Here is a 57671-nt window from a genome sequence, read left to right as displayed (position 1 = left end):
TTGCTGACAAGAAAGTAATCCTAAACATCCACAGTGAAGGGGATGCCGCAGGTGTTTTTCTGGAGGGACGGCAGGAGGAGATCAGCACAGCAATTGAACAGGCCGGCTACCGCCTGTTGTCAATGAGAACAGCTTCCTATTCAACAGGATCAAATGGACAGGAGGACCGGCAGGTCTCCCAGTCGGGAGCGGCTTCTTACGTTCCTCCTGTATACAGAGGAGTGGATTACCGGGTATGAACAACCAGGACAGCAAGGATGATTCTCCTTTTCGCAAAAAAGCCGTAGCGCTCAAGTATGATCCTGCCGTCAGCGATGCTCCGGTTGTTGCAGCCAAAGGCCGCGGTTATCTGGCGCAGCAAATCCTGGATAAAGCCGAGGAGCACGGCATACCGGTTCAAGAGGATGCGGCTTTGGTAGAGGTTCTGTCCAAGCTTGATCTGGATCAGCAGATCCCGCCGGAGCTCTATGCGCTTGTCGCAGAAATTTTGAGCTTTATTTACCGTTCAGACCGGGCGGCCAGAGAGGATCTGCGCTATGGACGTTAGCGGGAAGGGGCAGAAGCAGCCGGCTGCCGGACCCAAGCGAAACCGCAAGCAGACAGGAGCTCTCGGAGAACAAGCGGCAGCAGAGCTGCTGGCCCGGGAAGGCTATGAAATTCTGGCAAGAAACTGGCGGTGCCGAAGCGGTGAACTTGATATTATCGCCTTTAAAGATCATCAGTTTATCTTTGTCGAGGTAAGAACCCGCAGTGCAGGAGCATTGATGTTCGGTAATCCGGCCGAGTCCGTGGATGCCCGCAAAATCAAGCAGGTCAGGGACACTGCTGCTGTTTATCTTTATCAGCAAGGCAAAGGAGATGCGGCAGTCCGTTTCGATGTAGTGGCTGTTATTGTCAATAAAGCGGGGCAGGCGGTAACTGCCGATCATCTGATAGGCGCATTTTGACTTGAGGAAAATCTTCCTTATCAAGGTTGACAGACACGCAGTCTGGTTATACAATATTTTACAATCTTATAAATGTGCGGAGAATAAGGAAGCACCTTTTCTTGCAGCCATGTTGTGAACATGATGCGGAAAGGGTGTTTTTTTGTTATGTACAGCAAACTTCACAGTGCTTGTCTATATGGGATAGACGGTGTTTTGATCGAAATCGAGACCGATTTAAGCAACGGTCTTCCTATGGTCTCTATTATCGGTCTTCCGGATACGGCGGTTAGGGAGGCGGTAGAGCGGGTCCGCTCGGCTGTCAAGAACTGCGGATACACGTATCCGCTGCAGCGGATCACAATTAATCTGGCACCTGCTGATTTGCGCAAGGAGGGGTCGGCCTTTGATCTGGCGATCGCGCTTGGACTGCTGCAGGCCAGCGGGCAAATCCGGCTGCCTGAGCATGAACGGATGCTTATTATAGGAGAGCTTTCGCTGGATGGCGGGCTTCGTCCGGTTACCGGAGTTCTTCCTATTGTAGACCTGGCAAAACGCAGCGGTTTTGATTCGGTGCTGCTGCCCGCAGACAATGCAGGTGAAGCCATATTAATAGAAGGAATCAAAATTTACGGAATCCGTCATTTGAAGCAGCTGAGCTTTCTGAATCTTAAAGCAGAGCAGGACGGCCCGGGGCCATCCATAGAGTCCAGCCTGGAATATTTGCAGGAGTCGGCGCATTATAATGAGCTTGTTCAGAAGGAAAGCAGCACAATATCCGAGAATTACAGTGATGTTACCGGACAGCGCCATGTTAAGCGTGCATTGGTGATTGCGGCAGCAGGCATGCACAACCTGATTTTGATCGGCCCGCCAGGCACCGGAAAAACGATGCTGATCCGCAGGCTGCCCGGAATTTTGCCGGAGCTGTCCCAAGAGGAAGCGCTGGAGGTAACCAAAATTTACAGCGCTGCTGGAAAGTTTAAAGAAGCTTCCACCGGTCTGCTGCGAAGAAGGGCATTCAGGGCCCCTCATCATACGATTTCAGCAGGCGGGTTAATCGGCGGCGGAGGCATCCCCAAGCCCGGAGAGGTCAGCCTGGCTCATAAAGGGGTTTTGTTTCTCGACGAATTGCCCGAGTTCTCCAGAAATGTTCTTGAGGTTCTCCGGCAGCCGCTGGAGGAACGAATTGTAACCATCAGCCGCTCTAAAGCCGCATTTACCTTCCCGGCGCATTTCCTGCTGGCTGCCTCTATGAATCCCTGTCCGTGCGGGTATATGGGAAGCCGGCCGCCACTCCCGGTTTGCACCTGCACTCCCTGGCGCATTAATCAGTACCGTGCCAAGATTTCTGGTCCTTTGCTGGACCGGATTGATCTGCAGCTTGAGGTTCCACGGCCGACGGCCTGGCGGGCCGACGAAGCTCCGGTTACTTCGGAGATGATGAGGGACCAGGTGCTGTTCGCCCAGGAGCGGCAGAATCACAGGCTGAGAGGGACGGGAATGAGCTGGAACAGTGAATTATCGGGAGCGAAGCTCAGGCTGTCCGTTAATCTGCACAGAGACGCCGAGCTGCTCATGAAATCGTCTTTTGAACAGCTGGGCCTCAGCATGCGTGCCTATGACAGAATTATTAAGCTCGGCCGGACGATTGCAGATTTGGAGGACCGGAATCAGGTGCTTGCCGAGCATATTGCCGAGGCCATTCAGTACAGACAGCTTGATAAGCAAATGATCGGAACTGAAGCCGAATAAGGCGCGGAGCATAGCGGAAAATGACGAATCAGCCAGCATTAAATTCAGCTCTTCGTTAGGCGTATGTAATCGTTCTCAAAACGGGATGGATTTCATATCAAAAAGATGTGTATAAAACTTGAACTTTTTGAGGAAAGCGTTTTAATTTCATGCTAAAATAAATTGGGTTTATATTGATTACCCTCATAACCGTCCGTTGATAGGAGGATTCAAATCAGATGAATATCCATGAATATCAAGGAAAGCAAGTATTAAAACAGTACGGTGTAGCCGTTCCGGAAGGCCATGTGGCTTTTACGGTGGAAGAAGCGGTACAGGCAGCAGAGAAGCTGGGAACTCCGGTAGTCGTAGTTAAGGCTCAGATCCATGCAGGCGGCCGCGGGAAAGCGGGCGGAGTGAAAGTAGCCAAAGGCCTGGAGGAAGTCAGAGCTTATGCCCAGGAACTGCTGGGCAAGGTGCTGGTTACCCATCAGACGGGGCCGGAAGGCAAAGAGATCAAACGGCTGCTGATCGAGCAGGGCTGCGACATCAAGAAGGAGTATTACATCGGCGTTGTGGTTGACCGTTCCACAGGACGGGTAGTCATGATGGGTTCTGAAGAAGGCGGTACGGAGATTGAAGAGGTTGCAGCAGCAACGCCAGAGAAGATTTTTAAAGAGGTTATAGATCCCGCTGTCGGTCTGCAGAGCTATCAAGCCCGCCGTTTAGCCTATGCGATCCGCATTCCGAACGAGCTGGTGAACAAAGCGGTTAAGTTTATGCAGGCTTTGTATCAGGCATTTGTGGAGAAGGACTGTTCGATTGCTGAGATTAATCCGTTAGTCGTAACAGGTGACGGAGAAGTTTTGGCGCTTGATGCTAAATTGAACTTTGACTCGAACGCGCTGTTCCGCCATAAAGATATTTTGGCACTGCGCGACTTGGAGGAAGAGGACGAGAAGGAGATCGAGGCGTCCAAATTTGATCTGAGCTACATCGCTCTTGATGGCAACATTGGCTGCATGGTCAACGGTGCAGGCCTGGCGATGGCTACGATGGATATTATTAAATATTATGGCGGCGAGCCTGCCAACTTCCTTGATGTAGGCGGCGGTGCAACAGCCGAGAAGGTAACCGAGGCTTTCAAGATCATTTTGTCCGACCAGCAGGTGAAGGGCATTTTTGTTAATATATTCGGCGGTATCATGCGTTGTGACGTTATTGCCTCCGGCATTGTGGAAGCGGCACAGCAGGTCGGCCTGAGCCAGCCGCTGGTCGTGCGTTTGGAAGGAACGAATGTTGCGCTCGGCAAAAATATTTTGGCACAATCCGGACTGGACATCGTGTCCGCAGATTCGATGGCCGACGGAGCTCGGAAAATCGTTGAGCTGGTCTCGTAAGTTGAAATCCGCCAATACGTTTCTTAAACGTTTCCTGATTAACCAAGTAGAAAATGAGGGAGGCCTTTAACGTGAGCATTTTGATTGACAAACATACGAAAGTCATCACCCAGGGGATAACGGGAGCTACAGGGCTGTTTCATACAAGAGGCGCTTTGGAATACGGAACGCAGATGGTCGGCGGCGTAACTCCGGGCAAAGGCGGCACATCCATTGAGATCGAGCTTGAAGGCGGAAAGGTTGCCACTCTGCCGATCTTTAACTCGGTGATTGAGGCCAAAGAGACAACGGGGGCAACAGCAAGCGTTATTTATGTTCCGCCGGCTTTTGCAGCTGATTCGATTATTGAAGCCGTTGAAGCAGGGCTGGATCTTGTTATTTGCATCACAGAAGGCATCCCGGTTCTGGATATGGTTAAAGTTAAACGGTTTATGGAAGGGAAAAAGACGGTCTTAATCGGACCAAACTGTCCGGGTGTTATTACTCCAGGCGAGTGCAAGATCGGCATCATGCCTGGATATATCCATAAACCGGGGCATATCGGGGTTGTATCCAGAAGCGGAACCCTGACTTATGAGGCGGTCCATCAGTTGTCCACCCGCGGGCTAGGCCAATCCACAGCTGTAGGCATCGGCGGGGACCCGGTTAAGGGCTCTGAATTTATTGACATTTTGGCTCGTTTTAATGATGATCCTCAGACGCACGCCGTGATCATGATCGGTGAGATCGGGGGAACTGCTGAAGAAGAGGCTGCGGAGTGGATCCGCGACAATATGACGAAACCTGTCGTCGGGTTCATTGGCGGGGTAACGGCTCCTCCGGGAAAACGGATGGGCCATGCAGGCGCCATTATCTCCGGCGGTAAAGGAACAGCCAAAGAGAAGATTGAGAAATTGGAAGCCTGCGGCATCAGAGTGGCTCCGACACCTGCCGAAATGGGCTCTACACTGATGGAAGTGCTGGAGACTAAAGGGCTTCTTGAAGGCTGTACAACGCACTAATTATGTAATCATAATGAAGAGTATTACATTATGAACAGTAATAAAACAAAAATTTAGGATACAGGCAAAGGTAAGCAACCTTCCAACCCGCTTGAGGTGGAGGGTTGCTTATTTGTGTCTGCAGCCAGAGAGAGGATCTGACAGGAAATGGATAGAAGAGAACTGCTGATTACCCTGCATGGAACACACGGAATTGGCTGGAAGACGATAGATAATGTTATGAAGCACGGCGATTTGAATGACGCGATAGACTTTACTGAACAGGATTGGGAAAGCCGGGGCGTTGCCCCGGCGGCAGCCCGTAATTTGATTCGTTCCATACGGGAAGAGAATCGGATAGAGCAGCAGGGCCGGATGAAGAGCAAAAGGATCGTGCCGGTTACAATTTTTGACGAACAATACCCCATATTATTGAAGGAAATTTCCAGGCCGCCTTGGGTTTTGTATACAGCGGGCCGTTTAGAGCTCCTGTCCCAATTCTCAATTGCCATGGTCGGAACCCGCGTTCCTACGGCCTACGGACGTAAAGCAGGCGAAATGCTGGCAGGTTCACTTGCCGAACGGGGGGTTAATGTAGTTAGCGGTATGGCGCGCGGAATCGACGGCATTTGTCATCAGGCTGCCCTGAGATCGTTTGGTGCTACTACAGCTGTAATGGGAACCGCGATTGATCAGCCGTACCCGCCTGAGAACCGCTTCTTATTTGAGGAGATTGCTGAAAAAGGTCTAATTGTGTCCGAGTATCCAATAGGCACCCCTTCCCATCCAGGTATGTTCCCGCAGCGCAACCGGATTATCGCAGGACTAAGCCGGGGGACTGTGGTCGTTGAAGCAGATGAACGGAGCGGCTCATTGATTACCGCTGATGCTGCACTGGAAGCAAACCGGGACGTTTATGCGGTACCCGGCCCTATTACTTCCCCTAAGAGCAGAGGGGCTTTGAATTTGATTAAACAAGGGGCAAAGCTGATTACAGATGCCCGGGATATTTTGGAGGAGTATGGATTTGCCCCTAGCGAAAGCCGGACTGCGGACGGAAACAAGTTGACAGAAGAGGAACTGCGCATATACCATATGTTGGAGCAGGGGAACCAGACTTTTGATGAGCTGCTAACCCTGACCGGCTGGGAGTTTGGACTTTTGCATTCAGTTCTGTTATCTTTAATCATAAAAAAGCAGGCAGTTCAATTGCCAGGCTCTATTTATAAATTAATTTAAACGGTTAATTGCCAAACGAACGGATAATTAAGTATTTTGTTGTGAATGAGAGAGGAGGGTTCTCCCATGGCTGATTCGTTAGTCATCGTAGAATCGCCGGCGAAGGCGAAGACGATTGGCAAGTATTTAGGCAGTAAGTTTATCGTTAAAGCCTCGATGGGCCATGTCCGGGATTTGCCTAAAAGTCAAATCGGGGTTGAAGCTGAGAATGATTTTAACCCCAAATATATAACGATCCGCGGGAAAGGCTCCGTTCTGAAAGAGTTGAAGGATGCCAGCAAGAAAGTGAAGAAAGTCTATCTGGCGGCTGACCCGGACCGCGAAGGAGAAGCGATAGCCTGGCATCTGGCTCATGTCCTTGATCTGAATGAAGGGGACAGCTGCCGGGTGGTTTTTAATGAAATTACGAAGCAGGCGGTTAAAGATGCGTTCAAAACACCGCGCAAGATTAATATGGACCTGGTGAACGCCCAGCAGGCCCGCCGGATTCTTGATCGGCTTGTAGGGTATAAGATCAGCCCTCTTTTATGGAAGAAAGTCAAAAAAGGGCTGTCCGCCGGCCGTGTTCAGTCAGTAGCGGTAAAGATTATTCTGGACCGGGAAAATGAAATCTCCGAATTTGTGCCTGAGGAGTACTGGAGCATCACTACAGCCCTGGTAACAGGCGATACAACATTTGAGGCCAAGTTCCACAAGCTCAGCGGCCAGAAGAAGGAGCTTCACAGCGAAGCGGATGTGCAGGAAATCCTTCAAGCGATTGAAGGAGCTGAGTATGCGGTCAGCACGGTAAAAGAAAAGGAACGCCAAAGACATCCGGCGCCTCCTTTTACAACAAGCTCCCTTCAGCAGGAAGCGGCGCGCAAGTTAAACTTCCGTGCGGCTAAAACCATGTCGGTTGCCCAGCAGCTTTATGAAGGGATAGACCTTGGTAAAGAGGGAACCGTCGGTCTGATTACTTATATGCGTACAGACTCAACCCGTATTGCAGAGTCGGCCCAGGTTGAAGCCAAGGAGTTTATTGTCAATAAGTTCGGTGAGGCATATGCTCCGGACAGCCCGCGTCAATACACGAAGAAGAACACAAATGCCCAGGATGCGCATGAAGCGATCCGGCCAACGTCTATGGAACGGGAGCCGGACTCTCTGAAGGCGCTCTTGAGCAAAGACCAATATAAGCTTTACAAGCTGGTTTGGGAGCGGTTTATGGCCAGCCAAATGTCCTCAGCGATTTTGGATACGATGTCTGTGGATATTACGGCTGGTGAAGTCATATTCCGGGCGGTTGGTTCCAAAATCCGTTTTCACGGGTTCATGAAGGTCTATGTGGAAGGCAGTGACGATGGGTCCGCTTCGGACGACGATAAATTTTTGCCTCCTCTTCATGAAGGGGACAAACTGAAGCTCGAGAGTATTGAACCGAAGCAGCATTTCACCCAGCCTCCTCCAAGATATACAGAAGCTCGTCTGGTCAAGACGCTTGAAGAACTGGGAATCGGACGTCCGAGCACGTACGCGCCTACCCTCGAAACGATCCAGAAGCGTGGTTATGTAGCGATTGAAGAGAAGAAATTTGTTCCAACTGAGCTTGGTGAGTTGATTATTGAACAGATGGAGCAGTTCTTTCCTGAAATTCTGGATGTAGAGTTTACGGCCAATATGGAGGAAGACCTGGACCGTGTGGAAGAAGGCTCTGAGGACTGGGTTCGCGTCTTGGGCGAATTCTACGAATCTTTTGAGAAGCGCTTGAAGGTTGCGGAAGAAGAAATGAAGGAAATCGAAATCGAAGACGAGGTTTCCGACGAGATTTGTGAAAAATGCGGCCGTCATATGGTTTATAAACTTGGACGGTTCGGCAAATTCCTGGCTTGCTCCGGTTTCCCGGACTGCCGGAATACCAAACCGATTATCAAAGAAATCGGCGTGACCTGTCCAAAGTGTAAGGAAGGCCATGTCGTCGAACGCCGCAGCAAGAAAGGCCGTATCTTCTATGGCTGCAACCGTTATCCGGAATGTGATTATGTATCCTGGGATAAGCCTTCGGCCAAGCCTTGTCCGGAGTGCGGCTCACTCATGATTGAGAAACGCAGCAAACAAGGCGTTAAGCTGCAGTGTACTGCCTGCGATCATACGGAAATGGTGGAAGAAGAGAACGAAGAAGCAACTGAGCTTTAACATAATGGAGGTTGTAACATTGACAGAGCAAAATAGGGTTACCGTCATCGGCGCCGGTTTGGCGGGCAGCGAAGCTGCCTGGCAAATCGCCAGCCGGGGTATACCCGTGACTTTATATGAGATGCGTCCGGTTGTCCAAACTCCTGCGCATCATACCAATCAATTCGCCGAGCTGGTATGCAGCAACTCGCTGCGTGCGAACGGACTGACCAATGCGGTAGGCGTCTTGAAAGAAGAAATGAGAATGCTGAATTCGCTGGTGCTGGGCGCAGCAGACCGGAATGCGGTTCCAGCGGGCGGGGCGCTGGCTGTGGACCGGGATGGTTTTTCCGGGGAGATTACGAGAACGCTGCACGAGCATCCGCTTGTAACTGTAATTAATGAAGAGATTCAGGAGATTCCCCAGGATGGAGTGGTAGTCATAGCTACCGGTCCGCTGACGTCTCCGGCTTTGTCCGAGAAGATCAAAGCATTGATGGGTGAGGAATACTTTTACTTTTATGACGCGGCTGCCCCGATCATTGAGAAAGATTCCATCGACATGAATAAGGTCTATCTGGCCTCCCGCTATGATAAAGGGGAAGCGGCATACCTCAACTGTCCGATGAATGAAGAAGAGTTCAATGCCTTCTATGATGCGCTGATCTCTGCGGAAGTAGCGCAGCTTAAGGAGTTTGAGAAAGAGGTTTATTTCGAAGGCTGTATGCCGATCGAGGTCATGATGAAGCGCGGCAAACAAACCGCGTTGTTCGGGCCAATGAAGCCGGTAGGGCTGGTTAATCCGCATACAGGCACACTCCCTTATGCTGTAGTCCAGCTGCGTCAGGACAATGCTGCAGGAACGCTTTATAATATGGTCGGCTTCCAGACGCATCTGAAATGGGGCGAGCAGAAGCGGGTATTTTCAATGATTCCGGGACTGGAAAATGCTGAGTTTGTACGTTATGGCGTCATGCACCGCAATACATTTATTAATTCTCCCAAGCTGATGGAACCTACCTATCAGTTCAAAGGACGCCCAACGCTCTTCTTTGCCGGTCAAATGACCGGGGTAGAGGGATATGTCGAATCTGCCGCTTCCGGCCTGATTGCAGGCATTAACGCAGCGAGGGTAGCTTCCGGCCAGGACGGTATTGTATTCCCGGAGGAAACAACCTTGGGAAGTATGGCCCGGTATATTACGACGGCAGATTTTAAACATTTTCAACCGATGAACGCAAACTTCGGCCTGTTCCCTAAGCTGGATACACGGATCAAGCAGAAGCGGGAAAAATATGAAGCGCTGGCGCATCGAGCGCTAAACAGCTTACAGTCTTTCATTACAGCTTCCGATCTTAAATCTGAATAAGGAAGGTGCTAGCGGATGGATTTGTCTTTTCATGCGACGACGATCTGCGCGGTCAGACATAACGGCGTGTGCGCAATAGCCGGCGACGGGCAGGTAACTTTCGGAGAGAACGTCATTATGAAGCACACTGCCAAAAAGGTTCGACGGTTGTACCGTGGACAGGTGCTGGCTGGATTTGCGGGTTCCGTAGCTGATGCGATCACCTTGTTTGAGAAGTTTGAAGGCAAGCTTGAAGAGCACCATGGGAATCTTCAGAGGGCAGCTGTTGAACTGGCCAAGGAATGGCGGCAGGACCGGGTGCTGCGCAAGCTTGAGGCACTCCTCATCGTAATGGACAAGAGCGGAATGCTGCTGATCTCCGGGGGCGGAGAAATTATTGAACCGGATGATGATGTGATTGCGATCGGCTCCGGAGGCAATTATGCCTTGTCTGCCGCGCGCGCATTGAAACGTCATGCACAGAACATGAGTGCCAAAGAGATGGCTTATGAGTCTCTGAAGGTAGCGGCGGATATTTGCGTGTATACAAATCATAACATTATTGTTGAAGAACTCTAATAGAATGGAAGATAGGTGGACCTAACGGGTTATCCATTTTTCGGCCGGCTTTTTTCTGATGGATTTTTACTTCCGAATGAGAGAAGCCGGCCGCATTTGTCGGGAGGCACGAATTATGAAAAACCAAGCATTAACGCCAAGAGAAATCGTCAATGAGCTGGATAAATATATTGTCGGGCAGAAGCAGGCCAAGAAGTCTGTCGCCGTCGCCCTCCGCAACCGCTACCGCCGCAGCCTGCTTCACGACGACGTGCGGGATGAGATTGTTCCCAAGAACATTTTAATGATCGGACCAACCGGTGTAGGCAAAACGGAAATCGCCAGACGGCTGGCCAAACTGGTTGGCGCACCATTTGTTAAAGTGGAGGCAACAAAATTTACGGAAGTGGGTTACGTTGGACGCGACGTGGAATCCATGGTCCGGGATTTGATTGAAACCTCCATTCGGATGGTCAAGACCGAGCGGACGGAAAGTGTCAAGGACAAGGCGGAAGAGCTTGCGAATGAACGACTTATTAAGCTGCTGGCCCCGTCCCCATTGAAGAATAAACAGCAGCGTAATCCTTTTGAAATGCTGTTTGGAAATGGTGGAGGCAATCAGTCCCAGGAAGCGGATGCAAGCCGGGAGGATGAGGATAAGGATACCCAGCTCGTCGAGAAGCGCCGGCAGGTCAGATTTAAGCTTCTGTCAGGAAGTATGGAAGAGGACATTGTTGAAATCGATGTTGAGGACACAACTCCGACCATGCTGGATATGCTGTCCGGCCAGGGCGGCGATCAAATGGGCATGAATATGCAGGAAATGCTGGGCAGCTTTATGCCAAAGCGGACCAAGAAGCGCAAGCTGACGGTTAAAGAAGCACGCAAGGTGCTGACTCAGGAAGAAGCGAATAAACTGATCGATCACGATGATCTCGTTCAGGAAGCGGTTAGCCGGGCAGAGCAGTCCGGAATTATTTTCATAGACGAAATTGATAAGGTGGCAAGCAAAGGACAGGGGTCCGGACCAGACGTTTCCAGAGAAGGTGTACAACGAGACATTTTACCTATTGTGGAAGGCTCCACGGTGATGACGAAATACGGACCAGTCAAAACCGACTACATCCTGTTTATAGCTGCCGGAGCTTTCCATGTGGCTAAACCGTCAGACCTGATTCCCGAGCTGCAGGGGCGATTCCCGATTCGCGTTGAGCTGAGCAGCTTGAGCCTGGAGGACTTTGTTTCCATTTTGACAGAGCCTCAGAACGCTTTGACGAAACAATATGCAGAGCTGCTTGCAACCGAAAACATCAAGATTGAATTCTCGGCGGACGCCATTCGTGAAATTGCAGCCATTGCCACCACGGTTAATGCCAACAACGAAAATATCGGTGCGCGGCGTTTGCATACGATTCTGGAGAAGCTGCTGGAAGATCTGTCTTTTGAAGCTCCGGAATTGAATCTGGAACATTTTGTTATAACACCTCAGTATGTGAAAGAGAAACTGGGAGAAATCGCTGAGGACCGGGATCTGAGTCAATACATTTTGTAAGCAGGCAAGCAATTCGACCTGACAAATAGAAAGATTAAGGTACCAGCTAATGTCTGAATTTATATAGGACATTGGTTGGTATCTTTTTTTTGCCGATTGGAAGATTGTCGGATAAATGTCGTTTTATATCACAATAAGAAGGCGATTATTCGAAAAAAATGATAAAATTTACAAAATTATGCCAGTCTTTCGGCAAAGATAGTCCTTTTTTCTTATTGTATTATATTACAAACAATAAGAAACTTAGGTTATAGGTTGTCGAACAATATTTTTCCATAATAGGACATAAGAAATAGAAGAAGATATGTTCTATTTGTCGACAAAAAGAGGAATTTATCGAATAATGTTGAATTATCATTCAAAGACCTGTAGAGTTAGGGATTTAGGAGGAGAATGCAAGGATGCAATTACTAAGCGGAACCAGTTTTGATCGGCTGCAGAGCGCAGTGCAGGCAGCTGACCTAAGACAAAATGTCATTGCGAATAATATCGCAAACGTGGATACGCCGAATTTCAAGAGATCCGACGTTTCTTTTGAATCGCTGCTCCAGAACGAGATGAACGGCGGGGTTAAGGAATTATCGGGTTTGCGTACGGATGCAAGACATTTTGTTATCGGCTCATCGTCAAATGTACCATCAGCTAAAGTGACAACGGATAGCTCAACAACCATGAATAACAATCTCAATAATGTTGATATAGATCGTGAAATGTCATTGTTAGCTGAAAACCAGCTGCGATACAACTCTTACATAGAGCAGCTAAATTACCAAATTAAAATGATGCGTACAGCAGTAGGAGGAAACGCGTAGTCATGAACCTTAGCAACAGCTTTTCGATTAGTTCTTCAGCCCTAACAGCTCAGCGGCTGCGTATGGATGTTATCTCTTCCAACATTGCGAATGCAGAAACCACAAGAGCTTCAGTAGTAGATGGGAAGGCAGTGCCTTACCGCCGGAAGATGGTTGTATTATCCTCGGAGAGCGGAAGCTTTAACGATGCGTTGAATCAGGCGATGGGCGGACAAGGGTCTGCGGGGCAAGGGGTTAAAGTATCGGCGGTCCAGGAGGACCAGACGCCTTTCAAGACGGTCTATGATCCTACTAATCCGGATGCAGACAGCAGCGGATACGTAAGCATGCCTAACGTGGATACGGTAAAAGAAATGGTAGATATGATCTCCGCTTCGCGGTCCTATGAAGCAAACGTTACGGCGCTGAATGCTTCAAAGAGCATGCTGACCAAAGCGCTGCAAATTGGCAAATAAAGAATATCAGATCTGATAATAGGGAGGCTTATAAAAATGATCCAGAATGTAACCACTCCGGCGGTACAGCCGCTTAATCTCATCCAATCCCAAAGTGTTTCGACTTCCCAGTCTCCTTCAGAAAGCCTTAGTGAATTTGGATCCTACTTAAAGGACGCGATCGACAGCGTTGCTTCACAGGAACAAAATGTCCAGACCCTTAATAACCAGTTTATGGCTGGCAAAGTGAACATTGACCAGGTCATGGTCGGTTCGGAACAGGCTCTGCTGAGTTTGCAGCTTACTACACAAGTTCGTAATAAAGTTATCGAGGCTTATCAGGAAATTATGCGAACCCAAATGTAGGTATAAAGTAAAGCGAAGTTTCGGATGAGGTGACAATGTGAATGAGCGATTAGCCCAGTATAGGGATAAGGTAGTCCAGTACTGGAACAATTTCAGTAAAAAGCAAAAAACATTATTCCTATCAACGGCAGGCATTATCCTGCTAGCAATCATACTGTTGACTATACAATTCTCCAAAACAGAATATGAGGTAGCCTTTACTGGGCTTGATTCCACGGATGCAGCGGGAATTATGGCCTATTTAGATTCGAATGGAACATCTTATAAACTGAGCAGTGACGGAAAGAGCATTTCCGTGCCAAGCACAGATGCGGCGAGGGTGAAGGTCGATATTGGTTCACAGGGGATCGTGCAAAGCGGTTCCATCGGCTTCGATAAAGCATTCGGCGGAAGCTCAAGTGTTATAGGAATGACAGATGAAGAGTTCAACGTCAAATACAAAAGCGCGCTCAATGGCGAAGTCGAGCAGCTGCTGAAAAGAACAGACGGTGTGCAGACCGCAAAGGTTCTGATCAACCTGCCTACGCAAAACGTCTTTGCAAGTGCAGACGAGCAGGAGAAAGCATCTGCTTCGGTAGTCCTGGATTTCAAGCCAGGCTTTCGTCCTACACAAGATAATATCGACGGATACTTCAATTTAGTTAAGACCGCCGTGCCAAATCTTCCGGTTGAAAATATTACGATCAGCGGCGGCGACAGCGAACTGCTTCCGTCGGGTAAGAGCGGCTCTTCAGGAAGCCTTACAGGAGCGGTTCAGGAGAACCTGAATCTGCAGCAGAAATTCGAAACCGATGTTAAACAAAGCGTTAAACAATTCTTAGGCAAACTGACTGGTCCGGACAAAATCGAAGTGCTGGTTGCTTCAAAATTGAATTTCGATCAAGTGAGCTCTAAAGAGCTGCTGGTAACTCCAGTAGACGAAGAGAATATGAAAGGCATCGAGATTAGTGCCCAAACCGTTCAGAACAGTTATTCAGGTTCGGGAAGCTCCAATGGCGGAGTTGCAGGAACGGGGGAAGGCGATGTGCCTGGTTATCCTTCTTCCACTTCGGGTGACACCTCAACCTCTGAGGAGAACTCCTCCACGATCAATTATGAAGTTAACCATATCACAAAGGACATTATTGCAAGCCCTTATGTTGTTAAAGATTTAACCATTAATGTTCTGGTTGAACCACCTAACGGAAAAAATTCTTTGGATCAAACCACATCGGATGCAATTACCAAAATCTTGAAAAATATTGTAGCGTCCTATTTGGCAGATTCAGGAACTACTTATACAGACGATCAGCTGACTCAAAAAGTTTCGGTTTATGCCCAAAGCTTCCAGGGTAGTACGACAACTGCTGCTAAGTCCGGTTTGTCCAGTATGTGGATTTGGGGGATAGGCGCTGTTGCACTGCTTGCTGTTGCTGTAGCAGGTATCCTGATCTACCGGAACCGCAAACGTTCCAAAGAAGAAGAGGAAGACCTGCCGCTTCAGGTGCCGACTGAGTTCCCGTCCATCAGTCTGGAAAGCATCAATAATGAAAGCCAAGTAAAGAAACAGCTGGAGACACTGGCCAAGAAGAAGCCGGAAGAATTCGTGAACCTGCTCCGCACTTGGCTGTCTGAAGAATAGAGGTGATTTTCATTGTCTAAAGTAAGCACTCAAGGATTAACAGGGAAACAAAAAGCAGCGATTCTGCTCATTACTCTCGGCCCGGAGGTTTCGGCGCAAATCTTTAAGCACTTGAGAGATGAAGAAATTGAACAACTGACACTGGAAATCGCCAATGTTCGGAAAGTCGACGCGACGGAGAAGGATTCGGTCATGGCTGAGTTTCACCAGATCTGCCTGGCTCAGGAATACATTTCGCAGGGCGGTATCAATTACGCCAAAGATATTCTGGAGAAAGCGCTGGGTCAGCAGAAGGCGCTCGATATTATTAACCGTCTGACCGCTACTCTCCAGGTAAGACCCTTTGATTTTGCGAGAAAAGCTGATCCGAATCAGATTCTGAACTTTATACAGAACGAAAATGCCCAGACGATTGCGCTCGTTCTCTCTTACCTGCAGTTCGAACAGGCAGCTTCGATCCTGTCTTCTCTTCCACAGGAGAAGCAGGCAGAGGTGGCTAGAAGAATTGCGGTCATGGACAGCACATCGCCGGAAGTCATCGCACAGGTCGAACGGGTGCTGGAGCAGAAGCTGTCTTCGACAGTAACGCAGGACTACACAACGGCTGGCGGCATCGAATCGATCGTTCAAATCCTCAACGGCGTCGACCGGGGGACGGAAAGAACGATTTTGGACTCCCTGGAGATTCAGGATCCGGAGCTGGCCGAAGAAATCAAGAAGCGGATGTTTGTGTTCGAGGACATCGTCAATGTGGACAACCGCTCCATTCAGCGGATTATCCGCGATATCGAGAATGCGGACCTGCAGCTTGCCCTCAAGGTGGCGAGCGAGGAGGTCCGGGAAGCGGTATTCCGCAATATGTCTAAACGGATGTCCGAAACGTTCAAGGAAGAAATGGAATACATGGGGCCGGTGCGGCTGCGTGATGTTGAAGAAGCTCAGACCCGCATTGTAGCCACGATTAGAAGACTTGAAGAAGCCGGAGAAATCATCATAGCGCGCGGCGGAGGAGATGACATCATTGTCTAATTTGATTAAAGCTACCCAATACGTTCCGCTGGATAACTTGAAGCAATTGGACCTCTCCAAGCATTACGAGGATTTGGCGGCGAATAAGGCTGATTCCAACAGGTTTGAACACGATTCGGCCTACAACCGCCGTATAGAAGAAGCTGAACAAACGCGTAAAGAGATTTTGCAGGATGCCAAGGAGTTTGCGGAACGCCAGATCCGCGAGGCTTCGGAAGAAGCGCAGCGGCTCTTGGAAGAATCCAGGCAGCAGATTCAAACCTGGTGGGAGGAAAGAAGACAGCAGGATGAGCAGCTGATCGAAGCTTCTAAGGCAGAAGGCTTCCACCAGGGCTACGAGGAAGGCAGGCAGCAGGCTGAACAGGAACTGCGGGAGCAAATCGACCACATGATGGGCGAGGCACAGTCCATTCTTACGGAAGCTCAAAGGCATAAGGAGCAGATCATTCAGGAAGCTGAGCCCTTTGTGGTGACCTTGAGCTGTGAAATCGCCAGAAAGATCATCGAGCGCCAGCTGACGATCGAGCCGGAGTTTTACCTGGAGCTGATCGAACGAAACCTGGCCCGTAAAAGAGAACAGGGAACGTTAACGCTGTGCGTTTCACCTTCCCAATATTCATTTGTCCAGGCGGCGAAAGAGGAGCTTTCGCTGGTCATTGATTCCCAAGCGGAATTGCTGATCATTCCGGATTCAAGTGTCAAGGATCACGGATGTGTCATCCGCTCTTCCTTCGGCAGCGTGGATGCGAGAATTGACACTCAATTGACGGAGATCAAGAAGGAACTCCTTCGTATTGCGCAGCAAGGCGGCGATGAGAAGGTGGAGGATAACCATGCTTAATCTGGAGACGTACCTGGAGCACCTGAGAGAGGTGGATCCGGTTCGGATTAACGGTAAAGTGACTCAGGTTATCGGTCTTATGGTTGAATCCGAGGGCCCGGATGCAAGCATCGGAGATGTCTGCGAGATCTATCCGAGCAAATCCGCAGTACCGCTTAAAGCCGAAGTGGTCGGTTTCCGGGATAACAAAGTGCTGCTGATGCCGCTCGGCGAGCTTCAGTCCATCGGTCCTGGCTGCGATGTAGTAGGAACAGGCAAGCCTTTAACGGTTCAGGCCGGCTTTGAACTGCTCGGTAAGGTGCTGGACGGGTTGGGTCAGCCGCTTGACGGCTCGCTCCTTCCCTCCCGGATGATGCATTTTTCGACGTACAACAAACCGAGCAATCCGCTTGCAAGGCCGCGGGTAAAGGACCCGATCAGTATAGGGGTCCGGGCGATTGATGGTCTGCTGACAATTGGCAAAGGACAGCGGGTAGGTATTTTTGCAGGTTCGGGCGTAGGAAAGAGCACCTTGATGGGCATGATTGCCCGCAATACTTCCGCGGATGTTAACGTTATTGCGCTAATCGGAGAACGCGGCCGTGAGGTGCTGGATTTTATTGAAAGAGACCTGGGGCCTGAAGGCTTGGCGAGATCGGTTGTTGTCGTAGCGACCTCTGACCAGCCTGCGCTGATCCGGATGAAGGGCGCCTTGATTGCGACGTCCATTGCGGAGTTTTTCCGGGACCGGGGGATGAATGTCATGCTGATGATGGATTCGGTTACGAGATATGCGATGGCGCTGCGTGAGGTGGGCCTTGCGGTCGGCGAACCGCCGGCGATGCGGGGGTATACACCTTCCGTCTTTGCGGCACTGCCTAAGCTGCTGGAAAGGGCGGGGACTGGTAAAGCCGGCTCTATCACCGCTTTCTACACCGTGCTCGTGGACGGGGATGATATGAACGAACCGATTGCGGATGCGGTCAGAGGTATTTTGGATGGTCACATCGTGCTTAACCGGAACATTGCGAATAAAGGGCATTTTCCAGCCATTGATATCTTGGCCAGTATCAGCCGCGTGATGAAGGACATCGTGTCGGAGGAGCATACGGATGCAGCCAACCGGCTCAAACGGATCATGTCGGTATACAAGGAATCGGAAGATTTGATTAATATCGGGGCTTACCAGAAAGGCTCCAATACCCAGATTGACGAAGCGATCGATGCGATTGAGCAGGTCTGGGATTATACGAAGCAAAAAGTCAATGAGAAGGTTACCCTAACTGAAGCGACAGAACGTTTAATAGCCGAGTTTGCAGGAGGATGAATGGATAGTGAAGTTTAATTATGCCTTTCAAAAAGTTGTGGACTTGAAAACAAACGAAAAAAGGCAGGCCGAATGGATGCTTTCTGCCGCAGTAGGTATTCTTCAGAATGAGATGAGCAGCCTTGAGCAGCTGCTGGAGGACAAGCGCAGGCTTGCGGCGTCTATGCAGGAAGAAGCGCAAAAAACAGCTTCCTGCTTAAGTCTGCAGGCCATGCAGCAGTATGCCGAACATTTGGAGCGCTGCATTGCAAGCAAATCTAAAGATGTTGACCATGCCGAACAAAATGTAGAACAGAATAAAGCCCATTTAAGTTCCAGAATGCTGGATGAGAAGGTTTGGCTTAAGGCTAGAGACAAGTCTCTTCAAGCGTTTCGCCAGCAAATGCTTCTCCGGGAACAGAGCGAGCTTGACGAAATGGCGACTGTCCGTTTTGCCATGAAAGCAAGGTAGCCTGAAATCCTGAGGCTTTGGAGAAGGAGGATACAACTTTGGCAGAATCAGAATTGGAAGAGAAAGAATCAGGCGGGGGATTTGGACGGTTTTTATTTTTTGTAACACCTATATTGTTTACGGTTGTGCTTCTGGGCGTGCTGCTCACGCTCCTAAATAAAGATGTTCAGGACAAGGCGCTCACCGTGCTCAATAAAATACCGTTCGTCAGCAATTGGGTGCCCGATTCGGCAGTGAAGACCGCGGCAGGCACAGGCGATGCGGCCAGTCAGGAGAAAAGTTCGGAGGCTACGATTCAAGAGCTGAAGGATCAGCTCGCCCAGCAGCAGGAGGAAGTTCAGAAAGCGAAAGAGCAAACTGCAGAGCAGGAACAGAAAGTCAAAGACCTGCAGACCCAGCTGGACGAAGCGAATAAGAAGAACAATGAACAGGCGCAGGAAACCACTAACCAAGCGGCTGAAGATTATCAGAAGGAAGTTAAGAAGCTTGCCCAGATGTATGGGAGCATGAATGCAAGCAAAGCTGCCAGCATCATGAGCAATTTAACTACAGAAGAAAATGTTATGCTCTTCAATGCGATGAGCAATGAGAGCAGATCAGCCATCCTTGAGAAGATGGATGCGAAACTTGCGGCCGATATTTCCATCCGGCTGAAGGACGCTGATACATCGGAAGACCTGGCTATTGCTGCACTGCAGTCTCGTTTAAAGAAAGAAAGCGGAACAGACAGCACGACGTCGTCATCCGCGTCATCCACAGCATCAGGTCTTGATTCAACGCAGATCAGCCAAACTTTCGCTTCGATGGATGCTAAAACGGCGGCCACGCTGCTTCTGCAAACCAATACTATAAGTCCGGAGAAAACGCTCAGCATCCTGCATTCGGTAGATGATTCTACCCGCTCGAGTATTCTTGCAGCGATGTCCGATGCGGATGCAGTGACCACAGCGAAAATTCTGAACAAGCTGGTCAGCAGCAGTAAATAACAGCGGAGACCTGAAAGGAGGTGAACAACAATCATGAGCACAATTCTTAGCACACCGCTTAATACGGTTTCCGCTCCGTCCAAAAGCTCCAGCAGCAAGTCAATCGCGGCTTCCTCTAAACAAACAAAATCGGCAAATGCCTCAGGAGGCAGCAGCGGAGCGTCTGCGGCAGGTCAAACCGCTGCGGGGCAGTCGGCATTAACAGATCCCGTAAATGCTTCATCGAACGATAAAGGCAAGAAAGCAGTTGAAGGAAGCACATCCTTTAGCGGAACCCTCTATCAATTTCTAACCGGCGAGCTGGCTGATGATGCGGCTTCACAGGATGGTAAGACGGCTGCATCAAGTGAGAACAGCGGCGCAGCATTAACGGAGACGCTCTTATCCCTGCTTCAAGGAGCTGCAGGAACGGCTTCAGCAGACGAAGCAGGCAGCACTGATTCCAATACTGCTTTGATTAATGCGCTGGATAAGCTTGCCGAGCAATTGCAGGACGCAGCAGACCTGCAGGAGCTGACGGCATCCAATCCGGAGCTGATGGCTCAGCTTCAAGCCTGGATTCAGCAGGCCATGCAGCAGCTGCAGCAAGCCGGGAATGCGGCTCTTTCGGATAATGAAGGCTCTGCTGCGCTGACTCAGCTGGCCGGGCAGCCGGAGACGATCAAATTTGCGTTGATGGACACTATTCAGTCTATGAAGGATTTGCTGACAGGAACAGGAGCTCAGGGAACTTCTCAAACTTCGTTTATGCAGCTGGTGACCTCTCTGCAGAAGGCACTTGGCCAGACGGCCAGCCAACAGGCAGGAGCAGAGTCAACCCAGGCAGCAAGTTCAAATGCCGATCAGACGGTGCAGGCAGCGGCTGAAAGCAGCAATGCAGATGGAGCCGTAGCGGCAGCTTCCGTTCAGGCATCAGAGGAAGATTCATCTTCCACTCAGGACCAGCAGCAATCGGATCAATCAGCTTTTACCGGTTCTAATATCGTAACGGCCGGTCAGCTGCAGCTTAGGGATAACGCGGCAGCGCAGGTCAAAGCGCAGCAGCCGGTGCCGGTCGAGAAATTTTCCCAGGAAGTGTCCGGCTTTATCATTAACAAAATGGATATTGTGAAGCTTCAGGGAATGTCCGAAGCAAAAATCACTTTGACCCCGGAACATTTAGGCCAGGTCGATATCCGGATTACCCTGCATAACGGTCAGGTGGTTGCCCAGTTTGTGACAGAGCACTCTTTTGCCAAAGAATCGCTTGAGCAGCAAATGTCCCAGCTCCGTTCGGCGCTGCAGGCTCAAGGTCTTCAAGTAGAGAAGCTTGAAGTGACCCAGAACGCGTCTCTTTCTTCTCATATGTACCATGACGGCAAACAGTCCGGATCCGGCTCCCAGCAGCGGCAGAACAGCAAACGCCGCGATGCGGACGAGGAAGAAGGCATTACCAGCCTGGATACGCTCGAAGAATGGAACGAGTGGGTGAGAGAGGTGCAAGCCAAGCAGGACAACTATGGCAGTTCCTTTGTTGCGAAAGCATAACCTGCTGTTATTGAGAATACAGGAAGGAGGGAATACAAATGTCAGACAGCATAACAACTAGTGTTTCTTGGCCCAATTATTCGGCCAGCAACGTTCAAACCGCTTCATCCAAAGATACCCAGACCATGGGGAAGGATCAATTTTTGAAAATTCTGATTACGCAGCTGCAGAACCAGAATCCGATGGATCCGATGGATGACAAGGAATTTATCGCTCAGATGGCGCAGTTTAGTACGGTGGAGCAGCTCTCCAATATTTCGACCCAGCTGGATACGATGAGCTCATCCTTGGGCAGTGTCTCAAGTTTGATCGGCAAACAGGCTACCTGGATGCAGGATACGTCAAGTTCTTCAAATGAATATGTGATTGATGGTGATACAAGCAGCAGTGACGGTTACACGCTCACTGGCATCATCGACGGAATTGTGGTGCGTTCAGGGATTCAGTATGCGATTATCGGCAGCAATGAAGTTCCGGTTACCGATATCACGCAGATTGACAGCCCGGATGACTCTTCAGGCAGCGAAGACGGCAGCACAGACTCCGAAAGCGATCAATCGGGGAGCGCCTCATGAGTGATTCCATTTCTGTAGCGCAGTTGTACCCCGGACGCCTCCAGCCCGGAACACTTAATCAGTCTGCCAATGTAAAAACCTCCGCAGCGGAGAACGCCGCTTCCTTTCAAAAGGTTCTGGACAGTGAGCTTGTCAAGTTCAGCAATCATGCAGCCAAACGCCTGGAGCAGCGCGGCATCCAGCTTCGGCCGGAGCAGCTGGGGCAGATTGGACAAGCGATTGATGACGCAGCGGCCAAAGGCTCGAAGGATTCGCTTATTTTAATGAAAGATATGGCCTTTATCGTCAATATCAATAATCGGACAGTAGTGACGGCTATGGATGGAAAAAGCATGAAAAACAACCTTTTTACCCAAATTGACAGTGCGATTATTATTCATTGATTAACTTAGCTGGCCCGGTTACGGAAAGCTAAACAAGGTTTGCTGACCGACTGATGCAAATCAAACCACCAAACCAGGAGGAATAAATGAAATGTTAAGATCAATGTATTCGGGCGTATCGGGTATGCGCGGCTTCCAAACCAAACTGGACGTCATCGGCAACAACATTGCGAACGTAAATACTACGGGCTTTAAATCCGGCCGCGTCATGTTCAAGGACATTATGAGCCAGACAGTGTCAGGGGTTACTGCTCCTGTTGACGGAGAAACCGGCGGCGTTAATGCCAAACAAATTGGTCTAGGGGTATCCATTGGTTCAGTCGACACCCTCCATACAGCGGGCAGTGCTCAAACAACCAATAATCCGCTTGATCTTCGTCTTGATGGAGACGGCTTTTTCCTGGTTAAAATGACTGCCGATCAAGAGGTTCCTTACTTGACGAGAGCCGGGGACTTCCATATGGATGCTTCCGGCAACCTGCTTACTTCTGACGGCTTGTTCGTTTGTGACTCGAATGGTGATCCTATCACAGTTGCAGACGATGTAACGGGCTTTACGATTTCTCAAGACGGGACACTCGTTCAGACGATGTCTGATGGCACGACGGAGAACGGTGTGCAGATTGGCGTTGGCAAAGTGGTCAATCCTGAAGGTCTGGAGAAGATCGGCGGCAACCTCTACCGTATGACACTCAATGCGAATCCTGACGGAGAACTTGAACCGACGACTGCAAATAATACGGAGACGGGAACCGGCGCCATCGTATCCGGCCAGCTTGAAATGTCCAACGTGGACCTGACTGGCGAGTTTACCGAGATGATCGTTGCCCAGCGCGGTTTCCAGGCAAACTCCCGGATCATTACTACGTCAGATGAAGTCCTGCAGGAAGTCGTTAACCTGAAACGATAGTAACTAATTAGGCGGGGAAGGGCAGCCTTCCCCGGTATTTTTCGGGAGGCCCCATGATTTCAGTAACAAGAATCAACGGTTCGCCATTTTGGATTAACGCCATTATGATTGAAGCCGTAGAAGAAACACCGGACACTTACATAACTTTGGTGACCGGCAAACGATTGATCGTTTTGGAGAAGGCTGAAGAAGTCCTGCAGAAGATCCAGGAGTACTACAAGGAAATTGGAATGCATGCAGCTGCTATTAAAGTGCAACAAACGGAGGAATTGGAATGAAGAAAATGTTACCTTGGCTGATTACAATGCTGTTATCCATTACGCTGATCGCTCTGGCAGCATTCCTGATAGTCAAGCCAAGTTCCAGTCAGACCACAACCACGGGGGAGGCTGCCGCCGCTAAGAAGGCCGAAACGGAAACCGCTAAGAAGCTGTCAGCCGATGAGATTGTTGAGCTGACTTCTGTCATCGAAGGGATCAAGACAAACTTGTCTGATCCAAGCTACATTGTCAGCGTTAACTTCGCGTTTCAGCTGAATAATACGAAAGCGAAAGAGGCTTTTGATAAAATTGCTGATTATAAAGTCAAGCCGATTATTATCAAGACCCTTGCCGAGAAGAAGCCGGAAGATTTGACTGGAGCTAAAGGGAAAGACCAGCTTTGCACGGAGCTGATGAACCAAATCGACAAAGTTTTGCCGGTGGGAACGTTGTCCCAGATTGAAATCACGGATTTTGTCCTTTCTGCAATTTAGGAATCCTTGAGCAAGCTTTTGAAGGGGGTGAGATATTTTGGTAGACGTATTATCGCAGAATGAAATTGATGCTTTGCTAGCAGCGCTCTCCTCAGGTGAGATGGATGCAGAGGAGCTTAAGAAAGAAGAAACGCAGAAGAAGATCCGTTCCTATGATTTTAAACGGGCCGTTAGATTTTCCAAAGACCATATCCGGAGCTTGACCCGAATACATGAGAATTTTGCGCGTTATTTAACGACTTATTTCTCAGCTCAGCTTCGTACCTTTGTACAGATTAACGTGGTTCAGGTTGAACAGCTTCCCTATGATGAGTTCATCCGCTCCATTCCTAAAATGACGATATTGAATATATTTGAGGCGGAGCCGCTTGAAGGGCGGATGGTGCTGGAAGTTCACCCCAATGTGGCTTATGCTATGCTGGACAGGCTCCTGGGCGGCACTGGCACAGCTCCTTCAAAAATCAGCTCCTTGACTGAGATCGAAACCATCATCATGGAACGGATCTTCAGCCGTGCATTTGAAAGCCTGCAGGAAGCGTGGAAGACAGTAGTTGACATCAATCCGAGGATGGAAGGTTTGGAGACAAACCCTCAGTTTATGCAGATCGTCTCCCCCAACGAGACAATTGCCCTTATCTCGCTCAGCACCAAAATCGGGGATACCTCAGGAATGATTAACCTTTGTATTCCTCACGTTGTTATCGAACCTATTATGCCAAAACTCTCGGTTCACCACTGGTTTGTCTCCCAGAAGAAATCCAGAGCGCCCGAAGAGGTGGAGGCCCTGCAGGCCCGGGTCAGCAAAGCATCCCTGTCGATTGTGGCTGAACTAGGCGAATCAAAGCTGAACATCAGGGAGTTTCTTGGTCTGTCGGTAGGTGACGTAATATCTTTGGACAAGTCTGTTAATGAAGGACTTTCTATCCGAATCGGGGACCGCCTTAAATACTACGGAAGTCCCGGAACCGTTAAAGACCGGATAGCTGTTCAAATTGATGAGATTGTCAGCGAAGGAGTTGAAGAACTTGACGAGTAAAGATTATTTATCCCAGGAAGAAATCGATGCTCTGCTTAAGCAGGCGAGCCAGGACTCTTCGGAACCTTCTGAGCCGACGGTGAATGACTATCTGACCCCGCTAGAGCAGGATGCACTCGGTGAGATCGGGAATATTACTTTTGGCAGTGCGGCAACGGCTCTTTCGGCTTTGCTGAATAAAAAGGTGGATATTACCACACCAAAAGTTTCCATTATAAAGCGTTCCGAATTCGATGAAGTGTTTCCTAAACCGCATGTGGCTGTGCATGTCACCTATGTGGACGGTTTTCAAGGTATTAACTCGCTCGTCATCCAGAAGCGGGATGCTCAGATCATCGCTGATCTGATGCTTGGCGGAGAAGGGAATCCGGCGGATGAAGAGCTGAACGAGATTCATATCAGCGCTGTGCAAGAAGCAATGAATCAAATGATGGGTTCGTCTGCAACCTCGATGTCAACGATCTTTAACAGATTCGTAAACATTTCACCGCCGGCAATTGATATCTTGAATGTGGAAAACGGAGAAGGCGTTGCAAACCTGCCGCCTGATGAAATATTAATTAAAATCTCTTTCCGTCTTAAGATCGGAGATTTGATTGATTCAACAATCATGCAGCTGCTTCAAGTGCAGTTCGCGAAAGAAATGGTGAACAACCTGATCGGAGGTGCTGACCCGGCTCCTGCTTCAGCTCCTGCTGCTCAAGAAACAGCAGCTGCTGTCGAGGCTCCTGTACGGCCTGCGGCTGAAGTACCAGCCCCTCAGACTCATTATGAGGCACCGGCACCAAGCCCGGCACCGGCACCTGCTCCGCAGGCTCCGCCATATGCCCATCCGCCTCAAATGACGCCGCCTCCGGGGTACTATGATCCGAATATGATGCCTCCGAACTATGGATACGCCCAGCCGCAGCATTACGGCGCAGCTCCTGGACGCAATGTGAACGTGCAGCCTGTGCAATTTTCCAATCTGCAGGCGCCGTCGTTCGATCATATTGACGAAAATAATTTAAACTTATTGATGGACATACCCCTTAAAGTCACCGTAGAATTAGGTAGGACCCAGAAGCAAATTAAAGATATCCTGGAACTGTCGCAAGGTTCAATCATCGAGCTGGACAAGCTGGCCGGTGAGCCTGTAGACATTCTGGTAAATAACAAGTTGATCGCCAAAGGTGAGGTTGTCGTTATTGATGAGAACTTCGGCGTCCGTGTTACCGATATCATCAGCCAGTGGGACCGCATACAAAAATTACAATAGAGAAGATCTCAGGAGGGACTATTTTCCATGGCAAACCGAATTTTGATTGTAGACGATGCAGCATTTATGAGAATGATGATCCGCGACATTTTGACTAAGAATGGATTTGAAGTAGTAGGAGAGGCCCAGGATGGGTCGCAGGCAGTAGAGAAATTTAAAGAATTACGTCCTGATTTGATTACGATGGATATCACGATGCCAGAAATGGATGGAATTGCAGCACTGAAGGAAATCAAGAAAATTGATGCTTCCGCTAAAGTCATTATGTGTTCCGCGATGGGCCAGCAGGCGATGGTTATTGATGCGATTCAAGCAGGAGCCAAAGACTTTATCGTTAAGCCGTTCCAGTCTGACCGCGTTATCGAAGCGATCAACAAAACGCTTGGCGTATAAGGACTGCAGGTTATGCCTTTTGGGTTAACAGCAGCTCTGGAAAATAACCAGCCGCCTGAAGTTTATTCAGGCCAAATTGGCAATATTTTTACCGTCATTGCCGTTCTGGCCGTTATTGTCATTCTGATCGTGCTATTGATCCGGTTTTTAGGTAACAGAAATCACGCCATGTCCAGACACCGCTCCATCCGTACGTTTGGTGCGGTAGGACTTGGTCCGAATAAATCGGTACAAGTGCTTGAAATCGGAGGCAACATTTATGTCGTGGGTGTTGGGGAAGACGTTACAATGCTCGACAAAATTACCGATCCTGAAGAAATAGCTCAGCTGATCCGGAGTTTTGAAGAGGCAAGCCCTGATTATTCTAGGTTAACCTCCGTTGTTTCCTCTTTCACCGCCCGGTTTCGAAAGGAAGAGCCTCCAGTGGAGGAGGAAATTGACGAAGCTGCTTTTCACGAAGTATTTGAGTCAAAGCTTAGAAAGCTGCCGAATCGGAAACAGCAGGTGAAAGCTATCCTTCAGGAGGACCAATCTACAGATCGGTTGGGGGACTCATGAAAAAAAAGCTTGCGATCATTGCATTATTGCTGATGCTGTTTAGCGTATTGTCGGTAACTGCTTTTGCTGCCGATCCTATTCCTAACATAAATATTCAAGTTGGAGATTCGGGGGGAACCCCGGGCACCAGCTCGCTGTCGATTATTCTGCTGGTTACGGTGCTCAGCGTTTCACCGGCCATTCTGGTTCTGATGACGAGCTTTACCCGGATTGTGGTTGTGCTTGGCTTTGTGAGAAGCTCGCTTGGAACCCAAACGGCACCTCCAAACCAGGTTCTGGTTGGTCTGGCTTTATTTATGACCTTGTTCATCATGAGCCCGACCTTATCGGATGTTAACAAAGTAGCTCTTCAGCCCTATTTAAAGGGTGAAATTACCCAGACGGATGCGCTTGAGAAGGCCGCTGTCCCGATGAAGAAATTTATGTACAAGCATACCCGGAATAAGGATCTTCAGCTGTTTCTCAGCTATACGAAGATGGAGCAGCCGAAGAACGTAGAGGATATTCCGATTACGGTGCTTGTTCCTGCTTATGCAATCAGCGAATTAAAGACGGCTTTTCAGATGGGCTTCATGATTTTTATCCCGTTTCTCATCATTGATATTGTGGTATCCAGTACGCTGATGGCGATGGGGATGATGATGCTGCCTCCGGTGATGATTTCACTTCCATTTAAAATATTGCTGTTCGTGCTGGTTGATGGCTGGTATCTGGTCGTGAAGTCGCTGCTTGAAAGCTTTGGCACTTCTTGACGGCCTAATTGCATGACGGCGGTAGCGAAGAGAACGAACTGGAGGAGAAGGTTATGAATTCGCAATTTGTCATTGGACTTGCGGGACAAGCGATCTATACGGTCCTGAAAGCCAGTGCTCCAATGGTGGTAGTCGCTTTGGTTGTCGGACTTCTGGTCAGTATCTTTCAGGCTACAACCCAGATCCAGGAACAGACGCTTGCATTCGTTCCAAAGATTGTAGCGGTGCTGCTGGCCCTGCTCTTGTTTGGGCCGTGGATTCTGACAACGCTGGTGGATTTTACGTATGGAATCTTAAATAATCTGTCCCGCTATATCGGATAGGAACTGTCACCTATGGATATTATGCAGGCTTTACCTGTTTTCATGCTTGTTTTTTGTCGAATTACCGCCTTTTTTGTTGCTGCGCCTGTATTTTCGTCTCGAACGGTGCCGAATACGTTTAAGATCGGATTTTCCGGCATGGTAGCCGTGCTGATCTTTCTGGTTTATGGCACCAAACAAACGGTTCCGACGGACTTGACTTACATTGTCTTTATCTTAAGAGAAATCCTGGTCGGTCTCCTTATGGGGTACGTAGCCACGCTGATGTTTACAGCAATATCCATGGCCGGCGCCTTTCTGGATATACAAATCGGATTCGGGATGGCCAACGTGCTCGATCCGATGACTGGAGCATCCGCACCGGTTACCGGCAACTTTAAGTACGCGATCGCGACACTCTTTTTCCTGGGGATGAACGGTCATCATTATCTGCTGGAAGCCGCGCTTCGCAGCTATGACTGGATTCCGATTACCGGGGATGTGTTTGCCCGGATTCAAAACGGCAATGTCAGCGAATTTTTAATCCGTGCGTTTGGACAGTCCTTTATGATTGCCTTTCAAATGGCGGCACCGATCATTGTCGCTTTGTTCTTAACTGACGTGGCGCTGGGCTTTCTCGCGAAGACCGCACCGCAGTACAACATTTTTGTAATCGGCGTTCCCCTTAAGGTTTTGGTTGGACTGATCCTGCTGCTGGTGTTTATGTCCAGTCTGGTTTATTCCTTTCAGCAGCTGTTTGAAACTTTGTTTAAAACCTTGGAAAATCTGCTGGGGACGGTCGGGAGCAGGCCTTAAGCCTTAAACTCTGTACAGGAAGGAATGTCCTTGGCAATGCGCTACACACTTGATCTTCAGCTGTTCGCCGGAGAGAAAACGGAAAAGGCTACGCCAAAGAAACAAAGGGAAGCCCGTGAAAAAGGCCAGGTTGCCAAGAGCAATGATGTCTCCGGTGCACTTGTTCTGCTTTCCTCATTTCTGGCACTGCTTATGTTCGGCAGCTATTACAAGCAGCACCTGGTTGATTTGTTTAAGGACTTTCTGCTGCACCGTTTGAACGACGACGTGACAGCCCAAAGTGTAACTCAAATGTTTGCCAGCCTGGCAGCTCAAGTAGCGATGATTGTGGCGCCAATCTTTGCGATTGTAATGGCGGTTGCGATTATTGCCAACTACATTCAGGTAGGCTTCCTGCTGACCGGAGAACCCTTGAAGCCGAAGATCAGCAAGATCAATCCGCTTAAAGGCTTTAAAAATATTTTCTCGCCGCGCACCGTCGTGGAGTTTCTTAAGTCCATTTTTAAACTGCTCGTGATTACGGTGGTTGTCTTCATCACCCTGTCCGGTTCAAGAGACGACATTTCAAAAATGGGCCGTATGGGCATCGAAGAGGCCTTTACTTATACGTCCAAGCTGACTTTGGACCTGGGCATCAAGATTGGTGCTGCGCTGTTAGTTCTGGCTTTCGGGGATTACATGTACCAGCGTTATTCCCTTGCCAAAAGCCTGCGGATGAGCAAGCAGGATATTAAAGATGAGTATAAGAAAATGGAAGGCGATCCTCTCATTAAGGGGAAAATACGTGAAAGACAGCGCCGGATGGCGCTGCAGCGTATGATGCAGGAGATCCCGAAGGCAGACGTCATCATCACAAACCCTACACACTTCGCCGTAGCGCTGAAATATGACGGAAGCGCCATGGATGCTCCGCAGGTAATTGCGAAAGGCCAGGACTATGTGGCTCTGCGCATCAGGGAAATAGCCAAGGAGCATGGAGTTATAACGATGGAAAACAAGCCGCTCGCCCGCGCGCTGTTTCAAAGAACGGAAATCGGCGATTCGATTCCGGCAGATTTGTTCCAGGCCGTGGCAGAGGTTCTGGCATATGTATATAAATTGAAAGGCAAAGTCAGATAAAGAAGGGATCGGAGGCGATACGAATGAAAATTAAAGATATTTCGATATTGGTAGGTATTATCGGCATCGTCCTGATGATGATTCTCCCGATCCCGAAAATGCTCCTGGATATTCTCTTGGTTATCAATATATCTATTGCGATGATGATTCTGCTTGTCGCAATGAATACGAAGGAAGCTCTGCAATTTTCCATATTTCCTTCCTTGCTTCTTATCACGACGATGTTCCGGCTGGCACTCAACATTTCGACAACAAAGCTTATTCTTGGACAAGCTGATGCCGGCCATGTGGTGCGCACGTTCGGCAGCTGGATTTCGAGCGGGCAGCCGGTTATCGGCTTTATCGTCTTCTTGATTCTGGTTGTCGTACAGTTCATCGTCATCACCAAAGGTTCAGAGCGCGTTGCCGAAGTTGCGGCCAGATTTACGCTCGATGCGATGCCTGGTAAACAGATGAGTATCGACGCCGACCTGAACGCAGGGCTTATTAATGAGCAGCAGGCGAAGGAACGCCGCGCAAAAATCGAACGTGAAGCAGACTTTTACGGGGCGATGGATGGTGCGAGTAAATTCGTAAAAGGCGACGCTATAGCCTCCATCATCATTTTGTTCATTAACCTGATCGGCGGATTCATTATCGGGATGGTTATACACGGCATGGCGTTCCAGGATGCGCTGTCCACTTATTCGCTTCTGACGATCGGGGACGGATTGGTGAGCCAGATTCCTGCGCTGCTTATTTCCACTTCCGCAGGTTTGATCGTCACTCGGGCCTCCTCGGAAGGGAACTTGGCCGATGACATTACCAGTCAGCTCTTTGCTTATCCGAAACTCATTTATATCGTAGCCGGCATGATTACTCTGCTGGGGATCTTTACCCCGATCGGGATTGTGGCCACTATACCGCTTGCTTTAGCACTTGCGTATGCGGCCCGGCGGATGCAGACCAATCTCAGCAAGAAAGCGATTGAGCAGGTTCAGCAGGAAGAAGAGCAGCAGATCGAAGAGGTCCGCAGTCCGGAAAGTGTCATTAACCTTCTGCAGGTTGATCCCATTGAATTTGAGTTCGGCTACGGGTTAATCCCGCTTGCGGATACGTCCCAGGGCGGAGATCTGCTCGACAGAATCATCATGATTCGACGGCAATGTGCACTCGAGCTTGGTTTAGTTGTACCGGTTATCCGAATTCGCGACAATATTCAACTAAAACCGAACGAATACGTCATGAAAATTAAAGGAAATACCGTTGGGCGCGGGGAATTACTACTTAATCACTATTTGGCGATGAGTCCGGGATTCGATGATGAATCCATTTCCGGAATCGAGACCTTGGAGCCGGCATTCGGGCTGCCTGCCTTATGGATTGATGAAGCAACCAAAGAGCGGGCTGAAATGTCCGGCTATACGGTTGTCGATCCGCCTTCCGTCGTGGCTACCCATTTGACGGAGACCATCAAGAAACATGCTCACGAGCTCTTGGGCAGACAGGAAACGAAAGCCCTTGTTGATAACCTTAAGGAAAATTATCCGGTGCTTGTGGATGAGCTTATCCCTTCGGTCATGTCGGTTGGGGATTTGCAGAAGGTTCTTGCCAAGCTTCTTCGCGAGAAGATTTCGATCCGGGATATGGTGACTATATTTGAAACGCTTGCGGATTACGGGCAGTACACCAAGGATCCGGAAGTACTGACGGAATATGTCCGCCAGGCCTTGTCCCGTCAGATCACCCAGCAGTATACGAACCAGGGGGAGACGATGCAGGTGATTACCGTCGGACCTTCCCTGGAGAAGAAAATTGCCGAAAGTGTGCAGCAGACGGATCAGGGAAGCTATGTGGCGCTTGACCCTGTTTCAACCCAAACTGTCTATCAAAGGCTTAATGAGCAAATTAACCGTTTAATCCAGTCCGGCCATCAGCCGATTGTTTTAGCCTCTCCGACGATCCGGATGTACTTGAGACAGATCATGGAAAGAACACTGCAGGATGTTCCGGTGCTTTCCTATAGTGAACTGGAGCCTAACGTCGAGATTCAAAGTGTGGGAGTGGTCAACCTGTGAGAGTAAAAACTTATATCGTAGAGACCATGCCGGACGCCATGCTTAAAATCCGAAAGGATTTGGGCGGCGACGCCGTCATCCTGAGCACGAAGAAGATCAAGGTTGGCGGATTCCTGGGAATGTTCGGGAAAGTAAGGCTTGAGGTCATTGCCGGGGTAGACGAATCGGAACAAGCACCTGCCGGGACTGCGGCCAAACCGCAGGCGCGCCAGTCAGCCAAACCGTCAGCCAAGCCGCCGGCTAAATTGTCAGCCAAACCAAATTTGAGCAGCTCTTCTGTCCGGGCCACTGGCCGAATGGGCACTCAAGCCTACCAGCGTACCGCAGAGCTCTTATCGACCGGACAGGCTGAGAACACCGCCGTACCGAACAAGATGCCGGAATTGTCCGGTTCAAGCATAGAAGAAGAGAAGTTTGCTGTTCAGTTTGAGGATTTCCTTGTTAAAGAGGCAGAGGATGCGATTCCCGCTGCGGGTTCCGCAGCTCCTCAACCAAGTGCAGCCTTACATGCTGTTCCTGATTCTTCTGATGAAGAGTTCAGGAACAAGCTGCTGAATGACATCCAGCAGATGAAGCTTATGATGAACAGGTTCGCTAAAGAGCACAGTGAAGAACGGCTGCTGCCGGAGGCGCTCGAAGAAATCTCGAACCGGCTGAAAGCACAGGAAGTGGATGCCGGTTTGGCTGAAGCGTGGATTAAGCCGGCGTTTGATGCCTGGGAAGCCTCAGGAGAAAGCTTAAGTGAAGCCGAACTAAAGCAGGCGGTCAGAGAGGAAATCAGCAGCTTCCTGGATGCCCGGATAGCAGGCGGTATTTCTGATACGACCAGAGTGGTGTATGTGGCTGGACCGACAGGGGTTGGCAAAACAACGACCATAGCCAAAATGGCTGCGGATCAAATCTTCAGAAATCATAAGAAGGTAGGCTTCATTACTGCCGATACTTACCGGATTGCGGCAGTCGAGCAGCTAAGGACCTACGCGACCATTCTTAATGTACCGCTTGAAGTTGTTCAGTCCCCGGGAGATATGAAACGAGCTGCTTCCAGTCTGGAGGACTGCGATCTCATCTTTATGGATACGGCGGGCAGGAATTATTTGAACGAGCTTTATGTAGCGGAGCTGCATAGTCTGCTCAGCCTTAAAGATCAAAGCGAAACCTGCCTGGTTCTAAGCCTTACCTCCAAGCCTGGAGATATGAAAGCCATTGCGGAACACTTTTCCAAATACGGGCTGGATAAAGTCATCTTTACCAAACTGGATGAAACAGAAAGCTGCGGAGGAATGTTTAATCTGCTTTCCGAATACCCGCTCCAGCTTCTTTATTTAACCAATGGGCAAAATGTTCCGGATGACCTTCTTCAGGCTGACCGGGAGCTGCTTCTGAATGCGCTGCTTGGAGATGAATCTGCATGAAAGACCAGGCTGAATCGCTCCGAGCCATGATTGAGTCCCGGATGAAGCAGGAGCAGCAGGAGGAGCATTCCGAAGCTGCACAGCCTGCTGCCTCCGCTAGAATAATCACGATCAGCAGCGGGAAAGGAGGGGTAGGCAAATCCAATTTCACCCTGAATCTGGCTTTGACGCTTCAATCATTAGGGAAAAAGGTGCTCCTCTTCGACGCCGATATCGGAATGGCAAACATCGATGTTTTGATGGGTGTCCGTCCTGCTTACAACCTGTACCACCTTCTGAAGAGAGAGAAGACGATCTCCGAAATCATTGCATATGGAGAAAGCGGGCTTCCTTTCATTGCTGGAGGATCCGGACTTGCAGATTTGTTTTCCTTGTCGGAAGAGGATTTAGTTTACTTTACCTCCCAAATTGAGGCTATTGCCGGGGAAATGGATTTTATTCTGTTTGATACGGGTGCCGGATTGTCGAAAGAAACCTTTAACTTTATTACAGCAGCCGACGAGTGTCTGGTAGTGACCACGCCTGAGCCGACCTCGATTACGGATGCCTATGCACTGATCAAAGTCGTCAGCGGGTCAAGGCCAGATGTGAAATTCAGGCTTGTGGTTAACCGGGCTGACGGTGAGAAAGAAGCAAAGTTTGTTGCCGATAAGATTACACTTGTCGCGCAGCGATTCCTGAACCTGGACATCGCGCTTCTCGGTTATATCCGGGACGAGCCTTATGTCATGAATGCTGTGAAGAGACAGATCCCTTTTACAATTGCTTACCCCCATTGCTCAGCTTCAAAAGATGTTCGGCAGATTGCCCAGGCTTTTGCGGAAGTTACAGCAGTTAGGCAGGAAGGCGCTTTGACGGGAATCAAAGGATTTTTACACAAGTGGCTTCGTACAAAATGATTCTTTACAAGGACAGTGGTGGACGATGAAACCTTATCGGATCTTGGTTGTCGATGATTCGCCTTTTATGCGCAAAATTATTACCGATCTTATTGAACAGGACCCTGCTTATTGGGTAGAGCGGACTGCCGCAAATGGCCTGGAAGCCGTCAAGCTGATCAAGGAGCTTTCTCCGGATCTCGTTACGATGGACGTTGAGATGCCGGAGATGAATGGACTAGAAGCGCTTAAGAGCATTATGAAAGAGCAGCCCGTTCCGGTCATTATGCTATCCGGTATTAATGAGCAGGGAATGAGAGAGACCATTATGGCTCTTGAGCTCGGGGCATTTGACTTTATACGCAAGCCATCCATTACAGGCAATTCCCAGAGTATTGCTGAAATTGGCGAAACGCTCCGTATGCAGATTCAAGCCGCTATGGCGGCCAAGGAGCGGAGGATGGCGCGGGAGGAGGCGCTCCGCAAGGCGGCGGAGGAGCCGAAGCTTCCGGCGCAGCCGAAAGGAATTCAGCGGCCTCAGCCGCCGGCCGGCAAATCTGCCGCTGAGCTTGACCTGAGTTTAAAAGATACGGCTGCCAAGCAGACTGCAGCAGCCAAACAGGCTCTTCCCAAGCCGGAAGAGCCAAGGCAGAAGCAGAATCTGCCGCGTCCAGCAACTAAACCAGCTTCAGCTTTGCCGGAAGCAGCAGCTCCTGCCAAACCGCCCCATCAGGCGCGGCCGCAGGAGGAACGCAGATTACCGGCGCCTGAAGGGCTTCAAGCAGCTGACATGCCAACAGGCCCGGCTAAAGGCCTCAAACCGGCGAAGACTTCCGCTGTGTCGGGCGTCTATCAGCATCTTGTCGCTGTCGGATGCTCTACAGGCGGTCCGAAAGCTCTCAAGGTTCTGCTTGAATCTATACCGGCTGATTTTCCAGCGCCAGTCGTCATCGTTCAGCACATGCCGCCAAACTTCACGAAATCCTTGGCCCAGCGTCTGAACAGCTTGAGTCCGCTTCAAGTCGTTGAAGCCGAAGACGGCATGACGCTTGAGAAAGGGACGGCCTATATTGCACCGGGAGGCAAGCATACCCGGATCAAGCAGGGGACTGACGGCATCTGCAGAATTGCGCTCGGTAACGACGAGCTGCGAAGCGGGCACCGCCCTTCGGTAGACGTGCTCTTCGAATCTCTGCTCCCTCTGGGTTCATTGCAAAGACATGCCGTGCTGATGACCGGAATGGGCAGCGATGGAGCAAAGTCTATGAAATTGCTTTATGATGCGGGAGTCACCTCAACGATTGCAGAAAGTGAAGAAACCTGCGTCGTTTACGGCATGCCGCGCTCCGCTGTGGAGCTTGGCTGTGTCACATCCGTACTGCCGCTTCATGATATTGCATCAAAATTAGTTCAAATTGTGAAATAACAATCTGACCCCTTGGAGGAGGTGCTCGCTATGGACATGAATCAGTATTTATCCATGTTTATTGATGAGGCAAATGATCACCTGCAGGCATTGAATGAGAATATGCTGCAGCTAGAAAGCAATCCGGAAGATATCGCTATTGTTCAGGTTATTTTCCGTTCAGCTCATACGCTGAAAGGTATGGCGGCTACTATGGGCTTTGAAGATTTGGCGTCTTTGACGCACCAGATGGAGAACGTTCTTGATTTGGTCCGAAACGACAAGTTGAAGATGCAGGATTTTATTTTTGACACATTGTTTAAAAGCCTGGATGCCCTTCAATCTATGGTCCAGGATATCGTGGAGGGCGGAGACGGCAAGGCTGATGTAACCTCTATTGTAGATAATCTGCAGGCCATCGTCCGCGGAGAGAAGCCTGGCTCCTCACCTTCCGGCGGTGCAGCAGGTGCTTCGGCTTCCCAAAGCCAAGCCAAAACAGCACTCGAGCTCGATGAATTCCAGCAATCCGTTCTTGAGCAGTCTATGAACGAAGGGCATAAAGCTCATTATATTGAAGTTACAGTTCGTGAAGATTGTCAGTTAAAAGCAGTTCGAGCCTACATGGTGTTTGATTTGCTGGAACGTTTCGGCGAAGTAGTGAAATCTTATCCGACGGTTCAGGACATCGAGCAAGAAAAATTTGAAAACAGCTTTTCCTTGTATTACATAACACAGAAGGATGCTGCTGACCTCGAAAGCATGATCATGAACGTATCGGAGATCGGCGCTGCTAGCGTGATGCCTCTGGATAAAGAGTCGCTTCAACAGCTTGTTTCGTCTGCCAGCAGTCAAGCGGCTGCTGCGGTTGAGACGCCTGAGAAGCCATCTGCCCCAGCACAGGATCAGACTGCTGCACCGGCGGCCGCTGCTTCCGCTGCTCCTAAGGATGCACCTGCCAAGAAGCCTGCAGCCGGCGGCGCACCGGCGCCATCGCGCACCATTCGTGTTGATATTGAACGCCTGGATGTGCTGATGAACTTGTTCAGCGAGCTTTTGATTGATCGTGTAAGATTGGAACAGCTTGCGGGCGAAATTAAACGCAGTGAGTTAACCGAAGCGGTTGAACATATGACACGCGTTAGCAGTGATCTGCAGAACGTTGTTCTGAAGCTCAGAATGGTGCCGATTGATACCGTCTTTAACCGGTTCCCGCGGATGGTCCGCGACCTGGCCAAATCGCTGAACAAGAAAATTGACCTTGTCATTACTGGTGCAGAAACCGAGCTTGACCGTACCGTCATCGACGAGATCGGCGATCCGCTCGTGCACTTGCTCCGGAATGCAGTTGACCACGGGGTAGAGACAATCGAAGATCGTCTAGCAGCCGGCAAACAGGAAACGGGTACGGTTCAGCTCAAAGCTTTCCACAGCGGCAACCACGTCTTTATTGAAATCATTGATGACGGCCGTGGTATTGATCGCAGCAAGGTTGCGGCCAAAGCAATCAAGAACGGTATTCTGACTGAAGAGCAGGCCAAGGCCATGAGCGACGACGACATTGCGCTGCTGCTGTTTGCTCCGGGCTTCAGTACGGCAGAGAAAATCTCCGATATTTCCGGCCGCGGCGTTGGTCTTGATGTCGTAAAATCTAAAATCGAATCTCTGGGAGGAACAGTCCTCGTTACGTCTACCTTGGGCCAAGGCTCCAAGTTTTCGGTTCAGCTGCCGCTGACCCTGTCGATTATCTCCGCTATGCTGATTAAAACAGGGGATGAGAAATATGCAATTCCGCTGTCTTCCATTGTAGAGACCGGTTTGATCAAGCGTTCGCAGATTCGGGAAGTGCATGGCTACAAGATGATTCCTTACCGGAATGCTAACATTCCGATTCTTTCGCTCAAGAATATCTTTGATATTCCAGGCTTTGACGAAGAGAACGAGGAAGAAACAGAAATTGTAGTAATCCGCAAAGGGGATCGCCTGGCGGCATTAACCGTAGAAGAGTTCATCGGCCAGAGCGAAATTGTCATCAAGAACCTGGGCAGCTATCTGCCTGCTGTTCAAGGGATCTCCGGCGGCACTATTTTGGGAGACGGGCAAGTAGCCTTGATCATTGATCCTAACGCTTTTATTAAGTAAGTCTGCTTGTTGTAAATATCTCTGATTGACCAGATGAGGAGGAAGTTAAGCATGGGACAAGAATTGAAAGTGATTGTATTTAAGCTTGGCACAGAAGAGTATGGAATTGATGTAGACAAGGTGGAAACGATTGAGCGGATGCTTCCGATTACCCGGGTACCGAAGACCTATTCCTTTGTAAAAGGAGTGGTGAACCTTCGCGGTGTCGTGATTCCGGTTATTGATCTGCGCGGGCGCTTTGGCCTTCCTGAAACGGAAAACACCGACCAAACCCGTATTATCATTGTATCGGTTGAAGATATGCAGGTAGGCTTTATTGTAGATTCGGCTAATGACGTTATTGATTTGGATACTGACTTGATTGATTCGCCGCCGGAAGTAGTGGGCGGAGTGAAAGCCAAATATTTGGATGGAGTTGCCCGTATCTCGGAGGAACGTCTTCTGATCATGCTGAATCTTTCCGAGGTTCTTAACAAAAGTGAAATTATCCAGCTTGAAGGCCTAGAGGGGTAAGCTTGGACAATATATTTAAAGGGTTTGCTGAATTCAAAATGGACGTTCTGAAAGAAGTCGGCAATATCGGCGCGGGCAACGCTGCTACCGCTCTTTCACGTCTGCTTGACAAACCTATTGACATGGCTGTTCCCAAAGTCCAAATGCTTCCGTTTGGTGAAATTGCGGAGAACGTCGGGGGAGCCGAGAACCTTGTTCTTGCTGTCTTTTTCCGGGTAGAAGGGGAGGCTCCGGGCAACCTGTTCTTCATTTTGACACCGGATGCCGCGAAGAAGCTTCTTCACCGCCTTGCGGCGATTGAAATCTCGGAAGGTGACACGTTTTCGGAGATGGAGTGGTCAGCCATCTCTGAAATCGGCAACATTTTGGCCGGCTCCTATCTATCCTCGCTGGCCGATTTCACCAAGCTGAGCATGAGCCCGACGGTACCTGCTGTTGCGATGGATATGGCCGGTGCGATTTTGAGCTATGGGCTGCTGCAGTTTGGACAGATGGGCAATGATGCGCTGCTGATTGATACTACCTTTATCGAAGGCAAACACGAAGTCGAAGGGCAATTTTTCCTCATTCCGGATCCTGAATCGTTTGACAAAATCTTTTCAGCACTGGGAGTGCCTTTCGACAATGATTGAGGAACAGCCTATTGTCAAAGTTGGAATGGCGGAAATGGGAACGGGGCGCTCTCACGGATTAATCCGGACAACGGGGCTGGGGTCATGTGTTGGCCTCACTTTGTTTGATTCAGAGACAAAGCTGGCAGGGATGGTTCATGTTATGCTTCCTTCCTCCGAAATTGCCAAAGAAGGTTCTCTGAATATTGCCAAATATGCCGATACTGCAGTGCCTGCGCTCTATAAAGAGCTTCTGAATATGGGGGCCTCCGCCAAAAGGCTGGTAGCCAAAATGGCCGGCGGTTCCCAAATGTTTGATTTTGCAGGCAGCGGGGACACGATGAGAATCGGACCGCGCAATGTCGAATCCTGCAAGGTTTGTTTGAACGAGCTGGGGATTCCTCTTATCGCAGAGGATACGGGAGGAAGTTACGGCAGAACGATAGAACTGGATTGTCAAACGGGTATATTATTTATACGCAGCGTACAAATGGGAATAAAGGAATTGTAGCTATGGCAGGGAAAATGCTTTTTAACTGGTTATTTGGCGGCGTCGGCTTCCTATTGACGTTAATCGTTTCTTCTTCTCATAACTTATTCATCACTTCAATAATACGCAGCCTTATTGCTTTTGTAATCTGGTTCCTGCTGGCCTTTGGCATTCGCTGGATGTTTGGTATGCTTCAGACTGGACACGCTCCGGTGAATGCTAAAGCCCCAACCGGCAAGGAGGACGGAGAGAAGAAAGGGCTCCGGTTTGACATGACAACGCCGGATGAGAATGAGGCTATACACGATATGCTGAAGCCCTCTGAACATGAGACATCCGAGACAAACCAGGGTGCGGCTTCGTTTCAGCCTCTAAATCCGCCCCGTTTGGTAAAAACCGCTGACAGGGATCCTGAAGAGCTGGCAAAAGCTGTCCGTCACCTGACAGAAGACTAGAGAGGGTGAGATCAAGTGAGTGAACGAAAATTTTCTTCTCTCGGTTATGCAGATTTATGGGAGAGATGGAAGGAAAAAGGCGATTTAGAAGCGAAAAAAGAACTGATAGAAAAGTATTTAAATATTGTAGACTACGTATCCGGTCGTCTGGCTGTAGGTCTTCCAAGGAATATTTCCAAAGACGACCTGTTCAGCAACGGCGTGATGGGTCTCATGGACGCTGTAGAGAAATTTGACTACAAGAGAGGCCTTCAATTTGAAACCTATGCCTCATGGAGAGTAAGGGGTTCCATTTTAGACGGGCTCCGTCAAGGGGATTGGGTTCCCCGTTCGGTTAGGGAAAAAGCGAAGAAAATTGAAGAAGGTTATCAAAAGCTCGAACAGAAGTATTTGCGGACCGTAACGGATGAAGAGATGAGTCAGTACCTTCAGGTTTCGGAGAAAGAGTTTCAGCAGATGCTTCAGGATGTTGCAGTGATGACGCTTTGTTCACTTGAAGATCCGATCCGTGAAGAGGAATCGGAAACCCGGATGTCCATGCTGATTGATGATAAAGCGAAGAATCCGGATTATAAGGTGCGAGAATTTTATTTAAAAGAATCGCTGACTAAAGGAATCGAGAAGCTGACGGAGAAAGAACGTACCGTTGTTTCTTTATTATATTATGAAGATCTCTCCCTGAGTGAAATTGCCGAAGTCATGTCTCTGTCTCCTTCTCGGATTTCTCAACTTCATTCTAAAGCAATTTTGCGTCTTAGAGCCACTCTGGAGAAGAGCAGAAATTTATTAATGCAGGAGGATTAATCGTTTTAGCGGTCATTAAGAGGAGGAAGGGATTATGAAGCAGGTTGAGGATCTGGAGCAGCTCGTGAGTATTACGATCTCTGACGATAAAATGAGTGCTTATCTGGAGCTGGCCGAAATTGACAGCGATGCCAGCTTTGCAGAGGAGCAGCTTATCGGGTTCATGAGAGAAAACGGCGTCGTTTACGGCATCCAGACTGAAATTGTCCAGCGGATCATCCAGAATCCGGTGGACTACTCGCGCAGCCGGACACCGATCGCCTTTGGCGATAAGCCTAGAGATGGCGTTGACGGCAAGATTGTTTACGCTTTCGATATTCACAGCAAGGGGCCCCGTCCTTTGGAGACTGAAGACGGCAAAGTGGATTATAAGGAAATTACACGCCTGAATAACGTTGCCAAAGGTCAGTTGATTGCCACAAAGGAACCCTCTGTGCCTGGACAGGCTGGAACAGATGTGACAGGTCAAGAAATCCCTTTTAAAGCAGGTAAAGAGGCACGTTTTAAATTAGGGAAAAATGTGCTGCTCGCCGGTGAAGGCGAAGCGTTATACGCAGCAATTGACGGCTTGGTTACTTTAACTGACAAAGGGAAAACCAACGTTTTTCCGGTATATGAAATTAATGGCGATGTAGACTACAGCGTCGGTAATATTCAATTTGTCGGAACCGTAGTCGTTCGCGGAAACGTGCTTTCCGGGTTTAAAATTGCCGCAGCCGGAGATATCCGGGTAATCGGCGGCGTTGAAGGAGCCGAGCTTGAGGCCTCAGGATCGATTGAAATATCCGGCGGAATTATAGGATATAACAAGGGTTTGATTAAAGCCGGCCAAAACGTGAAGAGTTCCTTCATTCAGGATGGCAATGTGGAAGCAGGGGAGAATGTCATCGTCTCTCAAAGTATTATGCACTCCAACGTCCGTGCCGGCGGGCAGGTTTTGTGCGATGGAGCCAAAGGCTTAATTGTCGGCGGCCATATTCAAGCCGGAGAAGCTGTTGCTGCCCGTACGATCGGCAACCCCACGTCGACTGCTACGGTTATTGAAGTAGGTGTTCTGCCTGAGCTGCGCAATGAACTGGCCGAGCTTCGTAGCAGCATGAAGGAACTCGTCGCTAATTTGGACAAAACGGAGAAAGCGCTTGTACTTCTTGACCAGCTTGCCTCCCAAGGAAAGCTGTCAATGGATAAGCTTGCCATGCGCTCCAAACTGACTTTGTCAAGGAAACAATCGCTTGCAGAGCAGGCGGAGCTTAAAGAACGTATTTTAGAAATCGAGAAGACTCTTGAAGATACAAGCAGAGCCAGAGTTAAAGTCATTAGAACGATTTATGGCGGCTCCAAGATTGTTATCGGAAGATATACGAAATTCATTAAAGATCCAATCTCAAATATGATCTTCTATTATAACGAAGGCGACATCTGTATGACCGCCAATATCTAGCTCCATAATATACTTAGGTACTTAAGATTAACGGTAAATAGCAGTAGTGTCAGGTCATTATTAATAAGACTGCCAATGGGGCGGGGTGAGCGCCAGTGGATTTAAAACCCGTAGAATTGCAAATTGCCGTGCCGCGTACAAGCGAGGCCAGCCGGATTCATCAGGAGCAGCAATCCAGACCGGGAGTGGACCAGCAGCATTTGGCGGCCCAGAATATCCTTGAAAGCGAACACCAAAGAATCCGAAGCAGTGAAGTCGATGATTCCCCGAGATCAGAGCTGCGTGAAGAGGGCAATCGCTCCTCATCTGACCGCAGAGGTCATCAAAGCCGCCGAATGGTACAAAGTGAGGAGCATCAGGAACCATCCCCTCACCCGGCCGAGCATCCCTACAAAGGAAAACACGTGGATTTTACTTTCTAATTTGAATTGCAAAAGGTGAGAATATTGTCTTGGAGCCCTTGGGTTTATATAGTTTTGTTAGGCATTGCAGCGATCCTTTATGCCTGGATGCAGCCTAAGCTGAAACAGCAGCAGACTGCTTCTGCTGGTAGTCCTTCGGATGTGGAAGAGACGCTGGAGCATTTTATGGCAGAAATGGAGCGCGATAACGAAGAGATCATCGGTCTTATTGCAGATATGAAGCAGGAGACGGTGTCCAAGCAGTTATCGCTTCAGGAGCAGCTAACCGAGCTCCGGCAGCGGCTGCAGCAGTATGAGCGGCAGAACCTTCTACTCGAGAGCCGTCTTGAGAAACTGGAAAAAGAGGAGAGGCTGGAGAAGCTCGAACCTCTGGAGGAACAGGGACAACAAACGCAGGCCCGCTCTGGAGACCGGCCTTCCGGTTCGCCGGAAAATTCCGCTCAAGAAGGTATTCTCCTTCCTCAGGAGCAAGCGGAAGAACTCCAGCCGCAGCCTCCTAAAGTACGTGAACGCTATCCGGAATTGTTTGCCCTGTACGATCAAGGTAAATCTATCGATACCGTAGCGAAAGCAACGGGAATGGCCCGGGGAGAGGTGCAGCTTATCCTGCAGCTGGCTAAGAGGGAGGAGACCGCGATATGATGCGCAACCGGCAGTTTTTGTTCGGGCTCGGTTCCGGTCTTATTATCGGCGCATTACTTCTCCAGTTGATGAATGTAGCCCAAACCCAGCCTAAAATGCTTACCAGTGAGGAAGACGTCCGTTCTGCGGCTGAAACCTTAGGACTTAGAGTATATGACAGCTCTGAACAAGTGTACACTGAGGAAGAATGGCAGGAGAAGGCGAAGACCGGTACGGCGTCCACACCGTCGGCAACACCGGCTCCTCCCAGCACTCCCGCACAGCCTGCGGATCCTTCAAGCCCTTCAACTCCTTCGGCTCCTGCCAAAGTCGAGAAGCCTTCAGCGGCCTCTGCGGCCGAGCCAAGTGCCTCCGCCAAGGCTTCAGCCCAGGTGGCTACGGTTAAAATCGTTTCCGGAACCAACCTGACCGGAGTGGCGGCGAAGCTGAAAGAGGCAGGCGTCATTTCAGATGCAGCGGCTTTTATCCAGGAGGCAAAGAAATGGAATGCCTCAACAACCATTCAGACAGGCACCTATACCTTCACTAAAGGTGAATCCTTCAAGAGCATTACTGACAAAATCACGACCGGGACAAAGTAAGCCAAGAAGGCCCGGGATGATTTTGTTGGATTTTGTTGCAACGCCCAGAGTCTTATGCTATATTATTTGATGGTGTTAAAACACACGGTAACGGATTCCGTAAAGGGTGCTTTTCTGCCTATAGGCGAAGAGTCTTGACGGGAAATGACGCTGCCGGAGGAGCATCAAATAAAACCAAACTAGGAGGTGTGTGAAGATGGCAGTAATCTCCATGAAGCAACTGCTTGAAGCAGGTGTTCATTTCGGTCACCAGACTCGTCGCTGGAACCCGAAGATGGATCGTTATATCTTCACTGAAAGAAACGGTATTTATATTATTGACCTGCAAAAGACGGTCAAAAAAGTTGAGGAAGCTTACAACTTTATCAAGAGCGTAGCCGAAGAGAACGGAACTATCCTGTTCGTAGGTACTAAGAAGCAAGCTCAAGATTCCGTGAAAGAAGAAGCTGAACGCGCTGGTCAATTCTACATTAACCAACGCTGGCTCGGCGGTACTTTGACCAACTTCCAAACGATTCAAAAGCGTATCGACCGCTTGAAAACGTTGGAAAGATGGGAAGAGGACGGAACTTTCGCAGTACTGCCTAAGAAAGAAGTTATCCTTCTCCGCAAAGAGAAAGAACGTCTTGAGAAATTCCTTGGCGGTATCAAGAACATGAAAGGTTTGCCAAGCGCATTGTTCGTTATCGATCCGCGCAAAGAGCGCATTGCTGTTGCAGAAGCTCGCAAGCTCGGTATCCCAATCGTAGGTATTGTTGATACAAACTGCGATCCGGACGAAATCGACTATGTAATCCCAGGCAATGACGACGCGATCCGCGCTGTTAAATTGCTGACTGGTAAAATGGCAGACGCTGTTATCGAGGCTCACCAAGGCGAGCAAACGACTGCTTAACATAAGCTTTGTCCATATACCGATAAATTAAATGAAAAAGGGTGGTTGGTAGGTGCGAAAACCTTTCACTACCCTTTTTTTAAAGCAAAAATATATAAACCCTATGGAGGTAATTTGAAAATGGCAGTTGACGCAAAATCCGTAAAAGAACTTCGCGAAAAAACGGGCGCAGGTATGCTGGATTGCAAAAAAGCTTTGGAGGAAGCCGGCGGCGATCTGACTAAAGCAGCTGAACTTCTCCGCGAGAAAGGCTTGGCAGCAGCAGCTAACAAAGCTGGCCGTATCGCTACTGAAGGTGTTGTTGAATCCTACATCCACGCTGGCGGACGTATCGGTGTTCTCGTAGAGATCAACTGCGAAACAGACTTCGTTGCTAAAACGGATCAATTTAAAGAATTCGCACGCGACATTGCAATGCACATTGCTGCAGTAAGCCCTAAATATGTTCGCCGTGAAGAAGTGCCAGCTGAAGAAGTTGAGAAAGAGAAAGAAATTTTGAAAGCTCAAGCTCTGAACGAAGGCAAACCGGAAAAAATCGTTGAAAAAATGGTTGAAGGCCGTATCGGCAAATTCTACGAAGAAATCTGCCTGCTTGATCAGCAGTTCGTCAAAGATCCTGACAAAACAGTCGCTACTCTGCTGAACGAGAAAATCAGCACAATCGGCGAGAACATTTCCATCCGTCGTTTCGTACGTTATGAACTGGGCGAAGGCTTGGAGAAGAAAGTCGACAACTTCGTAGAAGAAGTTATGGCTCAAGTTAAAAAATAATTAAAAAATATTTGGTAACTTTACATTTGTTTAACCTATTGATGGAACACGCCGTGTTCCTTCTTTTTTAGAATATGACGATTATATGATTAAGATCCCCACAAAGTAGTCAGCATAGGCTTCAGGGCATTTGCGCCATTTTGTGGGGTTATTTTAACCTGAGGCGGATTTGCGGTCCGCCGTTTGGGAAGTGGAGGGTTTGCATTGGAACAGCCTATATTTAAACGCGTTGTACTTAAAGTCAGCGGGGAATCCCTCGCCGGTCAAAACGGTTACGGAATTGACGCAGAGACCATAACATCAATTGCACAGCAGGTTAAAGATGTGGTAGAACTTGGCGTTCAGGTTGCGATCGTATGCGGCGGGGGCAACATCTGGCGCGGGATTGCCGGCAGTGCCAAAGGAATTGACCGCGCTACAGCAGACTATATGGGCATGCTTGCCACTCTTATGAATTCGCTTGCTCTCCAGGATGCGCTTGAGCAGATCGATGTGCCGACCCGTGTCCAAACCTCAATTGCTATGCAGCAAATTGCTGAGCCTTATATCCGCCGCCGGGCAATCCGTCATCTGGAGAAAGGCCGTGTCGTGATCTTTGCAGCTGGTACAGGCAACCCGTTCTTCTCTACGGATACTACTGCAGCTCTGCGCGCCGCTGAAATAGAAGCGGAAGTAATCCTGATGGCGAAGAATAAAGTGGACGGCGTGTATTCCGCGGATCCGTTCGTCGACCCGACTGCCGAGAAATATGAACAGCTTACTTACCTTGAAGTACTTAACAAAAACCTTGGAGTCATGGACTCCACTGCATCTTCTCTGTGTATGGACAACAACATTCCGCTCATCGTGTTCGCGATTACGGAGCAGGGCAACATTAAACGCGTTGTTCTCGGAGAGAAGATCGGTACGGTTGTAAAAGGGAGTGTAGACTAATGCCGCAATCAATCAAGAAGAGCGCTGAAGAGCGGATGGAAAAAGCGATCCAGGCCTTGAAGAGAGACCTGGCGACCCTTCGGGCAGGCAGAGCGACTCCATCGCTGCTGGACCGGATTCAAGTGGAATACTACGGTGCTCCAACACCGGTAAATCAGCTCGCTAACATCAATACGCCGGATTCCCGTACTTTGATGATTCAGCCTTGGGATAAATCTTCTCTTGCTGACATTGAACGGGCTATTATGAAATCAGATCTTGGACTGACACCTGCTAATGACGGGACTGCTATCCGTCTGGTGATTCCGGCCTTGACTGAGGAACGCCGCTTGGAGCTTGTTAAGACAACGAAAAAATTCGGTGAAGAAGCCAAGGTGGCGATCCGCAACATCCGCCGCGATGCCAACGACGATATCAAGAAGCTTGAGAAGACGGATATTTCGGAAGACGAATCCCACCGTCATCAGGAAGATATTCAGAAGACAACAGACAAGTTTATTGCTGAAGTCGACAAGGTGCTTGCAGCGAAAGAAAAAGAAATCATGGAAGTGTAAGAGACCAAAGCGCCCCTCCTATTATGGTGGGGTTTTGTCTCTTTTTCGATATTACCGCAACGGTTGACGGGCAGATCTGGACGGCGAATTGCTGAAATCGCTCAGAGTTAGCGGGTGGATTCCCGCCGCGGCTGCCTGCCGCCGCATGGAGGATTATCATGAAGAACCTTTTTCGGCCAAGGTTGAAACAAGATCAGCAGAACTTAACTTTAAGTTTGGATAAGAACAATATTCCGGAGCATGTGGCCATCATTATGGATGGCAACGGCCGGTGGGCTAACCGCAGGGGGATGCCGAGAATAGTCGGGCACCAGAATGGCATGAAGGCCGTCAAGCGCACGACCATCGCTGCCGATGAGCTGGGTATTAAATATCTGACGATGTATGCTTTCTCCACGGAGAACTGGAAACGCCCTAAGGACGAAGTTGACTTTTTGATGAAGCTGCCTCAGGAATTTCTGGCCCTCGAAATGGATGAACTCGTTGAGAAGAACGTTCAGGTTAAAATGATGGGTCATACGGATGCACTTCCGAAATATACAATTGCCGCAATGGAAGAAGCGGTTAAGCGGACAGAGAACAATACGGGTCTCGTCCTGAACTTTGCACTGAACTATGGAAGCCGCAGAGAAATTACGGAAAGCTTGCGCACAGCTGTGCAGGAAATAGCAAGCGGAACCCTGCAGCTCGAGGATTTGAACGAAGATTGGATTTCCTCCAGACTGCTTACGAAAGGCATTCCTGATCCGGATTTGCTGATCCGAACGGGAGGCGAAATCCGCCTTAGCAATTTTATGCTCTGGCAGCTTGCGTACAGCGAGTTTTGGTTTACGGATGTGTACTGGCCCGAATTCAGCAAGGAGCATCTGATTGCGGCGGTTGCGGAATTCCAGCGGCGCACGCGCAGATACGGCGGCTTAACTTAACCTTGGGAACGGAGGGACAGGATTGAAACAGCGTTTGGCAACGGGGATTATTGCGGGTATTTTTTTTCTGGCATTATGTCTATTAGGCGGATCACCTTTTAAACTGCTGATTCTGCTTATGGCACTTATCGGATATTATGAGTTTGTTAAAATGACAGGGGTAACGCCATTTGGGGCGGCAGCCTTAATCGGCTATGCCGGTGTTGCGTTGTTTTTCCTTCCATGGAGGTCGCTCCACCTTCCGCTCGAATGGGATCAAACGGCTCTGATTTGGCTGGTTATGCTGCTTCTTGCTGCTGTTACTGTCTTCAGTAAAAACCGCTTTTCGATTAAAGAGGCATCCCTTCTGCTCTTTGGGACCGTATATGCCGGAGTTGGCTTCTCGTCTATTGCGGATATGAGAGGAAGCGCGGACGGACATGGCTTGTTCTGGACGTTTCTGCTGCTTTGTTCCATATGGGCCAGCGATGCTGGTGCTTACTTTGTAGGCAAAGCGGTGGGCAGAACGAAGCTGTGGCCTGCGATCAGCCCTAACAAAACGGTCGAAGGAGCCTTGGGCGGCGTTGTGATTGCGATTGTAATTGCTGTGATATTCGCAGCAGCTTCGGGCGGACTGCTTGGCATTCCGCGTGCGGTGCTGATTGGATTATGTGCGGCTGTGGTTGGCCAAATTGGGGACCTCGTACAATCCGCATACAAACGCGTTTATGGAATTAAAGATTCAGGCAATCTTCTGCCGGGACACGGCGGCATTCTAGACCGCTGCGACAGCTGGATTGCGGTTTTTCCGTTTATTCATTTCCTGATGCTGCTTCCGAGCTAGTACATAAATATAGAATACAGAGGTTATTCAGATGAAAAAGATAGCGATTATCGGTTCAACCGGCTCAATCGGGACTCAAACCCTGGATGTGGTCTCAAACCATCCGGACCAGTTTCAGGTTGATGCGCTTGCGGGCGGCAGCAACATCAGTCTTTTGCTTGAGCAGGTGAAGAAGTTCAACCCGCGCATCGTTTCAGTTGGCACTGCGGAATTGGCTGATGAGATCAGGCCGCTTTTGCCGGCAGGCACGAAGCTTTATCACGGTCAAGAGGGTCTTATCGAGGTTGCAGCCGGTTCCAATGCCGATATGGTAGTGACGGCTGTAGTGGGAAGCGTCGGGCTTCGTTCCACGCTGGCAGCAATCGAGGCGGGTAAACAGATCGGCTTGGCCAATAAAGAGACTCTCGTTACCGCCGGTCATCTGGTCATGGAGCTTGCCGCTGCAAAGGGAGTTCCCATCCTGCCGGTAGACAGCGAGCATTCTGCTGTGTTTCAGTGCTTGAACGGAGAAAGCATCCGCGAAGCAGCGAATATTACTTTAACGGCATCCGGCGGTTCGTTCCGCGATCTCAGCCGTGACCAGCTGACCCATGTGACCGTAGAAGATGCTTTGAAGCATCCGAACTGGTCGATGGGCGCCAAAATTACAATTGACTCGGCGACGATGGTCAATAAAGGGCTGGAAGTCATTGAGGCACACTGGCTGTTTGGAGTTCCTTATGACCAAATTCAGGTACTCCTGCATCCGGAGAGCATTGTCCATTCTTATGTGGAATTTGTTGACGGCAGTATTATTGCTCAGCTTGGAACGCCGGATATGCGCGTACCGATTCAATACGCCCTGACTTATCCGGAGCGCCGTCCTTCTCCAGGCGGACGTTTGTCTCTTGCCAAGATTGGCCAGCTTCATTTTCGCGAAATGGATTATGCAAGGTTCCCCTGTTTAAGACTGGCCTTTGAGTGTGGTAGAATAGGTGGGACAGCTCCGACGGCCTACAACGCTGCGAATGAGATTGCGGTTGCCCGCTTTTTAAATAAGGAAATTTCGTTTCTGGAGATTGAGAGCATCATCGAGAAAGTGCTCGAAGAGCATAAGGTTGTTGCCGGGCCGGATTTGGAAGCGATCGAAGCAGCCGACGCTTGGGCAAGAGTGAGAGCAGGGCAGCTGTAACGGCTTGATGCGTGCATGATTTGCTTGAAATTTGCCACTCGAAGGCTGAAAGCTGGATTCTCAAAAGTCATCGGCCGTTTGGAAAGCTGCTTTGGTATATCCAGGCTGTCACCAAGATACACTTTTATAGACAAGGGCGGTTATTCAAATGGGGTGACTTGTCTGACGAACAGTCAGACTAGAAGGAACGAGACCCGAAGGAGGATGCTTTCGATTGGAAATGCTGCAGATAATCATCTTAACGGTGCTGATGTTTTTTCTCATCGTAACCGTTCATGAATGGGGACATTACTATTTCGCTAAACGGGCGGGAATTCTCGTGCGGGAATTTGCGATCGGTTTTGGTCCCAAGATTTTTTCGTATAAAAGAAATGAAACCCAATTTACCTTAAGACTGCTGCCGTTTGGCGGTTATGCCCGCATGGCGGGCGAAGATCCCGAGCTGATTCAAATCGAGCCTGGACAGACGGTCGCTGTCCGGTTAACGGGCACTGAAGTGACCAGGATTTATCTGGATCGGCTGGATACACGCAAGAATGTGATCCGCGGAGAAGTGCTCGCGGTTGACCTGGAAGAGAAGCTGATGATTGAGCTTGATGTTGACGGTGAGCATCAGCGGTTTCCTGTACATCGCCAAGCGATGCTGAATGTGAAAGGTAAAGATACGCAAATTGCGCCGAAAGACCGGCAGTATGGAAGCAAGACAGTGGGGCAGCGTGCCATGGCTATTTTTGCGGGGCCGCTGATGAACTTTGTTCTGGCTTTTGTGCTGTTTGCGCTCCATATTCAAATGGCGGGTGTGCCTCTGGATCCGACTCACCTGGAGATTGGTGAAGTGTCCCAAGGAATGCCGGCTGCAGAGAGCGGTTTGAAGACAGGCGATATTATAAAGAGCATTAACGGCGTTGCGATCGGCACGGATGCCGAGAAGATGATCGACATGATCAGCGAATCCAAAGACAAGCAGATGAACTGGACCATTGAACGGGATGGTCAGGAGATGAACGTCAGCATCACACCACGGACAATGGAGGGCCAGGAGGGCGGCAAGGTCGGAACAACGATCGTCAGCTACCAGCCGACCCGCAAAGCTGGATTTGGAGAAACGTTCAGCATTGCCGGCGTACAGATGGTGGATACAACCAAGATGATCTTCCAAGGGTTCCGCCAGCTCATCAACAAGTTCTCGATGGATGATTTGGGCGGTCCGGTCCGTACGGCCCAGGTGACAGGGCAGATCGCCAAGCAGGGAATCGCCCAGCTCACGCAGTGGGCGGGAATTCTAAGCTTATATCTCGGTCTGTTCAACCTGTTCCCGATTCCGGCGCTTGACGGAAGCCGTCTTGTGTTCCTCGGAGTAGAAGCGCTAAGGGGCAAACCGATTGACCCGAACCGTGAGGGCATGGTCCATTTCATTGGTTTTGCAATGCTGTTCCTGCTCATGATTGCGGTAACCTACAACGATATTTTGAGATTAATCAGCGGCTGATTCTATAGCTTGTGCGGAGTCCGAAGCTGTCTATTTGAATAACCAAACGGTTTATGCGCTAGTCCAGGCTGCCGTTTCTTACAGGGCTTCCGGTAGCTAAATGCCTTAAGGCAAGGATGAGGCATAGCCGGAGCCTTTCTTTTTTTCGTGGTAAAGCGGGTTACAAGGGGGAGAGCAAGTGAGTGAACTGAACGATAAAAGAATGCGGCTTGAACTGCTGATGAAGCAGGCCGATATTTCCAGCAGCATTGCTGATCCTTATTTTCTGGATGGCCATATTGAGCAGGTTGAAGTCAGCCGCGGAAATAAAGAGTGGAAGATTTCCATTGTCAAGGAAACACTGGTGCCTGCCCAGGTGTACCGGACGTTTTGCCTGCAGATCCGCGAACGGATGGAGCATATAGCGAAAATTACGTTTCTGTTTCGTTATGCTTCCGGCCTGTCCGCGAAAGAGGTTGTGGAAGAGTACTGGAAGCTGTTTCTTGAATGGGTACAGCGGGAGATTCCTTCGGTAAACGGGTGGATGACCCGCGCTTCATTTGAAGTGGATCACGATCTGGTCACGGTGGTACTGACCGATTCCATGTCGCTGGAGCTGGCCCGCAAGAAGGGGATTGACCGTGCGATCGTAACCTTTTACGAAAGATACTTTGCCTTACCCCTGCGGGTTAAGCTGCAGACCGGGGAAAATAGTGCGGAAGCGTTCGAAGAGTTCCAGCAGCGCGTACTGGAGGAGAACCGCGAGGCGATTCAGGCCCTGATGGAAAGCGTTGAGCCGGAATTCTCAGCAGGTGATAATGAAGGTGATGAGGAAGAAGTCAAGCTGCAGATTGGCTACGACATTAAAGACCAGCCGGTGCCGCTGCAAAATATTCAGGACGAAGAGAAGAAAGTCGCGATTCAGGGGACGATTTTTGGACTGGAAAGCAAGGAGCTTCGGAATGGAAGCACGCTGTTTACTTTTTATCTGACCGACTTTACCGATTCCTTGCAGATGAAGATGTTTGCCAAGAACAAAGAAGATTTGAAGGTGATGAGCAAGCTTGCTAATGGCAAATGGGTCAAAGCGAGAGGCCGGATTGAATATGACCGCTTTATGCAGGTGCCGGAGCTGGTGATGATTCCTTCCGATCTTCATGAGGTGGGCGCGCCGCCAGCCCGTAAAGATACGGCATCCGAGAAGCGGGTGGAATTTCATCTTCATACAACGATGAGCACGATGGACGCTGTTACACCGATCGACCAATACGTCAAAATGGCCGCCAAATGGGGTCATAAAGCCATAGCCGTAACCGACCACGGCGGGGTGCAGAGCTTCCCGGATGCCGCGAAGGCTGCCAAGAAGAACGGGATTAAAATGATCTACGGTGTGGAAGCCAATGTGGTTAACGACGACGTTGCAATTGTGCTGAATCCGAAGCCGCTTGAGCTGAAGACTGCCACCTATATCGTTTTCGATATTGAAACAACGGGTTTGTCGGTTACTCAGAACAGAATTATTGAAATAGCGGCGATCAAAATTCATGAAGGCAAGGAAATCGACCGTTACACGTCTTTTGTTAATCCGCATGTCAGAATTCCATACCACATTCAGCAGCTCACGAATATCAACGATGAGATGGTGAAGGACGCGCCGGATGTGGAGCCTGTGCTAAAGGATTTTGTGGAATTTGCGGGCGACGGGATATTGGTTGCGCATAACGCGCGGTTTGACGTAGGCTTTATTAATGCCAAGCTCAAAGAGCATGACATGGCGGAGATGAACAATCCGGTGCTGGACACACTGGAGCTGGCAAGAATGCTGTTTCCTACACTCAAGAATCACCGGCTGAATACGCTGGCGAACAAATACAAGGTCTCACTGGAGAATCATCACCGCGCGATCGACGATACTCTGGCTTTGTGCGAGATATTGAACAACCTGCTGTCGGATGCCGAGAAGATTCAAGGAATTATGATGCTGGACCGGCTGAATGATTATGCAGGCAAAGACCTGTCCAATGTGCGTCCCTTCCACTGCGGCATTTATGCGCTTAATCAAATTGGCAAAAAGAATCTGTTCAAGCTCGTTTCCCTCTCGCACACCGAACATTACAACCGGGTTCCGACCATTCCGAGGACGCTGCTGCAGGAGCTTCGTGAAGGATTGCTGGTTCTTTCCGGATGCGAGAAAGGCGAGTTCTTCGAAACGGTGCTCAACAAGTCGGTCGAAGAGGCGGAGGCCGTAGCCGAGTTTTACGATGTGCTGGAGATCCAGCCGCTGACCATGTACATGCATCTGGTCGATAAAGGCCTGGTCGGCAGTGTGGAGGAGCTGGAGACGGCCATCCGCAAGGTATGCGACATCGGGCGCAAGCTGAACAAGCCGGTTGTTGCGACCGGTAACGTTCATTACTTAGAGCCGCGGGACAAGCTGTACCGGGACATTACCATTCACGGCATTACGGGATTCAGCCCGCTTAAGGATATCCGCAAGCCTGACGCCCATTTCCGTACAACGGATGAAATGCTGGCCGAGTTTGCTTTTCTCGGTGCTGAGAAGGCTATAGAGGTCGTCGTAACGAATACGGCTGCGCTGGCAGACCGCTTTGAGGAAATACAGCTGTTCCCGGACAAGCTGTTTACGCCGATTATTGAGGGTGCGGATGAAGAAATCCGGAATACCTGCTACAGCACGGCCAGATCCATATATGGGGAAGACCTGCCGGAAGTCGTTGTAGCCCGCCTGGAAAAAGAGCTCGAGCCGATTATCAAATACGGCTTCTCGGCCAACTATCTGATTTCGGAACGTCTTGTCAAGAAGTCCAATCAGGACGGCTACCTCGTAGGTTCACGGGGCTCGGTAGGCTCGTCCGTAGTTGCGACTTTCCTCGGCATCTCGGAGGTTAATCCTCTGCCTGCCCATTACATCTGCCTGAATTCGGACTGCAAATACAGCGAATGGTTCTTGGACGGCAGTGTGCCGAGCGGATTTGACCTGCCTGACAAGGATTGCCCGAACTGCGGCCACAAGCTGAAGGGCGAAGGCCAGGACATTCCGTTTGAAACGTTCCTTGGCTTTAAAGGGGATAAGGTCCCCGATATTGACTTGAACTTCTCGGGGGAGTATCAGCCGCAGGCCCATAACTTTACGAAGATCATGTTCGGTGAAAAGAATGTGTTCCGGGCCGGAACGATCGGTACTGTGGCCGAGAAGACGGCGTTTGGCTTTGCCAAGAAATACGAAGAGGAACATGGGAAAAAGTGGCGCGGCGCTGAGCTGAACCGGCTTGCCGGCGGCTGTACAGGCGTTAAGCGCAGCACCGGACAGCATCCGGGCGGGATCGTCGTCGTGCCGGATTATATGGAAGTCGACGACATAACGCCGGTTCAATACCCGGCCGATGATACAAGCGCCGAGTGGAAAACCACCCATTTCGATTACCACGCTTTTGATGCGAACCTGCTCAAGCTGGATATTCTGGGACACGATGATCCGACGATGATGCGGATGCTGCAGGATTTAACAGGAATAGACCCGACGACGATTCCAATGAACGACCCGAAGGTTATGAGCATGTTTAACTCGACGGAAGCGCTCAGCGTGCGGCCGGATCAAATCCGGACGCCGGTGGCGACTTACGGAGTGCCGGAGATGGGGACCAAATTCGTGCGACAGATGCTGGTGGAATCCCAGCCGTCCTCTTTTGCAGACTTACTGCAGATTTCGGGCTTGTCCCACGGTACGGGCGTCTGGCTCGGCAATGCGCAGGAATTGATTAAGAACGGCACCTGCAACATCAAGACGGTAATCGGGTGCCGTGACGATATCATGCTGTTCCTGATCTATAAAGCGGGAATGGACGCCGGCTTGGCCTTTAAAATTACGGAGAGCGTCCGTAAAGGCAAGGGCCTTAGTCCGGAATGGATTGAAGAGATGAAGAAATGCAAGGTGCCGAACTGGTACATTGATTCCTGTCTGAAGATCCAGTACATGTTCCCGAAAGCCCACGCGGCTGCATATGTTATATCCGCCGTCCGCACTGCTTACTTTAAGCTGTATCATCCGATCGAATATTATGCGACTTACTTCTCGGTGCGCGGTGAGGATTTTGATATCGAACTGTTCTGTCAGGGTTATGATTCCATTAACAAGAAGATCGACGAGATCGAGCAGAAGGGCTTCCAGGCTGCTCCGAAAGAGAAGAGCATGCTGCCGATTCTGGAGATGGCACTCGAAATGACGGCGCGGGGCTTCCGCTTCAAGAGCATTGACCTGTACCGTTCGGACGCTACCCGGTTCATCGTCGACGGTGATGCCCTGATCCCTCCTTTCTCCGCCTTGGCGGGAATCGGGGAGAATGCGGCGCGGAACATTGCTGCTGCCAAAGAGCAGGGTGAATTCTTGTCCATTGAAGATTTTCAGCAGAAATCCAAAGCAAGTAAAACGGTTATTGAGCTCCTCGGGCAGCTCGGATGTTTCCGCGGATTGCCGGAAAGCAACCAGCTTTCCTTATTTTAACAAGAGTATTGCGCGGCATCAGTGCATTAAAGCGCATCAAACAGGCACCGGATAAGGGGTTCTGCGGTTTCAAGTCAAGGCCTTTCACTTGTCACTATTTACGGATTATGTTATAATTTCATTGTCAATCATGAAGATAGAACCGTTGTTTAAAGAGTGGGGAAACCCACTCTTTAATCTTTGGTATAGATGAATGAGGGTATGGAGGTTGAAAGCTTGAGCACACCGAAGATTAAAGCGGCTGTGGAAGAAATGATTTTGCCCTATTTGGAGGATAATGGATTCGAACTGGTCGATGTCGAGTATGTGAAAGAAGGCAGCAACTGGTTTCTTCGCGTCTTTGTGGACAAAGAAGGCGGTATTGATATTGACGATTGCGGCCGGATTAGTGAGGTTCTCAGCGAGAAGCTTGACAAGGACGACCCGATTCCTTCGGCTTATTTTCTGGAAGTGTCTTCTCCCGGTGCAGAGCGCCCGCTGAAGAAGCCGGAAGATGTGAAGAAAGCTGTCGGCAAAGACGTGTTTGTGACTACATACGAACCCGTGAACGGCCAGAAGGAATTCGAAGGACGTCTTCTTTCGTTTGAAGATGATGAACTGCTTGTTCAGGTTGGAAAGAAAGAATTCGCTATTCCATACGGCAAAGTCGCCAGCGCAAGACTGGCTATTATTTTTTAGAAGGCGACCAGCAGGAAGCAGGCATATTTTGAAAGGGGGAACTTGAGGCAAATGAGCATGGATTTTATTGAAGCCTTAAATGAATTGGAAAGGGAGAAAGGGATCAGCAAGGATATTTTGTTTGAAGCGATTGAAGCGGCGCTGATTTCGAGTTACAAGCGGAATTTTAATACCGCTCAGAATGTTCGTGTAGATATGAACCGGAATACGGGCGGGATTAAAGTATTTGCACGCAAGCTGGTTGTGGAAGAGGTGCTGGATCCGCGCACGGAAATTTCCCTGCCGGCCGCACGCGAGATCCATCCGGGCTTCCAGCTTGACGATGTGGCAGAAATTGAAGTTACGCCGCGTGACTTTGGCCGAATTGCCGCTCAAACCGCGAAGCAGGTCGTGACCCAGCGCATCCGGGAAGCGGAGCGCGGACTGATTTACAACGCGTTTGTTGATAAAGAAGAAGATATTGTAACCGGAATCGTGCAGCGCCAGGATCTCCGTAATATCTATGTGGACTTGGGCAAGGTGGAAGCCCATCTTCCGCTTAATGAGCTGATGCCGGGCGAGAAATTTAAACATAACGACCGTATCAAAGCTTATATCACCAAAGTGGAGAACACGACTAAAGGACCGCAGATTCTGTTGTCCCGCAGCCATCCAGGACTTCTGAAGCGCCTGTTTGAACTTGAAGTTCCTGAAATTTATGACGGCGTGGTTGAGATTCGTTCCGTTGCACGTGAAGCAGGCTTCCGTTCCAAGATCGCTGTTTATTCCCGCAATGCTGAAGTCGATCCGGTTGGCTCCTGCGTAGGCCCTAAAGGCCAGCGCGTCCAAACGATCGTTAACGAGCTGCGCGGTGAGAAGATCGATATCGTGCGCTACTCCGATAACGTTGAAGAATATGTAGCGAATGCGCTCAGCCCTTCCAAAGTATTGGAGGTTCAGGTGTTTGAAGAAGAGAAGATG

The 57671-nt window shown here is 49.6% G+C and carries 58 protein-coding genes and 1 pseudogene (2 of these 59 only partly in view); all 59 read left to right on the top strand.

The annotated features are described in order from the left end of the window. Window positions 1-239: pseudogene (locus tag FCN15_RS19120) on the top strand (flagellar hook-length control protein FliK); its annotated part reaches 703 nt to the left of the window's first position; the annotation flags it as partial. Further along, window positions 236-547: an EscU/YscU/HrcU family type III secretion system export apparatus switch protein gene (locus FCN15_RS05695; RefSeq protein ID WP_138493994.1), complete on the top strand. Its 312-nt coding sequence runs from the start codon at window positions 236-238 to the stop codon at window positions 545-547. The pseudogene FCN15_RS19120 and the gene FCN15_RS05695, both read left to right, overlap by 4 nt. Beyond that, entirely contained in the window at window positions 537-947 is a 411-nt protein-coding gene (locus FCN15_RS05690) for a YraN family protein (RefSeq protein ID WP_138493993.1), read from the top strand. Before FCN15_RS05695 ends, FCN15_RS05690 begins: the two co-directional genes overlap by 11 nt. A gap of 147 nt (window positions 948-1094) precedes the next feature. Next, complete coding sequence (locus FCN15_RS05685) at window positions 1095-2681, top strand: YifB family Mg chelatase-like AAA ATPase (protein ID WP_138493992.1); 1587 nt, start codon at window positions 1095-1097, stop codon at window positions 2679-2681. Between the two features lie 218 nt (window positions 2682-2899). Next, on the top strand, window positions 2900-4060 hold the full coding sequence (sucC, locus tag FCN15_RS05680) for an ADP-forming succinate--CoA ligase subunit beta (protein WP_138493991.1): 1161 nt from the start codon (window positions 2900-2902) through the stop codon (window positions 4058-4060). A gap of 71 nt (window positions 4061-4131) precedes the next feature. Beyond that, complete coding sequence (gene sucD / locus FCN15_RS05675; RefSeq protein WP_138493990.1) at window positions 4132-5061, top strand: succinate--CoA ligase subunit alpha; 930 nt, start codon at window positions 4132-4134, stop codon at window positions 5059-5061. 147 nt (window positions 5062-5208) lie between these two features. Continuing rightward, window positions 5209-6279 carry a DNA-processing protein DprA gene (dprA, locus tag FCN15_RS05670; RefSeq protein ID WP_138493989.1) on the top strand — a complete coding sequence of 357 codons (1071 nt, stop codon included), beginning with the start codon at window positions 5209-5211 and terminating at the stop codon, window positions 6277-6279. Between the two features lie 66 nt (window positions 6280-6345). Next, complete coding sequence (gene topA / locus FCN15_RS05665) at window positions 6346-8451, top strand: type I DNA topoisomerase (RefSeq protein ID WP_138493988.1); 2106 nt, start codon at window positions 6346-6348, stop codon at window positions 8449-8451. Window positions 8452-8470: 19 nt separating this feature from the next. Further along, a complete protein-coding gene (gene trmFO / locus FCN15_RS05660) occupies window positions 8471-9799 on the top strand; it encodes an FADH(2)-oxidizing methylenetetrahydrofolate--tRNA-(uracil(54)-C(5))-methyltransferase TrmFO (RefSeq protein ID WP_138493987.1) in 1329 nt (442 codons plus the stop codon). A gap of 15 nt (window positions 9800-9814) precedes the next feature. Then, on the top strand, window positions 9815-10357 hold the full coding sequence (hslV, locus tag FCN15_RS05655; RefSeq protein ID WP_138493986.1) for an ATP-dependent protease subunit HslV: 543 nt from the start codon (window positions 9815-9817) through the stop codon (window positions 10355-10357). A gap of 115 nt (window positions 10358-10472) precedes the next feature. Further along, a complete protein-coding gene (hslU, locus tag FCN15_RS05650) occupies window positions 10473-11888 on the top strand; it encodes an ATP-dependent protease ATPase subunit HslU (protein ID WP_138493985.1) in 1416 nt (471 codons plus the stop codon). Between the two features lie 401 nt (window positions 11889-12289). Beyond that, on the top strand, window positions 12290-12700 hold the full coding sequence (gene flgB / locus FCN15_RS05645) for a flagellar basal body rod protein FlgB (protein WP_138493984.1): 411 nt from the start codon (window positions 12290-12292) through the stop codon (window positions 12698-12700). A 2-nt stretch (window positions 12701-12702) separates the two neighbouring features. Then, complete coding sequence (flgC, locus tag FCN15_RS05640; protein ID WP_138493983.1) at window positions 12703-13155, top strand: flagellar basal body rod protein FlgC; 453 nt, start codon at window positions 12703-12705, stop codon at window positions 13153-13155. Between the two features lie 36 nt (window positions 13156-13191). Then, on the top strand, window positions 13192-13500 hold the full coding sequence (gene fliE / locus FCN15_RS05635; protein WP_138493982.1) for a flagellar hook-basal body complex protein FliE: 309 nt from the start codon (window positions 13192-13194) through the stop codon (window positions 13498-13500). A gap of 37 nt (window positions 13501-13537) precedes the next feature. After that, window positions 13538-15121, top strand: coding sequence for a flagellar basal-body MS-ring/collar protein FliF (fliF, locus tag FCN15_RS05630; protein WP_138493981.1), 1584 nt, complete (start codon window positions 13538-13540; stop codon window positions 15119-15121). A 12-nt stretch (window positions 15122-15133) separates the two neighbouring features. Continuing rightward, a complete protein-coding gene (gene fliG / locus FCN15_RS05625; RefSeq protein WP_138493980.1) occupies window positions 15134-16150 on the top strand; it encodes a flagellar motor switch protein FliG in 1017 nt (338 codons plus the stop codon). After that, entirely contained in the window at window positions 16143-16991 is an 849-nt protein-coding gene (locus FCN15_RS05620; RefSeq protein ID WP_138493979.1) for a FliH/SctL family protein, read from the top strand. Before fliG ends, FCN15_RS05620 begins: the two co-directional genes overlap by 8 nt. Continuing rightward, window positions 16984-18297, top strand: coding sequence for a flagellar protein export ATPase FliI (gene fliI, locus FCN15_RS05615; RefSeq protein ID WP_138493978.1), 1314 nt, complete (start codon window positions 16984-16986; stop codon window positions 18295-18297). Before FCN15_RS05620 ends, fliI begins: the two co-directional genes overlap by 8 nt. Window positions 18298-18304: 7 nt before the next feature. Beyond that, window positions 18305-18748 carry a flagellar export protein FliJ gene (gene fliJ / locus FCN15_RS05610; RefSeq protein WP_138493977.1) on the top strand — a complete coding sequence of 148 codons (444 nt, stop codon included), beginning with the start codon at window positions 18305-18307 and terminating at the stop codon, window positions 18746-18748. A 38-nt stretch (window positions 18749-18786) separates the two neighbouring features. Further along, window positions 18787-19734, top strand: coding sequence for a MotE family protein (locus FCN15_RS05605; protein ID WP_138493976.1), 948 nt, complete (start codon window positions 18787-18789; stop codon window positions 19732-19734). A 33-nt stretch (window positions 19735-19767) separates the two neighbouring features. After that, window positions 19768-21261, top strand: a complete 1494-nt coding sequence (locus FCN15_RS05600; RefSeq protein ID WP_138493975.1) for a flagellar hook-length control protein FliK — start codon at window positions 19768-19770, stop codon at window positions 21259-21261. 38 nt (window positions 21262-21299) lie between these two features. After that, entirely contained in the window at window positions 21300-21836 is a 537-nt protein-coding gene (locus tag FCN15_RS05595) for a flagellar hook assembly protein FlgD (RefSeq protein WP_138493974.1), read from the top strand. Next, window positions 21833-22219, top strand: coding sequence for a TIGR02530 family flagellar biosynthesis protein (locus FCN15_RS05590; RefSeq protein ID WP_138493973.1), 387 nt, complete (start codon window positions 21833-21835; stop codon window positions 22217-22219). The genes FCN15_RS05595 and FCN15_RS05590 overlap by 4 nt, the downstream gene beginning before the upstream one ends. Window positions 22220-22310: 91 nt before the next feature. Continuing rightward, window positions 22311-23129, top strand: coding sequence for a flagellar basal body rod protein FlgG (gene flgG / locus FCN15_RS05585; RefSeq protein ID WP_138493972.1), 819 nt, complete (start codon window positions 22311-22313; stop codon window positions 23127-23129). A gap of 53 nt (window positions 23130-23182) precedes the next feature. After that, window positions 23183-23407, top strand: a complete 225-nt coding sequence (locus FCN15_RS05580; RefSeq protein ID WP_138493971.1) for a flagellar FlbD family protein — start codon at window positions 23183-23185, stop codon at window positions 23405-23407. After that, window positions 23404-23883: a flagellar basal body-associated FliL family protein gene (locus tag FCN15_RS05575; RefSeq protein ID WP_138493970.1), complete on the top strand. Its 480-nt coding sequence runs from the start codon at window positions 23404-23406 to the stop codon at window positions 23881-23883. Before FCN15_RS05580 ends, FCN15_RS05575 begins: the two co-directional genes overlap by 4 nt. 37 nt (window positions 23884-23920) lie before the next feature. Further along, a complete protein-coding gene (gene fliM, locus FCN15_RS05570) occupies window positions 23921-24919 on the top strand; it encodes a flagellar motor switch protein FliM (protein ID WP_138493969.1) in 999 nt (332 codons plus the stop codon). Next, a complete protein-coding gene (gene fliY, locus FCN15_RS05565; protein ID WP_138493968.1) occupies window positions 24909-26177 on the top strand; it encodes a flagellar motor switch phosphatase FliY in 1269 nt (422 codons plus the stop codon). The genes fliM and fliY overlap by 11 nt, the downstream gene beginning before the upstream one ends. Before the next feature lie 27 nt (window positions 26178-26204). Beyond that, complete coding sequence (locus tag FCN15_RS05560) at window positions 26205-26570, top strand: response regulator (protein WP_138493967.1); 366 nt, start codon at window positions 26205-26207, stop codon at window positions 26568-26570. A gap of 12 nt (window positions 26571-26582) precedes the next feature. After that, a complete protein-coding gene (locus FCN15_RS05555) occupies window positions 26583-27128 on the top strand; it encodes a flagellar biosynthetic protein FliO (protein ID WP_138493966.1) in 546 nt (181 codons plus the stop codon). Further along, window positions 27125-27880 (top strand): flagellar type III secretion system pore protein FliP, encoded by a 756-nt coding sequence (gene fliP / locus FCN15_RS05550; RefSeq protein ID WP_138493965.1) that lies wholly within the window; start codon window positions 27125-27127, stop codon window positions 27878-27880. The genes FCN15_RS05555 and fliP overlap by 4 nt, the downstream gene beginning before the upstream one ends. Before the next feature lie 53 nt (window positions 27881-27933). Then, window positions 27934-28203 (top strand): flagellar biosynthesis protein FliQ, encoded by a 270-nt coding sequence (gene fliQ, locus FCN15_RS05545; RefSeq protein ID WP_138493964.1) that lies wholly within the window; start codon window positions 27934-27936, stop codon window positions 28201-28203. Window positions 28204-28215: 12 nt separating this feature from the next. Beyond that, window positions 28216-28998 (top strand): flagellar biosynthetic protein FliR, encoded by a 783-nt coding sequence (gene fliR, locus FCN15_RS05540; protein ID WP_138493963.1) that lies wholly within the window; start codon window positions 28216-28218, stop codon window positions 28996-28998. Between the two features lie 30 nt (window positions 28999-29028). After that, window positions 29029-30117 carry a flagellar biosynthesis protein FlhB gene (flhB, locus tag FCN15_RS05535; RefSeq protein WP_138493962.1) on the top strand — a complete coding sequence of 363 codons (1089 nt, stop codon included), beginning with the start codon at window positions 29029-29031 and terminating at the stop codon, window positions 30115-30117. Window positions 30118-30140: 23 nt separating this feature from the next. Further along, window positions 30141-32174, top strand: a complete 2034-nt coding sequence (gene flhA / locus FCN15_RS05530) for a flagellar biosynthesis protein FlhA (protein ID WP_138493961.1) — start codon at window positions 30141-30143, stop codon at window positions 32172-32174. Beyond that, window positions 32171-33589 carry a flagellar biosynthesis GTPase FlhF gene (gene flhF / locus FCN15_RS05525; protein ID WP_138493960.1) on the top strand — a complete coding sequence of 473 codons (1419 nt, stop codon included), beginning with the start codon at window positions 32171-32173 and terminating at the stop codon, window positions 33587-33589. The genes flhA and flhF overlap by 4 nt, the downstream gene beginning before the upstream one ends. Continuing rightward, window positions 33586-34488: a MinD/ParA family protein gene (locus tag FCN15_RS05520; protein WP_138493959.1), complete on the top strand. Its 903-nt coding sequence runs from the start codon at window positions 33586-33588 to the stop codon at window positions 34486-34488. The genes flhF and FCN15_RS05520 overlap by 4 nt, the downstream gene beginning before the upstream one ends. 25 nt (window positions 34489-34513) lie before the next feature. Then, window positions 34514-35893, top strand: a complete 1380-nt coding sequence (locus tag FCN15_RS05515; RefSeq protein WP_138493958.1) for a protein-glutamate methylesterase/protein-glutamine glutaminase — start codon at window positions 34514-34516, stop codon at window positions 35891-35893. A gap of 30 nt (window positions 35894-35923) precedes the next feature. After that, the gene (locus FCN15_RS05510) at window positions 35924-38011 is read left to right on the top strand and encodes a chemotaxis protein CheA (protein ID WP_138493957.1); all 2088 of its coding nucleotides are present in this window, start codon (window positions 35924-35926) and stop codon (window positions 38009-38011) included. A 51-nt stretch (window positions 38012-38062) separates the two neighbouring features. Then, window positions 38063-38524, top strand: a complete 462-nt coding sequence (locus FCN15_RS05505; RefSeq protein ID WP_138493956.1) for a chemotaxis protein CheW — start codon at window positions 38063-38065, stop codon at window positions 38522-38524. A gap of 38 nt (window positions 38525-38562) precedes the next feature. After that, window positions 38563-39156 (top strand): chemotaxis protein CheC, encoded by a 594-nt coding sequence (locus FCN15_RS05500; protein ID WP_138494049.1) that lies wholly within the window; start codon window positions 38563-38565, stop codon window positions 39154-39156. After that, a complete protein-coding gene (locus tag FCN15_RS05495) occupies window positions 39149-39646 on the top strand; it encodes a chemotaxis protein CheD (RefSeq protein WP_138493955.1) in 498 nt (165 codons plus the stop codon). Before FCN15_RS05500 ends, FCN15_RS05495 begins: the two co-directional genes overlap by 8 nt. Window positions 39647-39648: 2 nt before the next feature. Continuing rightward, window positions 39649-40080: a hypothetical protein gene (locus tag FCN15_RS05490; RefSeq protein ID WP_138493954.1), complete on the top strand. Its 432-nt coding sequence runs from the start codon at window positions 39649-39651 to the stop codon at window positions 40078-40080. Window positions 40081-40095: 15 nt separating this feature from the next. Next, window positions 40096-40884 carry a FliA/WhiG family RNA polymerase sigma factor gene (locus tag FCN15_RS05485; RefSeq protein ID WP_138493953.1) on the top strand — a complete coding sequence of 263 codons (789 nt, stop codon included), beginning with the start codon at window positions 40096-40098 and terminating at the stop codon, window positions 40882-40884. 34 nt (window positions 40885-40918) lie between these two features. Continuing rightward, window positions 40919-42325, top strand: coding sequence for a DUF342 domain-containing protein (locus tag FCN15_RS05480; RefSeq protein WP_138493952.1), 1407 nt, complete (start codon window positions 40919-40921; stop codon window positions 42323-42325). 95 nt (window positions 42326-42420) lie between these two features. Continuing rightward, a complete protein-coding gene (locus FCN15_RS05475) occupies window positions 42421-42747 on the top strand; it encodes a hypothetical protein (protein WP_138493951.1) in 327 nt (108 codons plus the stop codon). Between the two features lie 54 nt (window positions 42748-42801). After that, complete coding sequence (locus tag FCN15_RS05470; protein WP_138493950.1) at window positions 42802-43389, top strand: hypothetical protein; 588 nt, start codon at window positions 42802-42804, stop codon at window positions 43387-43389. Then, window positions 43386-43970, top strand: coding sequence for an endolytic transglycosylase MltG (locus tag FCN15_RS05465; RefSeq protein WP_138493949.1), 585 nt, complete (start codon window positions 43386-43388; stop codon window positions 43968-43970). The genes FCN15_RS05470 and FCN15_RS05465 overlap by 4 nt, the downstream gene beginning before the upstream one ends. Before the next feature lie 196 nt (window positions 43971-44166). Beyond that, entirely contained in the window at window positions 44167-44865 is a 699-nt protein-coding gene (rpsB, locus tag FCN15_RS05460; RefSeq protein WP_138493948.1) for a 30S ribosomal protein S2, read from the top strand. Between the two features lie 120 nt (window positions 44866-44985). Continuing rightward, window positions 44986-45636, top strand: coding sequence for a translation elongation factor Ts (tsf, locus tag FCN15_RS05455; RefSeq protein WP_138493947.1), 651 nt, complete (start codon window positions 44986-44988; stop codon window positions 45634-45636). Window positions 45637-45840: 204 nt separating this feature from the next. Next, window positions 45841-46569, top strand: a complete 729-nt coding sequence (pyrH, locus tag FCN15_RS05450) for a UMP kinase (RefSeq protein ID WP_138493946.1) — start codon at window positions 45841-45843, stop codon at window positions 46567-46569. Further along, window positions 46569-47123 carry a ribosome recycling factor gene (gene frr / locus FCN15_RS05445; protein ID WP_138493945.1) on the top strand — a complete coding sequence of 185 codons (555 nt, stop codon included), beginning with the start codon at window positions 46569-46571 and terminating at the stop codon, window positions 47121-47123. The genes pyrH and frr overlap by 1 nt, the downstream gene beginning before the upstream one ends. A gap of 158 nt (window positions 47124-47281) precedes the next feature. Further along, window positions 47282-48049, top strand: a complete 768-nt coding sequence (locus FCN15_RS05440) for an isoprenyl transferase (protein ID WP_138493944.1) — start codon at window positions 47282-47284, stop codon at window positions 48047-48049. Window positions 48050-48071: 22 nt separating this feature from the next. Then, window positions 48072-48872, top strand: a complete 801-nt coding sequence (locus tag FCN15_RS05435) for a phosphatidate cytidylyltransferase (protein WP_138493943.1) — start codon at window positions 48072-48074, stop codon at window positions 48870-48872. 31 nt (window positions 48873-48903) lie between these two features. Further along, the gene (locus FCN15_RS05430; RefSeq protein WP_138493942.1) at window positions 48904-50043 is read left to right on the top strand and encodes a 1-deoxy-D-xylulose-5-phosphate reductoisomerase; all 1140 of its coding nucleotides are present in this window, start codon (window positions 48904-48906) and stop codon (window positions 50041-50043) included. A 214-nt stretch (window positions 50044-50257) separates the two neighbouring features. Then, the gene (gene rseP, locus FCN15_RS05425) at window positions 50258-51532 is read left to right on the top strand and encodes an RIP metalloprotease RseP (RefSeq protein ID WP_138493941.1); all 1275 of its coding nucleotides are present in this window, start codon (window positions 50258-50260) and stop codon (window positions 51530-51532) included. 202 nt (window positions 51533-51734) lie between these two features. Beyond that, window positions 51735-56033 carry a PolC-type DNA polymerase III gene (locus FCN15_RS05420; RefSeq protein WP_138494048.1) on the top strand — a complete coding sequence of 1433 codons (4299 nt, stop codon included), beginning with the start codon at window positions 51735-51737 and terminating at the stop codon, window positions 56031-56033. Window positions 56034-56249: 216 nt separating this feature from the next. After that, window positions 56250-56711, top strand: a complete 462-nt coding sequence (gene rimP / locus FCN15_RS05415) for a ribosome maturation factor RimP (RefSeq protein WP_138493940.1) — start codon at window positions 56250-56252, stop codon at window positions 56709-56711. A 51-nt stretch (window positions 56712-56762) separates the two neighbouring features. Then, a protein-coding gene (nusA, locus tag FCN15_RS05410; protein ID WP_138493939.1) for a transcription termination factor NusA crosses the window boundary here: on the top strand, window positions 56763-57671 show its 5' portion. It continues 189 nt past the right edge of the window; the window shows 909 of its 1098 coding nt (coding positions 1-909); the start codon lies at window positions 56763-56765; the stop codon falls past the right edge of the window.

Origin of the sequence: Paenibacillus pinistramenti (assembly GCF_005869875.1) — a bacterium.
Lineage (GTDB): Bacteria > Bacillota > Bacilli > Paenibacillales > Paenibacillaceae > Fontibacillus > Fontibacillus pinistramenti.
The sequence above is the reverse complement of the archived record's forward strand: the minus strand, read 5'-3'. Positions and strand labels throughout refer to the sequence as shown.

Excerpts from the sequence above, each read along its gene's own strand:
- frr (WP_138493945.1), top strand. The coding sequence starts at position 46,569 with ATGCCGCAATCAATCAAGAAGAGCGCTGAAGAGCGGATGGAAAAAGCG.
- FCN15_RS05685 (WP_138493992.1), top strand. The coding sequence starts at position 1,095 with ATGTACAGCAAACTTCACAGTGCTTGTCTATATGGGATAGACGGTGTT.
- flgC (WP_138493983.1), top strand. The coding sequence starts at position 12,703 with ATGAACCTTAGCAACAGCTTTTCGATTAGTTCTTCAGCCCTAACAGCT.
- FCN15_RS05420 (WP_138494048.1), top strand. The coding sequence starts at position 51,735 with ATGCGGCTTGAACTGCTGATGAAGCAGGCCGATATTTCCAGCAGCATT.
- sucC (WP_138493991.1), top strand. The coding sequence starts at position 2,900 with ATGAATATCCATGAATATCAAGGAAAGCAAGTATTAAAACAGTACGGT.
- FCN15_RS05560 (WP_138493967.1), top strand. The coding sequence starts at position 26,205 with ATGGCAAACCGAATTTTGATTGTAGACGATGCAGCATTTATGAGAATG.
- tsf (WP_138493947.1), top strand. The coding sequence starts at position 44,986 with ATGGCAGTTGACGCAAAATCCGTAAAAGAACTTCGCGAAAAAACGGGC.
- FCN15_RS05465 (WP_138493949.1), top strand. The coding sequence starts at position 43,386 with ATGATGCGCAACCGGCAGTTTTTGTTCGGGCTCGGTTCCGGTCTTATT.
- FCN15_RS05575 (WP_138493970.1), top strand. The coding sequence starts at position 23,404 with ATGAAGAAAATGTTACCTTGGCTGATTACAATGCTGTTATCCATTACG.
- FCN15_RS05695 (WP_138493994.1), top strand. The coding sequence starts at position 236 with ATGAACAACCAGGACAGCAAGGATGATTCTCCTTTTCGCAAAAAAGCC.
- flhA (WP_138493961.1), top strand. The coding sequence starts at position 30,141 with ATGAAAATTAAAGATATTTCGATATTGGTAGGTATTATCGGCATCGTC.
- FCN15_RS05510 (WP_138493957.1), top strand. The coding sequence starts at position 35,924 with ATGGACATGAATCAGTATTTATCCATGTTTATTGATGAGGCAAATGAT.
- FCN15_RS05430 (WP_138493942.1), top strand. The coding sequence starts at position 48,904 with ATGAAAAAGATAGCGATTATCGGTTCAACCGGCTCAATCGGGACTCAA.
- FCN15_RS05495 (WP_138493955.1), top strand. The coding sequence starts at position 39,149 with ATGATTGAGGAACAGCCTATTGTCAAAGTTGGAATGGCGGAAATGGGA.
- FCN15_RS05590 (WP_138493973.1), top strand. The coding sequence starts at position 21,833 with ATGAGTGATTCCATTTCTGTAGCGCAGTTGTACCCCGGACGCCTCCAG.
- FCN15_RS05555 (WP_138493966.1), top strand. The coding sequence starts at position 26,583 with ATGCCTTTTGGGTTAACAGCAGCTCTGGAAAATAACCAGCCGCCTGAA.
- hslU (WP_138493985.1), top strand. The coding sequence starts at position 10,473 with ATGAAAAACCAAGCATTAACGCCAAGAGAAATCGTCAATGAGCTGGAT.
- FCN15_RS05440 (WP_138493944.1), top strand. The coding sequence starts at position 47,282 with ATGAAGAACCTTTTTCGGCCAAGGTTGAAACAAGATCAGCAGAACTTA.
- FCN15_RS05520 (WP_138493959.1), top strand. The coding sequence starts at position 33,586 with ATGAAAGACCAGGCTGAATCGCTCCGAGCCATGATTGAGTCCCGGATG.
- FCN15_RS05505 (WP_138493956.1), top strand. The coding sequence starts at position 38,063 with ATGGGACAAGAATTGAAAGTGATTGTATTTAAGCTTGGCACAGAAGAG.
- hslV (WP_138493986.1), top strand. The coding sequence starts at position 9,815 with ATGGATTTGTCTTTTCATGCGACGACGATCTGCGCGGTCAGACATAAC.
- fliQ (WP_138493964.1), top strand. The coding sequence starts at position 27,934 with ATGAATTCGCAATTTGTCATTGGACTTGCGGGACAAGCGATCTATACG.
- fliP (WP_138493965.1), top strand. The coding sequence starts at position 27,125 with ATGAAAAAAAAGCTTGCGATCATTGCATTATTGCTGATGCTGTTTAGC.
- fliR (WP_138493963.1), top strand. The coding sequence starts at position 28,216 with ATGGATATTATGCAGGCTTTACCTGTTTTCATGCTTGTTTTTTGTCGA.
- dprA (WP_138493989.1), top strand. The coding sequence starts at position 5,209 with ATGGATAGAAGAGAACTGCTGATTACCCTGCATGGAACACACGGAATT.
- fliI (WP_138493978.1), top strand. The coding sequence starts at position 16,984 with ATGCTTAATCTGGAGACGTACCTGGAGCACCTGAGAGAGGTGGATCCG.
- rpsB (WP_138493948.1), top strand. The coding sequence starts at position 44,167 with ATGGCAGTAATCTCCATGAAGCAACTGCTTGAAGCAGGTGTTCATTTC.
- FCN15_RS05500 (WP_138494049.1), top strand. The coding sequence starts at position 38,563 with ATGGACGTTCTGAAAGAAGTCGGCAATATCGGCGCGGGCAACGCTGCT.
- FCN15_RS05515 (WP_138493958.1), top strand. The coding sequence starts at position 34,514 with ATGAAACCTTATCGGATCTTGGTTGTCGATGATTCGCCTTTTATGCGC.
- topA (WP_138493988.1), top strand. The coding sequence starts at position 6,346 with ATGGCTGATTCGTTAGTCATCGTAGAATCGCCGGCGAAGGCGAAGACG.
- FCN15_RS05600 (WP_138493975.1), top strand. The coding sequence starts at position 19,768 with ATGAGCACAATTCTTAGCACACCGCTTAATACGGTTTCCGCTCCGTCC.
- flgB (WP_138493984.1), top strand. The coding sequence starts at position 12,290 with ATGCAATTACTAAGCGGAACCAGTTTTGATCGGCTGCAGAGCGCAGTG.
- FCN15_RS05595 (WP_138493974.1), top strand. The coding sequence starts at position 21,300 with ATGTCAGACAGCATAACAACTAGTGTTTCTTGGCCCAATTATTCGGCC.
- FCN15_RS05490 (WP_138493954.1), top strand. The coding sequence starts at position 39,649 with ATGGCAGGGAAAATGCTTTTTAACTGGTTATTTGGCGGCGTCGGCTTC.
- FCN15_RS05580 (WP_138493971.1), top strand. The coding sequence starts at position 23,183 with ATGATTTCAGTAACAAGAATCAACGGTTCGCCATTTTGGATTAACGCC.
- flgG (WP_138493972.1), top strand. The coding sequence starts at position 22,311 with ATGTTAAGATCAATGTATTCGGGCGTATCGGGTATGCGCGGCTTCCAA.
- FCN15_RS05480 (WP_138493952.1), top strand. The coding sequence starts at position 40,919 with ATGAAGCAGGTTGAGGATCTGGAGCAGCTCGTGAGTATTACGATCTCT.
- FCN15_RS05690 (WP_138493993.1), top strand. The coding sequence starts at position 537 with ATGGACGTTAGCGGGAAGGGGCAGAAGCAGCCGGCTGCCGGACCCAAG.
- fliE (WP_138493982.1), top strand. The coding sequence starts at position 13,192 with ATGATCCAGAATGTAACCACTCCGGCGGTACAGCCGCTTAATCTCATC.